49 protein-coding genes are annotated in these 57,671 nt (G+C 62.9%); 30 read left to right on the top strand and 19 right to left on the bottom strand.

Annotation, left to right across the window (positions count from 1 at the left end; genetic code table 11):
- Positions 1-269 precede the first annotated feature (269 nt).
- The 4 genes from HX805_RS30985 to HX805_RS31000 all read right to left on the bottom strand — a co-directional run bounded on the left by HX805_RS30985 (position 270) and on the right by HX805_RS31000 (position 5,201).
- The gene (locus tag HX805_RS30985; protein WP_177081187.1) at positions 270-1,778 is read right to left on the bottom strand and encodes an MDR family MFS transporter; all 1,509 of its coding nucleotides are present in this window, start codon (positions 1,776-1,778) and stop codon (positions 270-272) included.
- Positions 1,768-2,898, bottom strand: a complete 1,131-nt coding sequence (locus HX805_RS30990; protein WP_177081185.1) for an HlyD family secretion protein — start codon at positions 2,896-2,898, stop codon at positions 1,768-1,770. The genes HX805_RS30985 and HX805_RS30990 overlap by 11 nt, the downstream gene beginning before the upstream one ends.
- The gene (locus HX805_RS30995; protein WP_177081183.1) at positions 2,895-4,343 is read right to left on the bottom strand and encodes an efflux transporter outer membrane subunit; all 1,449 of its coding nucleotides are present in this window, start codon (positions 4,341-4,343) and stop codon (positions 2,895-2,897) included. The genes HX805_RS30990 and HX805_RS30995 overlap by 4 nt, the downstream gene beginning before the upstream one ends.
- A gap of 114 nt (positions 4,344-4,457) precedes the next feature.
- Positions 4,458-5,201 (bottom strand): helix-turn-helix domain-containing protein, encoded by a 744-nt coding sequence (locus HX805_RS31000; protein ID WP_134327032.1) that lies wholly within the window; start codon positions 5,199-5,201, stop codon positions 4,458-4,460.
- 161 nt (positions 5,202-5,362) lie between these two features.
- On the opposite strand from HX805_RS31000, the gene HX805_RS31005 reads away from it, so the two are divergent.
- The 3 genes from HX805_RS31005 to HX805_RS31015 all read left to right on the top strand — a co-directional run bounded on the left by HX805_RS31005 (position 5,363) and on the right by HX805_RS31015 (position 8,580).
- Entirely contained in the window at positions 5,363-6,163 is an 801-nt protein-coding gene (locus tag HX805_RS31005) for a glucose 1-dehydrogenase (protein WP_003208175.1), read from the top strand.
- Positions 6,156-7,982: a glycoside hydrolase family 15 protein gene (locus HX805_RS31010; RefSeq protein ID WP_008434531.1), complete on the top strand. Its 1,827-nt coding sequence runs from the start codon at positions 6,156-6,158 to the stop codon at positions 7,980-7,982. Before HX805_RS31005 ends, HX805_RS31010 begins: the two co-directional genes overlap by 8 nt.
- Positions 7,983-8,118: 136 nt before the next feature.
- Positions 8,119-8,580, top strand: coding sequence for a cysteine hydrolase family protein (locus HX805_RS31015; RefSeq protein ID WP_008434533.1), 462 nt, complete (start codon positions 8,119-8,121; stop codon positions 8,578-8,580).
- Positions 8,581-8,788: 208 nt separating this feature from the next.
- Here the strand turns inward: HX805_RS31015 and HX805_RS32505 are convergent, their stop codons facing one another.
- Complete coding sequence (locus tag HX805_RS32505) at positions 8,789-8,923, bottom strand: hypothetical protein (RefSeq protein ID WP_256344300.1); 135 nt, start codon at positions 8,921-8,923, stop codon at positions 8,789-8,791.
- Between the two features lie 113 nt (positions 8,924-9,036).
- Here HX805_RS32505 and HX805_RS31020 point away from each other — a divergent pair, with 113 nt between their 5' ends.
- The gene (locus tag HX805_RS31020) at positions 9,037-9,945 is read left to right on the top strand and encodes an alpha/beta fold hydrolase (protein ID WP_177023034.1); all 909 of its coding nucleotides are present in this window, start codon (positions 9,037-9,039) and stop codon (positions 9,943-9,945) included.
- Here the strand turns inward: HX805_RS31020 and HX805_RS31025 are convergent.
- The 3 genes from HX805_RS31025 to HX805_RS31035 form a co-directional block, all read right to left on the bottom strand.
- Positions 9,923-12,118, bottom strand: a complete 2,196-nt coding sequence (locus tag HX805_RS31025) for an ATP-binding protein (RefSeq protein ID WP_177023035.1) — start codon at positions 12,116-12,118, stop codon at positions 9,923-9,925. The two genes, HX805_RS31020 and HX805_RS31025, sit on opposite strands and share 23 nt — an antisense overlap.
- Positions 12,115-12,702, bottom strand: coding sequence for a biliverdin-producing heme oxygenase (locus tag HX805_RS31030; RefSeq protein ID WP_032899296.1), 588 nt, complete (start codon positions 12,700-12,702; stop codon positions 12,115-12,117). The genes HX805_RS31025 and HX805_RS31030 overlap by 4 nt, the downstream gene beginning before the upstream one ends.
- Positions 12,703-12,833: 131 nt before the next feature.
- Positions 12,834-13,802: a GlxA family transcriptional regulator gene (locus tag HX805_RS31035; RefSeq protein WP_177023036.1), complete on the bottom strand. Its 969-nt coding sequence runs from the start codon at positions 13,800-13,802 to the stop codon at positions 12,834-12,836.
- Between the two features lie 90 nt (positions 13,803-13,892).
- On the opposite strand from HX805_RS31035, the gene inhA reads away from it, so the two are divergent.
- Positions 13,893-14,573: an isonitrile hydratase gene (inhA, locus tag HX805_RS31040; RefSeq protein WP_177023037.1), complete on the top strand. Its 681-nt coding sequence runs from the start codon at positions 13,893-13,895 to the stop codon at positions 14,571-14,573.
- Here the strand turns inward: inhA and HX805_RS31045 are convergent.
- A complete protein-coding gene (locus HX805_RS31045) occupies positions 14,570-14,911 on the bottom strand; it encodes an antibiotic biosynthesis monooxygenase (protein ID WP_003208192.1) in 342 nt (113 codons plus the stop codon). The genes inhA and HX805_RS31045 overlap by 4 nt on opposite strands.
- A 27-nt stretch (positions 14,912-14,938) precedes the next feature.
- Positions 14,939-15,568, bottom strand: coding sequence for a LysE family translocator (locus HX805_RS31050; RefSeq protein ID WP_087695340.1), 630 nt, complete (start codon positions 15,566-15,568; stop codon positions 14,939-14,941).
- Positions 15,569-15,662: 94 nt separating this feature from the next.
- Between HX805_RS31050 and HX805_RS31055 the strand changes: the two genes are divergently transcribed.
- The 17 genes from HX805_RS31055 (at position 15,663) to HX805_RS31135 (ending at position 37,587) form a co-directional block, all read left to right on the top strand.
- Complete coding sequence (locus tag HX805_RS31055; protein ID WP_177023038.1) at positions 15,663-16,988, top strand: PLP-dependent aminotransferase family protein; 1,326 nt, start codon at positions 15,663-15,665, stop codon at positions 16,986-16,988.
- A 302-nt stretch (positions 16,989-17,290) separates the two neighbouring features.
- The gene (locus tag HX805_RS31060) at positions 17,291-17,593 is read left to right on the top strand and encodes a DUF6124 family protein (protein ID WP_003208197.1); all 303 of its coding nucleotides are present in this window, start codon (positions 17,291-17,293) and stop codon (positions 17,591-17,593) included.
- Between the two features lie 129 nt (positions 17,594-17,722).
- Positions 17,723-18,238 (top strand): sigma-70 family RNA polymerase sigma factor, encoded by a 516-nt coding sequence (locus tag HX805_RS31065; RefSeq protein WP_177023039.1) that lies wholly within the window; start codon positions 17,723-17,725, stop codon positions 18,236-18,238.
- Positions 18,225-19,184, top strand: a complete 960-nt coding sequence (locus HX805_RS31070) for a FecR domain-containing protein (RefSeq protein ID WP_134327040.1) — start codon at positions 18,225-18,227, stop codon at positions 19,182-19,184. The genes HX805_RS31065 and HX805_RS31070 overlap by 14 nt, the downstream gene beginning before the upstream one ends.
- 105 nt (positions 19,185-19,289) lie before the next feature.
- Positions 19,290-21,776 carry a TonB-dependent receptor gene (locus HX805_RS31075; protein WP_093207807.1) on the top strand — a complete coding sequence of 829 codons (2,487 nt, stop codon included), beginning with the start codon at positions 19,290-19,292 and terminating at the stop codon, positions 21,774-21,776.
- Between the two features lie 444 nt (positions 21,777-22,220).
- On the top strand, positions 22,221-23,660 hold the full coding sequence (locus HX805_RS31080) for an undecaprenyl-phosphate glucose phosphotransferase (RefSeq protein ID WP_003208206.1): 1,440 nt from the start codon (positions 22,221-22,223) through the stop codon (positions 23,658-23,660).
- Positions 23,660-25,120, top strand: a complete 1,461-nt coding sequence (locus HX805_RS31085) for a mannose-1-phosphate guanylyltransferase/mannose-6-phosphate isomerase (protein WP_003208208.1) — start codon at positions 23,660-23,662, stop codon at positions 25,118-25,120. The genes HX805_RS31080 and HX805_RS31085 overlap by 1 nt, the downstream gene beginning before the upstream one ends.
- Positions 25,120-26,031 carry a glycosyltransferase family 2 protein gene (locus tag HX805_RS31090; RefSeq protein ID WP_008434557.1) on the top strand — a complete coding sequence of 304 codons (912 nt, stop codon included), beginning with the start codon at positions 25,120-25,122 and terminating at the stop codon, positions 26,029-26,031. Before HX805_RS31085 ends, HX805_RS31090 begins: the two co-directional genes overlap by 1 nt.
- A 29-nt stretch (positions 26,032-26,060) precedes the next feature.
- Entirely contained in the window at positions 26,061-26,825 is a 765-nt protein-coding gene (locus HX805_RS31095; protein ID WP_008434559.1) for a polysaccharide biosynthesis/export family protein, read from the top strand.
- A gap of 14 nt (positions 26,826-26,839) precedes the next feature.
- On the top strand, positions 26,840-28,831 hold the full coding sequence (locus HX805_RS31100) for an exopolysaccharide transport family protein (protein WP_003208213.1): 1,992 nt from the start codon (positions 26,840-26,842) through the stop codon (positions 28,829-28,831).
- Positions 28,831-30,021 (top strand): glycosyltransferase, encoded by a 1,191-nt coding sequence (locus HX805_RS31105; RefSeq protein ID WP_177117609.1) that lies wholly within the window; start codon positions 28,831-28,833, stop codon positions 30,019-30,021. The genes HX805_RS31100 and HX805_RS31105 overlap by 1 nt, the downstream gene beginning before the upstream one ends.
- The gene (locus HX805_RS31110; protein WP_177117610.1) at positions 30,011-31,339 is read left to right on the top strand and encodes a cellulase family glycosylhydrolase; all 1,329 of its coding nucleotides are present in this window, start codon (positions 30,011-30,013) and stop codon (positions 31,337-31,339) included. The genes HX805_RS31105 and HX805_RS31110 overlap by 11 nt, the downstream gene beginning before the upstream one ends.
- 8 nt (positions 31,340-31,347) lie before the next feature.
- On the top strand, positions 31,348-32,565 hold the full coding sequence (locus HX805_RS31115) for a glycosyltransferase family 4 protein (protein ID WP_177029331.1): 1,218 nt from the start codon (positions 31,348-31,350) through the stop codon (positions 32,563-32,565).
- Positions 32,556-33,659, top strand: a complete 1,104-nt coding sequence (locus HX805_RS31120; protein ID WP_008434566.1) for a glycosyltransferase family 1 protein — start codon at positions 32,556-32,558, stop codon at positions 33,657-33,659. Before HX805_RS31115 ends, HX805_RS31120 begins: the two co-directional genes overlap by 10 nt.
- 2 nt (positions 33,660-33,661) lie before the next feature.
- A complete protein-coding gene (locus HX805_RS31125; protein ID WP_043225192.1) occupies positions 33,662-35,089 on the top strand; it encodes an O-antigen ligase in 1,428 nt (475 codons plus the stop codon).
- Positions 35,090-35,091: 2 nt separating this feature from the next.
- Complete coding sequence (murJ, locus tag HX805_RS31130) at positions 35,092-36,507, top strand: murein biosynthesis integral membrane protein MurJ (protein ID WP_003208222.1); 1,416 nt, start codon at positions 35,092-35,094, stop codon at positions 36,505-36,507.
- 36 nt (positions 36,508-36,543) lie between these two features.
- Positions 36,544-37,587 carry an acyltransferase family protein gene (locus HX805_RS31135; protein WP_023658988.1) on the top strand — a complete coding sequence of 348 codons (1,044 nt, stop codon included), beginning with the start codon at positions 36,544-36,546 and terminating at the stop codon, positions 37,585-37,587.
- Between the two features lie 113 nt (positions 37,588-37,700).
- Here HX805_RS31135 and HX805_RS31140 read toward each other — a convergent pair whose 3' ends face one another.
- Entirely contained in the window at positions 37,701-38,282 is a 582-nt protein-coding gene (locus HX805_RS31140) for a DUF4174 domain-containing protein (protein ID WP_134327043.1), read from the bottom strand.
- 164 nt (positions 38,283-38,446) lie between these two features.
- Complete coding sequence (locus HX805_RS31145) at positions 38,447-39,067, bottom strand: glutathione S-transferase (protein WP_177117611.1); 621 nt, start codon at positions 39,065-39,067, stop codon at positions 38,447-38,449.
- A gap of 70 nt (positions 39,068-39,137) precedes the next feature.
- Here HX805_RS31145 and HX805_RS31150 point away from each other — a divergent pair, with 70 nt between their 5' ends.
- A complete protein-coding gene (locus HX805_RS31150; RefSeq protein WP_003208231.1) occupies positions 39,138-39,353 on the top strand; it encodes an AbrB/MazE/SpoVT family DNA-binding domain-containing protein in 216 nt (71 codons plus the stop codon).
- Here the strand turns inward: HX805_RS31150 and HX805_RS31155 are convergent.
- Together HX805_RS31155 and HX805_RS31160 are read right to left on the bottom strand one after the other, a co-directional pair.
- Complete coding sequence (locus tag HX805_RS31155; RefSeq protein ID WP_008434573.1) at positions 39,350-39,928, bottom strand: GNAT family N-acetyltransferase; 579 nt, start codon at positions 39,926-39,928, stop codon at positions 39,350-39,352. The two genes, HX805_RS31150 and HX805_RS31155, sit on opposite strands and share 4 nt — an antisense overlap.
- A 72-nt stretch (positions 39,929-40,000) precedes the next feature.
- On the bottom strand, positions 40,001-42,358 hold the full coding sequence (locus HX805_RS31160) for a DNA polymerase II (RefSeq protein WP_102369591.1): 2,358 nt from the start codon (positions 42,356-42,358) through the stop codon (positions 40,001-40,003).
- Between the two features lie 230 nt (positions 42,359-42,588).
- Here HX805_RS31160 and HX805_RS31165 point away from each other — a divergent pair, with 230 nt between their 5' ends.
- From HX805_RS31165 to HX805_RS31195, 7 genes are all read left to right on the top strand, one after another.
- Positions 42,589-44,823 (top strand): TonB-dependent siderophore receptor, encoded by a 2,235-nt coding sequence (locus HX805_RS31165; RefSeq protein ID WP_102369592.1) that lies wholly within the window; start codon positions 42,589-42,591, stop codon positions 44,821-44,823.
- 194 nt (positions 44,824-45,017) lie between these two features.
- Positions 45,018-45,899, top strand: coding sequence for a LysR family transcriptional regulator (locus HX805_RS31170; protein ID WP_003208237.1), 882 nt, complete (start codon positions 45,018-45,020; stop codon positions 45,897-45,899).
- Positions 45,900-46,019: 120 nt separating this feature from the next.
- Positions 46,020-47,126: a tartrate dehydrogenase gene (locus HX805_RS31175; protein WP_008434576.1), complete on the top strand. Its 1,107-nt coding sequence runs from the start codon at positions 46,020-46,022 to the stop codon at positions 47,124-47,126.
- Between the two features lie 2 nt (positions 47,127-47,128).
- A complete protein-coding gene (locus tag HX805_RS31180) occupies positions 47,129-48,577 on the top strand; it encodes an aldehyde dehydrogenase family protein (protein WP_177054828.1) in 1,449 nt (482 codons plus the stop codon).
- 32 nt (positions 48,578-48,609) lie between these two features.
- Positions 48,610-49,368 carry an SDR family oxidoreductase gene (locus HX805_RS31185; RefSeq protein ID WP_008434578.1) on the top strand — a complete coding sequence of 253 codons (759 nt, stop codon included), beginning with the start codon at positions 48,610-48,612 and terminating at the stop codon, positions 49,366-49,368.
- A 27-nt stretch (positions 49,369-49,395) separates the two neighbouring features.
- Positions 49,396-50,367: a cyclase family protein gene (locus HX805_RS31190; protein ID WP_087695324.1), complete on the top strand. Its 972-nt coding sequence runs from the start codon at positions 49,396-49,398 to the stop codon at positions 50,365-50,367.
- A gap of 80 nt (positions 50,368-50,447) precedes the next feature.
- The gene (locus HX805_RS31195; RefSeq protein ID WP_177020546.1) at positions 50,448-51,035 is read left to right on the top strand and encodes a hypothetical protein; all 588 of its coding nucleotides are present in this window, start codon (positions 50,448-50,450) and stop codon (positions 51,033-51,035) included.
- Between the two features lie 21 nt (positions 51,036-51,056).
- On the opposite strand, the gene HX805_RS31200 is transcribed toward HX805_RS31195, so the two are convergent.
- The 5 genes from HX805_RS31200 to mrdA all read right to left on the bottom strand — a co-directional run bounded on the left by HX805_RS31200 (position 51,057) and on the right by mrdA (position 57,640).
- On the bottom strand, positions 51,057-51,524 hold the full coding sequence (locus HX805_RS31200) for an SRPBCC family protein (protein ID WP_003208248.1): 468 nt from the start codon (positions 51,522-51,524) through the stop codon (positions 51,057-51,059).
- A gap of 78 nt (positions 51,525-51,602) precedes the next feature.
- Positions 51,603-54,092: a TonB-dependent receptor gene (locus HX805_RS31205; protein ID WP_177081170.1), complete on the bottom strand. Its 2,490-nt coding sequence runs from the start codon at positions 54,090-54,092 to the stop codon at positions 51,603-51,605.
- 100 nt (positions 54,093-54,192) lie between these two features.
- Positions 54,193-55,143 (bottom strand): FecR domain-containing protein, encoded by a 951-nt coding sequence (locus tag HX805_RS31210; protein ID WP_008434584.1) that lies wholly within the window; start codon positions 55,141-55,143, stop codon positions 54,193-54,195.
- A complete protein-coding gene (locus HX805_RS31215; RefSeq protein WP_177117612.1) occupies positions 55,140-55,664 on the bottom strand; it encodes a sigma-70 family RNA polymerase sigma factor in 525 nt (174 codons plus the stop codon). The genes HX805_RS31210 and HX805_RS31215 overlap by 4 nt, the downstream gene beginning before the upstream one ends.
- An 83-nt stretch (positions 55,665-55,747) precedes the next feature.
- Positions 55,748-57,640: a penicillin-binding protein 2 gene (gene mrdA, locus HX805_RS31220; protein ID WP_003208249.1), complete on the bottom strand. Its 1,893-nt coding sequence runs from the start codon at positions 57,638-57,640 to the stop codon at positions 55,748-55,750.
- Between the last annotated feature and the right edge of the window lie 31 nt (positions 57,641-57,671).

Here is a 57,671-nt window from a genome sequence, read left to right on the forward strand (position 1 = left end):
ACGCCGGTTTAGCCGCGACGGGGCAGGGACGCCCCGTCGCGGCGGCCCGCGGAGTAATGCCGGAGTGAGGGCACTCCGAGCCTAGGCGAGGAGCCGAGTGGTGGGGCAAGAGCGTTTTGCTTACTTTTGCGCTTTTCAAAAGTGAGCCGCTGTAAGAGCGGAACCATAAGCGGCCATCACCCAAATAACGGATATGTACCCAGCCCCCCAAAACCATAAAAAACACACCTGAACCATTGCGCTAACTTGAATCCCCCACAGCACTGCCCCTAGATCCGCCGCAACATCAACGCCGCCACCGCACACGCTGCCAACGCCACACACGCCAGAAAGAACGCATCACTGTAGGCCATCAAAAACGCCTGATGGCGCACACTCTGATCCAGCAGGTCCAACACCACCTGATGCTCCGGCAACTGCTCCTGCAGCACCCCGCCAGGCAAGCGCTGTTGCAGCACCGGGTCAAACAGCGTCACCGCCTCCCCGATCCGCGCCGAATGCACCCGCTCACGCACCACCACCAACTGCGCCAGTAACGCTGTTCCAACGGCGCCCCCCAGATTGCGCAGCATCGAGAACACCGCCGACGCCGACCCCGCCTGCACCTTGGCCAGCCCATGCACAGCGAGCACCGACAACGCCACCATGATCAACGGCTGACCAATCCCGCGCACCACAATCGAGGGCACGATCACATTGCTGGCGCTGTCCGCCGACAAGTGCGCACCCATCCAGCAGCCCAAAGCCATGATCGCGAACCCCGAAGCCACCAGCATTTTGGCGCTGACCCACTTCATCAGGCGCGGCAAAAACGGCGCCATGATCAGTTGCACCAGACCATACGCGATCAGGCTCACGCCAATTTCGCTGGCGTTGTAGTGCTGCAATTGCGACAGGTAGTTGGGCACCAGGAACACCAGGCCATAGGTACTGGCGCCGAAGATAAACATCGCCACGCTGGCCACCCCAAAGTTGTAGTGGCCCAACAGTCGCAGGTTGATAAAGGCGTGCGCGCCCCATAATTGCCGGGCAACGAAGCCGATCAGGCCCACCACCGCCAGCAGTGTCATCCACACGATAAAGGGCGAGCCGAACCAGTCCTTGCGCCCGCCCTCCTCCAGCACGATCTGCAACGCACCCAGGCCCAGCACCATGCAGCCGATACCCAGCCAGTCGCCCTGGCGCAGCAGGCGCAGCTGCATCGGCTGGCGGTCAATGGACCAGGCCACCGCCGCCAGCAACGCGATCCCCGGGAACAGTTGCAGGTAGAAGATCCAGCGCCAGGAATACGCATCGGTCAGCCAGCCGCCAATCGACGGCCCGGCGGCCTGGGCGACACTGTTGGCCAGGCTGAACAAGGCCATGCCCAGCGGGATCTTGCTGGGCGGCAGCTCGGTGATGATCAGTTGGAATGACAAGGGAATCAGCACCGCCCCGGCCGCGCCCTGCACCACCCGGATCAGGATCATCACTTGCAGGTTGGGCGACAGCGAACACGCCACCGAGGCCACCAGGAATATCCCCGAGCCCCACAGCATCACCCGGCGCAGGGAAAACACCTGCACCAGCCACGCGGTGAGGGGAATCATGATGATCTCCGCCACCAGGTAAGCGGTGGAAATCCACGAACCCTCCTCAAACGTCGCGCCCAGTGCACCTTCGATTTCCGGCAGTGCGGCGCTGGTGACGTGCACGTTCATCCCGGCCATGAAGCAGCCGAACAGCCCGCCGATCACCGCGACCCAGGCGCGAAACGGCACACGCCCTTCAGCCTCCATGGACGTGCTCCTGGCTGGCGGCAGGGCGGGTATCAACCGTGGCAATCACCGACATGCCCGGCAGCACCCGCGACTCACCGGGTTCCAGGCGAATCTTTACCGGAAACCGCTGGACGATCTTGGTGAAGTTGCCGGTGGCGTTGTCCGGCGGCAACAGCGCGAACACGGCACCGGAGCCGGGGGCGATGCTTTCCACTTTGCCGTGCCAATGTGCGCCGGCAAAACTGTCCACCGCGATTTCCACCGACTGCCCCGGCGCCATGTGCTGCAACTGGGTTTCCTTGTAGTTGGCAATCACATAGGCCTGCTCCACCGGCACCACAGCCAACAGCGGCAGGCCGGGCATCACGTATTGCTGGCGCCGGACCTTGCGCTGGCCCACCACGCCGTCAAAAGGCGCGCGGATCTCGGTGTCCTTCAACGCATTGCGGGCCAGCGCGAGGTTGGCCTGGGCCTCGCCGATGCGTGCCTGATGCTCGACGATTTGCGCCTGCGCCTGTTGCCGGCGTGCCTGCAAGACCTGCAACTGCGCCTGCTGCCGCGCGACCTGGGCGCTGGCCTGGGCCAGGGCCGCCTGGGCCTTGGCCTGGCTGGCGCTGACGGTTTCCAGGTGCTGGGCGCTGGCCACCTGTTGCGCGACCAATTCACGATAACGCTGGTAATCGAGCCGCGCGCGCCGGGCTTCGGCCTCGCCACTGCTCAGTTCCGCCCGGGCCTGGGCGATGCGTTGCTGTTGCTCGCCCATTTGCGCGTCGAGGGTTTGCACCGATGCCTGCTGTGCGCTCGCTGCTGCTTGCGCCTGTTGCAGTTGCGCCTGGGCGCTGTTCAGACGCTCGGTGAAATCCCGGTCGTCGATACGCACCAGTACATCGCCGGCCTTGACCGGCTGGTTGTCTTCCACCAGTACCTGGGCTACATACCCGGCAATGCGCGGGCTGATAGCGACCCAATCAGCGCGCACATAGGCATCGTCGGTTTCTTCAAGAAAACGCCCCCATTGCCACCAGTACCCGGCAAAGGTTGCCAGCCCCACCAGCGTCGCGAGGGAAGCCGTGGTCACCAGGGCGCGACGATGACGTTGCATAACGGTCAGGCGAATGGGTTCAACAGCCTGGTTCATGGTTTGGCTCCATTGACAGCGACAGATAAGGGGGCGGTTGGATCGTCACGCTGCCAGCCGCCACCGAGGGCCTGGAACAGGTCGATCTGGCGGTTGATCAAGCGCAGGTCGGACTCGGCCACGCGGGCTTCAAGGCCCACCAGGCTGCGTTCGCTGTCCAGCAGTTGCAGGGCATCCAGCGCGCCGGAATGGTAGCCGCGGGAGGCCAGGTCGAAGGCGCGGCGGTTGTTGTCCAGGGCGGCGGCCAGGGCCTGCCCACGCTGCTGTTCGCCCTGGTACAGGGCCATGGCCTGCTCCACCTGCTTCAGTGCGTTGAGCACCGTACCGTCAAACCGTGCCAGGGCCTGGCGCGCTTCGGCCTGGCTCTGCCTGACCCGCGCCTGGGCGACCTGCCGGTTGGGAAAGCGCCAGGACACCAGCGGCCCGACGGAATACACCGTGGCGTAGCGGTCCCCGAGTTTGCCCAGGCTGCTGGCGGACGAACCGAGCATCGCGCCGAAGGTGATCCGCGGGTAAAGCTCGGCGCGGGACAGGCCCACCGTCAAGGTGGCTGCGCGCAATTGCCCTTCGGCGCGGCGGATGTCCGGCCGCCGTTGCAGCAGTGCCCAACCCTCGCCCACCGGCAAAGGCGCCTGCAACTGCGGGGCCTGGGTACAGCTGCGTGGCGTGACCTGCTCCGGCGGCAACCCGCTGAGCACGGCCAACTCATACAGCGCGCTGCTGCGCCGGGCCGTGAACATCGGCAACGGTGCCCGGGTTTCTTCCAGCAACCCTTGCAGGCGCGCCAGGTCGAGTTGCGTGGCCGCGCCGGCCTTTTGCAGCTTCTGCGTGACCGCGACGCTCTGCTCCAGCAGCTGCACCGAGTGCGCCTGCACCTGTTCGCGCACACCATAGACGCAGGCCTGGGCATAGGCGCGGGCCGTCTGCGCGGCCACCGTCACCCGCAGCTCATCCTCCAGCGCCCGCGCCAACTGGGCATCCGCCCGTGCCGCAGCGATGCGATAACGCACCTCGCCCCACAAATCGAGGGTGTAGCTCAGGGAAAACTCAGGCGTGTGGCTCCATTCGGCACCGGCATGACGGTTAGTCGCCTGGGCCAGCGTCTGGTCATCGCGGCTGCGACCGTAGGCCAGGCCATAGTCCAGGGAAGTCGACGGCAGGCGCTCGCCGTCTGCCTGTTCCAGCTGCGCCAGCAACGCATCGACATGGGCGGCGGCGGCTTCGAGGTCTTTGTTCTGGTGCAGGGCCCGCGCCACCAGGGCGTCCAGTTGCGGGTCGCGGTACAGCTGCCACCAACGGGCGGGCAACGCCTCGGCCGACTCGGCGGAGAGCCGCGGTGCAGGCTGCGCCGTGACGGTCGACGGTTGACCGGGCACACCAGTGCACCCGGCCAGCACACTCAACAGGGCGATGGGCATCCATGGGTGAAAAGAAGGGCTGTGCATCACAAGGCTCGCTCAAGAAGGAGCCTTGCAGATTAGGCAGATGGCCTGTCCGATTCGCCCGCGTCAGGGCCATGTATCGTCGCTAAACAGACAATAGCGTTACCTGACGCAACACTAAACTCCGGGCCGAAAATGACTTGGCGGATAACCCAGCGACTTGCGAAACATCGCACTGAACGCACTCGGGCTCTGGTAACCATGCTCCAGCGCCACCTCCAGGATCGACACGCCCTGGGCCAGCAACTTCAAGCTCAGGGCCAACCGCGCACGCTTGCGCCATTCACCGAAACTCATGCCCAACTCCCGCTGGAACACCCGGCTCAGGGTGCGGGCGCTCATGTTCAGGCTGTCGGCCCAGGATTCCAGGCTGCTGTCGTCAGAAGGGTTGCGGATGAAATGCGTGCACAGCCTGGCCAGCCGTGCTTCGCCGGGCACCGGCACGTGCATCGCCACCACCGGCGCGGCGAGCAGTTCCATGCGGATCAACTCGATCATGGCCTGCAGACGCGGGCTGTGGTGCCCGGCAATCTGCGTGGCGGCGACGATCAGCTCCCGCAGCAATGCCGACACTTCAATCACCTGGCAGGTGCGCCCCAGCCCCGGCTCGGCCTCGGGCATGAGGAACAGCGTGCGCATATGCACCTCGCCGGCCATGCGGATCTCATGCGGGGTGCCGGCCGGCACCCACAACGCATGCCCGGACGGCACCAGCCAACTGCCCTGGGCGGTGCTGACCACCATCACCCCGGACACGCCGTGGATCAATTGCGCCTGGGCGTGGCAATGAGGATGCACCACGTCATCGTTGCGGTAGTTGTCGGCGTAGGCTTCAAGCCACGGGCGGGATGGGCTGTTCATCGGCTGAGGTCTCGCATCAATCAAGCGTCGATTCTAGCGAAAAGTCCTGTGGCAAAAACGATAGATATAGACAGCCATCGTCGCATTCCAGACAGCCGGTGAACTTGTAGGCCGCCCCGCCAGTCAGCTAGTTGGGCACTCTGAAAAAGGTTGGGTGGGCAATGCGCATTTCGTTGGAGCAACAAGTGGCGCTGGTGACTGGCGCCAGTTCAGGAATCGGCGCGGGGGCCGCCAAGGCCCTGGCCGAGGCCGGAGCCGCCGTGGTACTGAACTACAACGCCCAGGCGGCGCCCGCTGAAGCACTGGCGGCGCAGATCAACGCCAACGGCGGCCGGGCCATTGCGATTGGCGCCGACGTGTCGAAAGAGGCCGATGTGGAGCGCCTGTTTGCCCAGACCCTTGATGCCTTCGGGCACCTGGACATCCTGGTGGCCAACTCGGGCATGCAGAAAGACGCCGCTGCCGTCGACATGACCCTCGACGACTGGAACACCGTGATCGGCGTCAACCTCACCGGCCAGTTCCTCTGCGCCCGCGCCGCGTTGCGCATCTTCAACCGCCAGGGCATCCGCGAAGGTGTTTCCCGGGCCGCCGGAAAGATTATCCACATGAGTTCGGTGCACCAGGTGATTCCCTGGGCCGGGCACGTGAACTACGCCGCGTCCAAGGGCGGCGTGGAAATGCTGATGCGCACCCTGGCCCAGGAAGTCAGCCAGCAGCGCATCCGCATCAACGGCGTTGCGCCGGGAGCGATCCGCACGGCCATCAACCGCGCCGCCACCGAAGGCGCGGCCGAAGTGGAACTGCTCAAGTTGATTCCCTATGGCCGCGTGGGTGACGTCGAAGACGTGGCCAACGCGGTGGTGTGGCTGGCCAGTGATGCCTCCGACTACGTGGTGGGCAGCACCCTGTTCATTGATGGCGGCATGAGCCTTTATCCGGAGTTTCGTGGCAATGGTTGATCTGAAAAACGAACCACAAAGTGCCATTGATGCCCACGGCATCATCGGCGACATGCGCAGTGCAGCGCTGGTGAACGACAAAGGCAGCATCGATTTTTTCTGCTGGCCGGAGTTCGACAGCCCCTCCATCTTTTGCTCATTGCTAGACTCCCCCGCCGCCGGCATCTTCCAGCTCACGCCGGACCTGCCCGACGCCCGCCGCGAGCAGATCTACCTGCCCGACACCAACGTGCTGCAAACCCGCTGGTTGAGTAATGACGCGGTGGTGGAAATTACCGATTTCTTGACCGTCAGTGAAGAAGTTGACGACCTGCCGATCCTGATTCGGCGGGTGCGGGTGGTCAGCGGCAAAGCGAGCATCCATATGCGCTGCGCAGTGCGACATGACTACGCCCGCGCCCAGACCCGGGCCACTCAAGATGACGGCGACGTGTTGTTTGAGGCCGCAGACCAACCCGGCCTGCGCCTGACCAGCAGCCACACCCTGCAGTTGGATGGCGACGCTGCCGTAGCATCCTTTGAACTCGGCCAGGAAGAAGGCGCCGAGTTTGTCCTCGGCGGGCTGGACGATGCCCGAGTCAAAAACGACTGCACCGACCTGTGCCTGGAGCGCACCCTGAAGTTCTGGCGCGGCTGGATTTCCCAATCCAACTACCGTGGGCGCTGGCGCGAGATGGTCAATCGTTCGGCCCTGGCCTTGAAGCTTTTGACCTCGCGCAAACACGGTGCAATCCTCGCCGCCGCCACCTTCGGCCTGCCGGAAACACCCGGCGGCGAGCGCAACTGGGACTACCGCTACACCTGGATCCGCGACGCCTCGTTCACCGTCTACGCGTTCATGCGCCTGGGGTTTATCGAGGAAGCCAACGGCTACATGCGCTGGTTGAAAGGCCGGGTGGGTGACTGCTGCGATCAGCCGATGAAAATCAACATCCTGTACGGCATCGACGGCCGCCAGGAACTGCCGGAAACCGAGCTGAGCCACCTCAGCGGCCACGGCGGCGCGCAACCGGTGCGCATCGGCAACGAGGCGTACGACCAGGTGCAACTGGATATCTACGGCGAGTTGATGGACGCGGTATACCTGGTCAACAAATACGGTGAGGCCATCTCCCATGAGGGCTGGAAACACACGGTGGAAGTAGCCGACCAGGTCTGCGAAACCTGGAACCACAAAGACGTCGGCATCTGGGAAATGCGCGGTGAGCAGCATCACTTCCTGCACTCAAGGCTGATGTGCTGGGTGGCCCTGGACCGGGCGATTCGACTGGCGTCCAAGCGCTCGCTACCGGCGCCGTTTGCCCGTTGGGACCAGACTCGCCAGGCGATTTATGCCGATATCTGGAGCAACTTCTGGAACGAAGAACGCGGCCACTTCGTGCAGCATATCGGCAGCACCGCGCTGGATGGCTCGATGCTGTTGATGCCACTGGTGCGCTTCGTTGCGGCGACAGACCCGCGCTGGTTGTCGACACTGGAGGCGATCCAGAAAAGCCTGGTGCGTGACGGCATGGTCTACCGCTACCGCAACGACGACAGCCAGATTGATGGGCTACAAGGCACCGAGGGCGCGTTTGCAGCGTGCTCGTTCTGGTACGTGGAATGCCTGGCCCGGGCCGGGCAAGTGGAGAAGGCGCATCTGGAGTTTGAACAGTTGCTGCGCTATGCCAACCCGCTGGGGTTGTATGCCGAAGAATTTGATAACCAGGCACGGCATTTGGGCAATACACCGCAGGCGTTGAGCCATTTGGCGCTGATCAGCGCGGCAACGTTCCTGGACCGGAAGTTGAGTGGGGTGAAGACGGTTTGGCAGCCTTGAGCCCGAGCACAATCTGAAGGCGATTGAGTAACCTTGTGGGAGCTGGCTTGCCTGCTCCCACATGACCGCGCCAGACTTGGAGACGAGGTGTACCCGGTGCACAATGCGTGGTCCTTCGATCTATACCAGGATGCCAATGCGCCAAGTCCTACTGATCATCGATGTACAACCCTCCTTCGCCCCGCCCGACTGGCTGGTAATCGGCATCAACGCCTTGCTGGGTCGCATGCCGTCAGTGGCCACCGTAGAGCGCCACGACGAAAACATAACCCCCTTCGCTCGCCAACTCGGCTGGCAACCGGCGCCCGACGACGACAGCCTGATCGCCGCCGACCATATCTTCATCAAACACGGCTACGCGCCCACGCCCGAGACCATCAGCCACCTGAAAAGCCTCGCGCCGGACCGAGTGCTGGTGTGTGGCATCCAGACTGACACCTGTGTGCTGGCGGCCGGGTTTGCGTTGTTTGATGCCGGATTACAGCCCACGCTGATCAGCGATTTGACTGTGGGTTCATCGCTGGATCGCTCGGGGAAACTGGGCGCGGATTTGTGGCGGCATCACTTTAAACACGTCATCACCCACGCAGAGATTTAAGTCAGCCCCTCACTGTGGCGAGGGAGCTTGCTCCCGCTGGGGCGCGAAGCGGCCCTAAAAAGCTCAACGCCATCTAACTCCAAGAACACAGTCAACAAAACCTGGGGCTGCTGCGCAGCCCAACGGGAGCAAGCTCCCTCGCCACAGGTTGTTTGGCAAACACCATCGTTGACACAAGGCTCGTATTGATCGGCGCTCTGCCGACGCATTACTCGGCGTCACTGCCAGCCTGGTCGCCGACGGAAACATCAGTCACGTTAGGCGCCACGTTGTATCGCGGGCCAATGGAAGTCGAGGGCGGCGAGTGGATGTGCCAGGTGCGCGACCCTTGGGGTAATTGCATCGGCTTGCGCCAGGCCGGTCTAGACAAGTCAAGCAATTGCAGCCTTTCGAACCACACTCGGTAACCCGCTTGGTCTACAGTTCCAACACTTTCCCTCCACCCTCGGAGCCTCCATGCCCACCCTCCAAATCCGCACGCCCATGCTCGATATCGCTTACGAAGCCCATGGCCCGGAAGGCGGCGAGGTGGTGATCCTGCTGCATGGCTTCCCCTACGACCCTCGTGGCTATGACGAGATCGCCCCGGTGGTCGCCGCACGTGGCTACCGGGTATTGGTGCCATACCTGCGCGGCTATGGCCCGACGCGCTTTATCAACGAACAGGTGATGCGCTCCGGCCAACAAGCAGCGCTGGCCAAGGATTTGCTGGATTTCATGGATGCCCTGTCCATCGAAAAAGCCACGCTGGTGGGCTATGACTGGGGCGGACGCGCGGCGTGTATCGTTGCGGCGCTTTGGCCTGAACGGGTGCGCGGCCTGGTGACGGGCGATGGCTACAACATTCAGGATATCGCTGCGTCGACCAAGCCTCGGGCGCCGGAAACAGAACATCGGCTGTGGTATCAGTTTTACCTTCATACCCAGCGCGGCGTCGACGGCTTGACCGCCAATCGTCGCGAGTTCTGCCAGTTACTGTGGGCGCTCTGGTCGCCGTCCTGGGCCGAAGGGCCGAGCCTGTATGGCAAGACAGCGCCCTCGTTTGATAACCCGGATTTTGTCGAGGTGGTGGTCCATTCCTACCGGCACCGCTTCATGTACGCACCGGGTGACCCGGCGCTGGAAAGCATCGAGCAGGCCCTGGTGCAGCCACCGCCGATTTCAGTACCGAGCATCTCGTTGTGCGGCGCTGATGACGGCGTAGGTCCGGCTCCGGTTGAAGATGACGACCTGGAAAATTTCAGCGGGTTTTATCGGCGCGAGTTGTTGGCCGGCGTGGGCCACAACATTCCCCAGGAGGCGCCCCAGGCAACCCTTGAGGCGATATTCGAGCTGCTGAGCCTCAGCCCCCAGCCGAAATCCTGAAGCTGAACACGCTGCCCTGCCCCACCACGCTTTCAGCCCACAGGGTGCCGCCGTGGGCTTCGACGATGCCGTGGGAGATGTACAACCCCAGCCCGCTGCCGGTGGGGTTGCCCTCGCGTGAGGTCCAGTAGCGGTCGAAGATATACGGCAGTTGCGCCGGGTCGATGCCGATGCCGTTGTCGCATACCCGAAACAGCACTTCGTCCCCCGCCGCCTCGGCAATCACCTCGATCACTCCGCCCACCGGGGTGAATTTCAGGGCGTTGCCCAGCAGGTTGGAAAACACCTGGAACAAGCGCTCCGGGTCGGCCTGGGCACTCAGCCCGTCCACTGAGCGCCAAGTCAGGTCCACACCCTTGGCAGCCGCCAGCGGTTGCCACATCGAACAGATCTGGTCCAGGGTTGCCGCCACATCGAGCCGTTGCAGCGAAACGCTGTAGCGCCCGGCCTCGATGCGCGAAATATCGATCAGGTCTTCCAGCAGCGTGTTCATGCGGGCGGTGGCGTTTTGCATGGTTTCAATCGCGGTGGAGAGGCGCCGGTTCGCCTTGTTGTCCTCGGCGGGCACCATGCTGCGCATCATGCCGCATTGCATCAGCAGGATGGTCAGCGGGCTGCGCAGGTCATGGGAGACCACCGCCACCAGCTCGTCACGCGCCCGCACCGCAGCATGTTCGCGTTGCACCTGGCGCGCCAGGTCATGCTCCAGGGCATTGCGCCGCAGGCTCTCCGCCGCCTGTAGCTCCGACAGCGACCAATACAGCGCCTTGCCATCGACCTGCTGCTTCCACAACTCAAACGACAGGCGCGGGCTCAAGGTCGTGCTGCCCGGTTCCTGATGTTTGACCGGCTGGCCGCTCCACTCCACCGAGGACTGCACCTCCGGGCGAAACCACATCACCGCGTTGTCCACCGGCTTGGGCAGGCAGAACGCCAACAGGCCGCTGGCATGGGCCTGGTAGGCTGCCGCCGGGGGAAAGTCCACCGACAATTGATGGCTGTGCACCACGCCTTTGCCCTGTCCGCGCACCCACTGGTACAAGGCGTGGATTTCAGCACGTGCAGGGCAAACGCCGAACACATGCAGGCGCTCTTCCACCCGTATCGCCAGGCCACCGGCGGCGGTCAGGTTCAGCAGCGTTTGCGCATAGGGCAACAGGCTTTCCATCACATCGCACTGGTCCGCGGTCATGGCGGCGACCAACTCTTCGACCATGGCGGCCTTGTCACGTTGTTGGCGGCGCTCCTGCTGCTCCTGGAGCAACGTGATCTGCATCGACAACAACTGGCCGATGCTGGTGCACGCCGTGCGCAGTTCATGGGGCACGCGCAACGGCTCACGGTGACCACAGGTGATCAGGCCCCAGAGCTGGTCGTCCTTGAGCAGCGAAATGCTCATGGAGGAACGCACGCCCATGTTCTTCAAATAATGGCAGTGCACCGGGGACACGCTGCGCAACACGGCGAAGCTGAGGTCCAGGGGCTGGCCGTTGTCGGGGCGCAGGGCCGGCAGGATCGGCACCGGCTGGTACTCGGCGTCGGGAATCGCGCGGATCCAGTTCAGCCGGTACAGCTCGCGTGCCTGGGGCGGGATGTCCGACGCGGGAAAACATAATCCCAGGTACGGCTGCATGCCGTCGCTGAGGGCCTCGCCAATCACTTTGCCGTGGCCTTCCTGCTCGAAGCGGTACAAGGTGACCCGGTCATAACCGGTGAGGCTACGAATCTCGGTCACGCTGATCTGGTACAAGCTGTCGAGCGTCTTGGCCGACTGCAAGCGGCGCAGCGTTCGGGACAGCTGCTTCACAGCGCTGTGCTCAAGCGTGAGGCTCCGCTCCAGTTCGAGAAACAGCAGGCCTTGATGACGATGCAGCAGGATGTCGTAGGCGTAGCCATCCAGCGTCAGTTGATGCACGTCCTCCTCAAAGGCGTCCAGGTCTGCCAGGGCACGACTCACCTGTACTGCCGCTTCGCTGCCCAGCACACTGGCCAGCGCCTGGCCCGACAGGCGTTGCGCGTCCAGGCCCAGCGCGCCGCTCAGGTTGCTGCTGGCTTGCAGCACCTCAAGCGCCGGTTCGCTCAGCGTCAACAACAACCCGTGAGGCTGGATCGAGCCGGGGATATGGATGGGTTCGCTGGCGCAATCGTCTATCAGCGTATCGACCGTGGTCATCGCAGCACTCCGCAGCGGTCCAGCCACTGCTCGAAACACAGGAAGGTCGACTCGGCGACCTTCACCGCCTCCACGCGCTCGTACGCGGTTCGCAGCGGGTCAAGGCACGCCATAAAGCGCTGCCACAGGGCGCTGGTCTCGGCCCCGTACACATTCATGAACGCGCCGCCATTGGTGGAGCCCACGCCAATCTTGATCTCGATCAGGTCGCGCAACACCTGGCCGCCGAGGGTGGCGCCTTCCAGCACATAGAGGGCGCCCAAGGCCTGGGCCACGTTGGTGATGGCGGGCAGTTCGGGGCATATCGGCAAGGCATCGATCTGCAGGTTTTCCAGGCCCAGCGCCCGCAAATCCGCCTGCAAGTACGGAGTTTTGCTGCGCCGCCCCCACTCCAGGTCCGGGATGATCTCGCCCCACGGCGCCAGGGCGCGCTCCAGCGGCTGATAGAAGCCGTAGTAGGCGCTCATCAACTCGCGGTACAACGCCAGGTCCATGCGGGAAAAAGGCAGCCGAGTGTCGAGACGTCGATGCAGCGCAGCGGTCGCCGCGCGTAGTTCGACAAGGACAGGAGGTAGTGAATTCATGAGCTGTGCGCACGCCGGGAAGGTTCAAAACCGCGACGTAGAGGCCTGGGATCAAGACACTGCGCAATGGACTGTGAGTAACATAGCACCTTGATACAAAACCGTACCTATTCGTTCAAACAGGCTCGACCTCAACCGGGTGAGGAAAACCGTTCACGGTAGGCCTGGGGTGTGATCGATACCGCTCGCAGGAAGCTGCGGCGCATGGTTTCTTCGCAGCCAAAGCCGCAGTGCACGGCGATGCGCTTGATCGACGCGCTGCTGTCCGCCAATTGCCGGCGGGCGGTCTCCACACGGATCAACTCGACCGCCCGCGCGGGGGTCTGGCCGGTCTCGCTGCGGTAGTGGCGCACGAAACTGCGCTCGCTCATGCCTGCCTGGGCGGCCAGTGTGGCAACGTTCAAATCCAGGTTCAGGTGTTCGGCGATCCAGGCGTGCAGCTCCGCAAAACGGCTACCGCCCTTTTGCAGGGACAACGTCACGCTGAACTGCGATTGCCCACCGGGGCGCTTGAGAAACACCACCAGGTGCCGCGCCACTTCCAGGGCCACGGCGCGACCCAGGTCCTCTTCCACCAGCGCCAGGCACAAGTCGATACCGGCGGTCACGCCGGCGGAGGTCCACAGGTTGCCCTGCTGGATGAAAATCGGATTGGCCTCCACCGTCAGCTGTGGGTACTTGCGCGCGAGTTCTTCGCAGCGCGTCCAGTGGGTCACCACGCGGCGGCCGTCGAGCAAACCGCTGGCGGCCAGCAGAAAGGCGCCGGTACACACCGAAGTCATGCGCCGGGCCTGGGTGGCTTTTTGCCGAACCCAGTCCACCAGCGCCGGGTCTTCGGCGGCGCCGTACACCCCCCAGCCGCCGGCAATCACCAGTGTGTCGCACGGAGCATCGGCAGGCGGCAGTGGCTCGGCCACCAGGGCCAGGCCCGCCGAGGTCATCACCGGCTCGGCCTGCGCGGCAATCACACTGACCGCATAGGGCAACGGCAAGCCCTGCTGGCGCGCCAGGTCATTGGCCGAGGCAAATACTTGCAAGGGCCCGGTGACGTCGAGCACCTGCACATTGGGAAAGGCGAGTACGTTGATGATTCTGGGCATGTTGGCGTAATTCGTGGGCTCAATGGCGTATGCGCCAAAGCCTAGGTGACTAGAGTGAAGCCGTCCATCCCTTTATCAGGAGCAGTCCCCATGACCTTGCAGATCGGCTTTTTGTTGTTCCCCGGCATCCAGCAACTGGACCTCACCGGGCCCTACGACGTGTTGGGATCGCTGCCGGATGTGAAGCTGCATCTGGTGTGGAAGGACCTCGCGCCGGTCACCTCCAGCACCGGCTTGGTGTTTACCCCCAGCACCACTTATGACGAGTGCCCGACGCTGGATGTGATTTGCGTGCCCGGCGGTTCTGGCGTCGGGGCATTGATGGAGGATGAGCAGACCCTGGCGTTTCTCAAGACACAGGCCCAGACCGCGCGCTATGTGACATCGGTGTGCACCGGCTCCCTGGTGCTGGGTGCCGCGGGCTTGCTGCGCGGGCGTCGCGCGACCACTCACTGGGCCTACCACGACCTGCTCGCACCGCTTGGCGCGATCCCGGTGCAGGAGCGCGTGGTGCGTGACGGCAACCTGTTGACCGGTGGCGGGATTACCGCCGGGATCGACTTTGCCCTGACCCTGGCCGCCGAGCTGTACAGCGAGGCGGCAGCGCAACTGGTGCAGTTGCAGATTGAGTACGCCCCGGCGCCGCCGTTCAATGCTGGCCGGCCGGAAACCGCACCGTCGCATGTACTGGAAGAAGCCCGCAAGCGCACCGCCGAGTCGCGCAAGACCCGGGGTGAAATCGTGGCACGGGCGGCGGCCAGGTTGGGTTAAGCGTTCGCCCGCCCGTGGCGGTCGGCGGGCACCAGATGCCCGATCGTGCCGTCCCCATACGCCCGTTCCACTTTGGAAATCACCACGTGATAACCGCCGTACCAGCGGCGGTATAGACGCTTGGCTTCCAGGTGGGTCGGGTGACTGGCAAAGGCGCGAATGGAGGCCTCGTCACGCCAGTAATAACTGGCGTTGATCAACCCGCCATCCGCCGAACGCCACGACTCGGCCCCCACGTATCCCGGCAGCCTTGCTGCCAGTGCGTCGATCAGATTCGTGAGGCGCTGGAACTCGTCATCCCGTTCGCCGGGCTTGTAGATAAAGGCTGCGATGTACATGGATAACGTCCTTTTATGAGTGATGTTTCACGTCGGGCGAGACATCAATGCCAAGCGCACGGCCAGCACCATCAGCACGGTTGCCAGGCCCCATTTCTGTAAGCCTGCGCTCCCCGGTTTGCCGGCAAAAAACCGGCTCACCGCCCCGCCAAAAATCCCCAGCACGGCATGAAACACACCGCTGATCAGCGTCAGGATGATCCCCAGTTGCACCAGTTGCAGCGCGATGGGGCCCGCCTCGGGGCTGACGAATTGCGGCAGGAACACCATGAAAAACAGCAGCGCCTTGGGGTTGAGCAAACTGTTGAGCATGGCCCGCACAAACACCCGGCCCAGCGGCACGCGGCTGACGTGGGCCGTGTCCAGGGCGGGCGTTTTCTGCAGGGTCTTGAACACCAGCCACAGCAGGTACAACACCCCGGCGTAGCGAATCAGGTCGAAGGCCGGCGGCCAGCTGGCGACCAGAGCGGTCACGCCGGTTGCGGTCAGTGCCGTGAGCAGCAGGTCCGCCACGCTGATGCCCAACCCGGATGCCACCCCGCCACGCCAGCCATAGGTCACACCGTGGCTGATGACGAAGGCCATGTTCGGGCCCGGGGATAACAACAGCAGCAGGACTGCGCCAGAGAACACAGCCAGGGTTGCGAGGTCGATCATGCTCAAGCCATCCGCCGGGAAAGCCTGTAGATTAATCAGCCCACCTGATACAAACAAAAAATTGATCTAGATACACTTTACACAGGAACGCACCATGGCTCAGGTCCGCTACAAACTGATCGTCGATGAACTGGCCACGCGGATTCGCGCCGGACAGTTGCCGCCGGGCACCCAGTTGCCGACCCTGCGTAGCCTGATGAACAGCCATCGCATCGCCCTCGCCACTGCCTTGCGGGTGTACAGCGAACTGGAGGCCAGCGGCCTGGTGGTGGGTGAACCGGGACGCGGGACGTTTGTGCGCGACACCACGTTGCTGCGGGGCATGGGCCTGGTGCAACAACCGCTGCAACCGGGCACCGTGGACCTGAGCCTCAACTACCCCTCGTTGCCGGGCCAGGCCGAGATGCTGCGCGACGGGTTGCGTGCCATTGCCGCCTCGGGCGACCTCGATGCGCTGCTGCATTCCGCGCCGCAGGGTGGACGCGCCCATGAACGACAGACCGCCGCGCGGCACCTGCGCAATCGGCAGATTCGCGTGAGTGGCGAGCAAGTGCTGATCGTCAACGGTGCGCAACAAGGCCTCGCCGTCAGCCTCATGGCGCTGCTGCAACCGGGGGATGTGTTGGCGGTGGATGCGCTGACGTATCCCGGGTTGAAAACCCTGGCCCAGTCCCAGCGCATCGACCTGGAGCCGCTGCCGCAACCGGCTGGGCATACGGATCTGGATGCGCTGGAGGATTTGTGCAAACGGCGCCCGGTGCGGGCTTTTTATTGCATGCCCACGTTGCACAATCCGCTGGGCACAGTGATGGGTGAAGCCGACCGCGAGCGCCTTGCAGCGTTGGCTGAACGCTACGATTTTCTACTGATCGAAGACGGCGCCTACGCCTTTCTCGCCGAGCCCGCACCGAAGCCGTTGTTTACTTATGCACCGCTGCGCACGGTGTATGTGTCTGGCCTTTCGAAGAGTGTGGCGTCGGGGTTGCGGGTGGGGTTTATCGTCGCGCCCCAGGCGTGGGTGCCGGCGCTGGAGCAAGCGATCCGTGTCTCGACCTGGAGCACGCCGACGCTCACGGTAAACCTGGCGTGCCGCTGGATAGAATCCGGTGCAGTGGATGCACTGGAAGAGCACAAGCGCCAGGATGCGCGCCAACGCCAGGCGCTGGCCCGGGAGGTCTTGCGAGGGTGTGAGGTGATTGCGCATCCGGCGTCGTATTACCTGTGGCTGGTGTTGCCGGAAGGTCTGCGGGCGGATGCAGTGGTGGCTGCGCTTGAGGGCCAGGGTGTGCGGGTCACCAGTGCCGAGCCGTTTGCCTGTACGGCCCATGTGCCGCATGCGTTGCGGGTGGCGCTGGGGTCGATTGACTTGGCGACGTTGAGAATAGCCTTGGGGAAAATTCGCGAGGCAATTCGGATATGAATAAAGGGCCAGCAGGGTAAATCCCTTTGATTTGCGGGACATTTCCGAGACAATCTTTCGGCCTTGTGCCTGCCGGAACCGGTGGCTAGTCTTCGCCCCGTCACTGCTCATCAGTGATCGGGTTTAGTCGCCCGGATCCGAAAAGGCGCATGTCCCATCATGAGGTTTTATGGTGGCTGTGCGCAGGGCACCTTCGGGTGCGCCGGTTTTTCCTTTTCGGCCGGTCGACTAACCTGCGTACAGCCGCCACCCTACGTTTAGTCGCGAAGGGGTCGGCTCCTTAACCGAAAAGGAGTTACACCATGAATAAACCCGTCCCCGACCCACCCATCGACCTGCTCAAAAACCGCGCTGCCTTCAATCGCGCCCTCGAACATTACCTGCCCTCCCAGGGCTTCCATACCGTCAACGAAGACCTGAGCTTCGAAGACTCCCTGCTCTACACTGCCAGCCTGCTCAGCAGCGCCTCGGCCACCGCCCTCGACTGCGGCGAACTGCTGCAAAGCCCCGAGCGGGCAAAGTTGCTGGCGGTGTGGCATTTGCTGGAAATTGCCAAGACCACCGTCGACCGCTCGATTGAGTGTTTGCACCTGCGCAAGGCTTAGCCGCAACCCCGTCAAGCCTGTGTGGGTTTGTGCATCCGGCCAAATCCACACGGCAACGATTGCCCAATACTCTGGCCAACGCATAGAATGCGAACCGTTATCAATTAAGACGCCCGCGCCAGGATGCCCATGTCGAGCGACCACCCACTGGATCATGCCACCATCGGCCAGCTCTACCATGCCCATCATTCCTGGCTGCGCGGCTGGTTGAGCCGGCGTACGGGCTGCCGTGAGCACGCCGCCGACCTGGCGCAGGAAACCTTCGTGCGCCTGCTCAATGCGCGCAAGCAGCAAGCCTTGCTGCAACCCCGGGCCTACCTGAGCAGCATCGCCCGCAGCCTGATGATCGACCAGTATCGCCGCCGCGAACTGGAGCGTGCCTATCTGGAGAGTCTCGCGCATTTCCCGCAAGTCGAGGTGCCGTCGGAAGAAACCCGCCTGCTGATCCTCGACAGCCTGGAGCGCATCGACCGCCTGCTGGACCAACTCAAGCCACGGGTGCGCGAAGCGTTTTTGCTGGCGCAACTGGACGGCTTGACCTGCCAACAGATCGCCCTGCGCCTGGGGGTGTCCAAGGCCACCGTGGAGCGCGACCTGGCCAAGGCACTGCATGCCTGTTATCGGTTGCGTTATGCCGAAGGCTAATCCGCCATTGGTGGACCAGGCGATCCAGTGGATGATCAAGCTGCGGTTCAATATTGCCGATGACGCCACCACCGCTGCCTTCGAACGCTGGCTTGAAACCAGTGGCGATCACCAGCAGGCCTGGCAACGGGTCTCGTCGATGAGTGACGAGTTTGCGCAGTTGCCGGCACAGGTCGGCCGCCATGCCTTGCAAGGTGCCCGCCAACGCATCAGCCGCCGTGAAGGGTTGAAGTTGCTCGGGCTGTTCGCCGGTGCCGCAGGGCTGACATGGTTCGGCCGCGACTACACGCCATTGCCCGGCCTGCTGGCCGACTACCGCACCGCCACCGGAGAGCGGCGTTGGGTCGCCCTCGACGATGGCAGCCGTATCCAGCTCAACAGTGCCAGCGCCATCGACACAGTCTTCAACACCGAAAGGCGTCTGGTGCAGTTGCGCCAGGGTGAAATCCTGATCGACATGGGCGCCGACGGTAGCGCGCCACGGCCCTTCTGGGTGCAAACCCGCGACGGTTATCTGCGCGCCTTGGGCACCCGGTTCATGGTGCGCGAGGAGCCCCACGGCACCTTGCTCGCCGTGCAAAAAGGCAGCGTCGCGGTATTCGCCGACAGCCATCAGGCCAGCGCACGTGGGGTGATACAGCCCGGCGAACAGATGCTGTTTGATCGAAACGGCTTGCGTCCACCCGCCACCACGGGCCTGGATCCCTGGGCCTGGAGCGACGGTGTGATCAGCGCTCACAACATGCGTCTGGACGATTTCCTCGCGGAGCTGAGCCGTTACCGCACTGGGCTGGTGCGCTGCAGCGAAGCGGTCGCCGGCCTGCGTGTGTCCGGGACTTACCAGTTGGACGATACCGATCAGGTCCTGACCCTGGTGGCACAGGCACTGTCGGTGAACATCACCTATCGCAGCCGTTATTGGGTGACCGTCGCAGCTCGTGCATGACCTTCCGAAAATAAATGAGGTGAATTCTCATCTTCGCTCGACCTGTAAGGAAAGGCCGATCAACAGGCCGATTCTGTCCACTTCCTTCAGGAGCATTCCGCGGTCATGCAAGCGTTCCCCTCCAAGCGTTCTCCCCTCAAGCATGCGGTGCACGCCGCCCTGCTCGGTGCCTGCCTGAACGGCAGCGCCCTGCCCCTGGCGGTCATGGCGCAAACGCCTGCCAGCGACACCCAGGCCCGTGACTGGAACATTGCACCCGGCCCATTGGCCACGGTGCTCGACCAGTTTGCGCGCCAGGCGAGTATCAGCCTGTCCTATGACGCCACCAGCGTCGCCGGCAAGACCAGCCCCGGCCTCAACGGCGCGCTGGACAGCCAACAGGCCTTGAGCCAATTGATCCAGGGCCAGGGCTTGCAAGCCCAACGCCAGAGCAACAACACCTGGCTGCTGTTGCCGCAAGTCGCGGACACCGGCGCGCTGAACCTGGGTGCCACCACCGTGACCGGCGAACACCTCGGCGTCACCACTGACGGCAGCGGTTCCTACACCACTGGCGCGGTGACCATCGGCAAGGGCGCCCACAGCCTGCGGGAAACACCGCAATCGGTCAGCGTCATGACCCGCAAGCTGATCGACGACCAGAACATCACCACCATCGATCAATTACTGGAACACACCCCGGGCATCACCACCTACGACTCACCTATGGGTGGCAAGTATTTCTATTCCCGTGGTTTCAAGATGCTCGGCCAATACCAGTTCGACGGTGTGCCGTTGGACATCGGCAAAGACTACGTACAGGCCGACAGCTTCACCGCCAACATGGCGATCTATGACCGGGTGGAAGTGCTCAAGGGCGCGGCCGGCATGCTCAAGGGCGCCGGCACCGCCAGTGGTGCGGTGAACTTCGTGCGCAAGCGGCCACAAGACAAACCCACTACCAGCCTGTCGCTGTCTGCCGGCACCTGGGACAACTACCGCGCCGACGTCGATACCGGCGGCCCGCTCAATGACAGCGGCACCGTACGCGGCCGCGCCGTGGTCAGCCAACAGAACCGTGGCTCGTACATGGACGTCTCCAAGCGCCAGGACCAAGCTGTCTACCTCGCACTGGATGTTGACCTCTCGCCTGACACCACCCTGGGCATCGGTGCCAGCTACGAAGATGTCGATGCAACGCCCTGCTGGGGCGGTGTGCCGCGCTACAGCGACGGCAAGAGCATCGGCCTGAGCCGTTCCACCTGCCTGGGCCAGGCCTGGAACGACTGGCAGAGCCAACGCACTACGCTGTTTGCCGACCTCACCCACCACTTCAACGACGACTGGCAACTCAAGGTCACGGCGGTGAACAGCCGCAACCTGCAAGACATCAAATACGCCGCCAGCCAAGGCACCGTGAAGTACGGTGACCCGGCGCCAACTGCCGAGATGTACGCCGCGCTGTTTGACTACGACCACCGGGATTTCGGACTGGATGCCTACCTGGACGGTAAGTTCGAAGCGTTCGGTTTGCAGCATGAACTCATCATCGGCGCCAATGGCAGCCGTGGCACCCAGGACGATGTCTACGCGATCCGCAGCCTGCCCGACCGGCAAAGTATCTTCCTGCCCAACCACCACTTCCCGCAGCCCGCCAACGATACCTTCTGGCCCAACATGTACCGGGGCGGCACCGTCAAGGAAACCGCCACCCAGTACGGTACCTACGCCACTTTGCGCCTGAGGCTGGCCGAGCCATTGATGGTGGTGCTCGGCAGTCGCGTCAGTTGGTTCGAAAACCGCCGCCAGTCGAATAACCTCGCCTGGGGCGAATGGGCCCTGCAGGATGCACGCACCAAGGAAACCGGTGAAGTCACGCCGTTCGCCGCGGTGATCTATGACCTCGACGACAACCTTTCGGTGTACGCCAGCTACGCCGATATTTTCCAGCCACAAAGCTCCAACGCCACGGTGACCGGGGCTGCCCTCAAGCCCAAAATCGGCGAAAACTACGAGCTGGGCATCAAGGGCGAATGGTTTGAGGGGCGCCTCAACAGCTCGCTGGCATTGTTCCGCGCTATCGAGAAAAACGCCGCCGAAACCGACTACACCACCCAATGCGGTACCTCGGCAGACGGCTATTGCTACACCGACACTGGCAAGGTTCGCGCACAAGGTGTCGAAGCCGAGTTGAGTGGCGAGTTGCTGGAACGCTTGCAAGTGGCGGGCGGCTACACCTACACCCAGACCAAGAATCTCAACAACATCAACAGCGCCGCCATTGGCGCGGTTGCAAACAGCTACGTGCCGCGACACATGCTGCGCTTGTGGGGCGATTATCAGTTGGACGGCACACTGTCGAAATGGAGCGTCGGCACCGGCGTCAACGCCCAGAGCAGCAACTACCGAATTCAAGGCATCAAACTGGAACAAGCCGGTTATGCGGTATGGAATGCGCGGTTGGCGTACCGGGTTGATGACACATGGACGGTGGCGCTGAACGGTAACAATCTCTTCGACAAAAATTACTATCAGACGGTGGGAACGGCCGACTGGGGTAATTTCTACGGCGAACCGCGCAACTTCACTGTCAGTTTGAAAGGCAATTTTTAAGGTTAGTACCGCCTCAATGTGGTGACGGACTCACGTCCTCACCACTCGTCGCTTGTCCCCGAAAAACCCCGCATCCGACCTCCGTCAAAAAAAGGTTTTCCTCAGCCGCAGGAAATTTCCCAAATTTGTTCCTACACTCCAAAACGCCAGCATTTTGTTCCGGGAAAACCCGGAAATCCGACCAAGACAGTCAACAAACTGTCACGCGGAAGAGCACCTGACGTGTCTAGACCGAAGGTCTTATAAAAAAGTCAAAACCTTGACGAGCGACGAAAAGGGAACCATCATTTAGCCATTACCCCGCAAATTCCCTGCAGATAGATAGGTAATTGCGTATTACCCAGCGAAGTAACCGTTCGTCTGGCGCCACTTATAAAGCAAGCCCTGCCTTTATGGATGAGCAGCCGAACAAGGAAGCCCTGGTGTGCAATGAGGGATGTTTTTATGCGCGAGAAGTCGTCAGTCGACAGCCTGTTTTTGACCCGGGCCGGTTTCATTGAGTTCTTTGTTGTTTTCGTAAAATTGATGCACGGCCTCACCGCCGTTTTTCCAGCACTGATCCTGCTGTTTTATCCAGACCCGATGGCCCCCGAACTGCGCGCGCACTTTCTCGGCTTGCTGCTGTTTTTCGCGATCCTGACGATCATTCTGTTCCAGGCCATGGGGGTTTACTCCGAGGAGCTGTTCAGCAACCGCCTGCGGTTTCGCACCATGCTGGTGGCCTGGTCCGCGGCCTTTTGCATCCTGCTGTTCATGTACCAGATTCTGCTGATGTTCCCGCAGTTGAGCCCGCGCAACCTGGCGTTCTGGTTTATCACCAGCCTTGCGTTGTTCGGGCTGGAGCGGATCGTGATGCTGCGCCTGTTCCGCAACCTGATGGCCAGCGGCAAATACCTGCAACGCACGGTGATCCTCGGCTTCACCGACACCGCCGTGCACGTGGCCGACCACTTGCAGCGCAACGGCGATATCCGTTCCGGACTGATCGGTTTTATCGACGACCGCACCGAGCGCATCCCCAAGGAACTGAGCAACCTGCCGCTGCTGGGCAACACGCGCGACCTGGAAAAACTGATCCGCTCCGAGCAGGTCAACCAGGTGATGATTACCCTGCCCTGGGCCGCCGAACAGCGGATCAACGGGCTGGTGAAGCGCCTGCGGCAGATGTCGGTCAACGTCATGCTGGTGCCCGACATGGCGGCCCTGCGCTATGGCCACAGCCGTATCACCGATGTCGGCGGCATCCTGATGTTCAACACCTCCCACGTGCCGCTGCGGGGCTGGTCGCCGTTTATCAAGCGCTGTGAAGACCTGATCCTGGCAACCCTGGGCCTGGTGGCACTGTCGCCGATCATGCTGATCACGGCGATTGCCATCAAGCTCGACTCCAAGGGCCCGGTGCTGTTTCGCCAGAACCGGTTTGGCTACAACGACAACGTGATCCGGGTGTTCAAGTTCCGCTCGATGTACGCCGAGATGAGCGACTTCAACGCCGACCGCCAGACCACCCGCGGCGACCCGCGCATCACCCGCGTGGGCCGGATCATTCGCAAGACCAGCATCGATGAGCTGCCGCAGCTGTTCAACGTGCTGCTGGGCAACATGTCGATGGTCGGCCCGCGCCCGCATGCCACCGCGACCAAGGCCGCCGGCGTGCCCTACGAAGTTGCCGTGAGCGAGTACAGCTCGCGCCACCGGGTAAAACCGGGCATCACTGGCTGGGCGCAAATCAACGGCTATCGTGGTGAAACCGACACCCTGTTCAAGATCCAGAAACGCGTTGAGTACGACCTGGAGTACATCTCGAAGTGGTCGGTGTGGTTCGACTTGTACATCGTTTTCATGACGGTCCCGGCCGTCCTTTCGACCAAGGAAGTCTATTGATGAACACCCTCAACGGCTTGATTCCCTGCATCATTTCCGGTGGTTCGGGCACCCGGCTGTGGCCGGTGTCGCGGCAGAACATGCCCAAGCCTTTCATGCGCATGCGTGATGACCAGAGCCTGCTGCAGAAGACGTTCCTGCGGGCCAGTCACCTGCCGGGTGTGGAAAGCGTGCTGACGGTGACCAACCGCGACCTGCTGTTTCGCACCCTCGATGACTACCGCGTGGTCAACAAGGCCCATCTGGCCCTTGACCTGTTGCTGGAGCCGTTCGGGCGCAACACCGCCGCCGCCATCGCCGTGGCCGCCCTGCATGTACAGGAAAACTTCGGCAGCGAGGCGCAGTTGCTGATCCTGCCCGCCGACCATCTGATTCTTGATGAAAGCGCCTTCGCCGATGCCGTCACCCAGGCCCGCGAACTGGCGGAGGCCGGCTACCTGGTGACGTTCGGCATCCAGCCCGACCACCCGGAAACCGGCTTCGGCTATATCGAACAAGGCGAGGCGCTGGGCCAGGGGTTCCGGGTCAAGCGCTTCGTCGAGAAGCCCGACCTGGCCACCGCCCAGGGCTACCTGGACGGCGGCAAGCACCTGTGGAATGCCGGGATGTTCTGCTTCAAGGCCGGTACATTGCTGGAGGAACTGGCGCTGCACGCCCCCGCCGTGCTGGACGCCGCCAAGGCCGCCCTCGAGCACGGCCACAGCCTGAACAACAACAGTTGCCGTCAGCGCGAGCTGAACGCTGAAGGTTTCGGCGCGGCGCCCGACATCTCGATCGACGTGGCGCTGATGGAAAAATCCGCGCAAGTGGCGGTGGTGCCCTGCGACATCGGCTGGAGTGATATCGGTTCCTGGGACGCGGTGCGCCAACTCACCCCCAGCGACGCCAACGGCAACCAGGTCAATGGCCAGGCGATCCTGCATGACGTGCACAACTGCTACATCGACTCGCCCAAGCGCGTGCTGGGCGCAGTGGGCGTGCGCGACCTGATCGTCGTCGACACCCCGGATGCGATCCTGATTGCCGACGCCAAGCGCAGCCAGGACGTGCGCTACATCGTCGCCGAGCTCAAGCGCCAGGACCATCCGGCATTCAGCCTGCACCGCACTGTCACCCGGCCGTGGGGCACCTACACCGTGCTGGAAGAAAGCAGCCGCTTCAAGATCAAGCGCATCGTGGTCAAGCCCCAGGCCTCCTTGTCCCTGCAAATGCACCATCACCGCAGCGAGCACTGGGTAGTAGTCAGCGGCGCGGCGATGATTACCAACGGCGACCGTGAATTCCTGATCAACGCCAACGAGTCCACCTACATTCCGGCCGGGCACAAGCACCGCCTGACCAACCCCGGCATCATCGACCTGGTGATGATCGAGGTGCAGAGCGGCGAGTACCTGGGCGAAGACGACATTGTGCGTTTTGACGACATCTACGGCCGGGCTCCGGCCGAAGTGAAGAAGTGATGCGTACCGCCCTGATCATCCCGACCCGCAACGCTTCCAGCCACCTCGACCGGCTGCTGCCGGCGCTGCGCATGCAAACCCTGCAACCGGACGAAACCCTGGTGGTCGACAGCGCTTCCAGCGATGACACCGTGGCGCGTTTTCGCGAGTTCGGCGCACGGGTCGAAGTGATCGATGCCAAGGACTTCAACCATGGCGGCACCCGCCGCTGGGCCAGCGAGCAAGTCGACGGCGACGCGCTGATCGTGATGACCCAGGACGCGATCCCCGCCGAACCCGAGACGTTCGCCAACCTGGTGGGCGAACTGGAACTGGACCCGCTCAACGGCGTCGCTTACGGCCGCCAGTTGCCGCACCCGGATGCCGGCGTGCTGGGCGCCCAGTCACGCCACTTCAATTACCCGCCGCAAAGCCGCAGCAAAAGCCTGGCTGATGCGCCGGAGCTGGGGATCAAGACCTGCTTCAGCTCGGATTCGTTTTCGGTGTACCGGCGCAGCGCCCTGCAAGCCGTCGGTGGCTTCCCCGCGGATGTGATCGGCAGCGAGGACGCCTATGTCGCCGCCCGCATGCTGCTGGAAGGCTACAAGGTGCGCTACGCCGCCACCGCCCTGGTCTATCACTCCCACGATTACCGTCTCATGGATGAGTTTCACCGCTACTTCGACATTGGCGTTTTCTACGGCCGCGAGCCGTGGATCCGCCAGGCTTTTGGCGATGCCGGCGGTGAAGGTAAACGCTATGTACTGGCCGAGCTTCGAGCGTTACGCGAAGCCGGTGCATTGCACCGCGTACCCGAAGTACTGGTGCGCAGCGCGTTCAAATTGCTCGGCTACCGGCTGGGCCATCTGGAGCGCCAGCTCCCCCTCGCCCTCAAGCGGCGCATCAGCATGTTCCCCGGTTATTGGAGGTGAGCATCATGACCTACAGGAAGACCCCTTTGATGAAACGAACCTTGCTCGTCCTGGCCATGATGGCATTGGCCGCCTGCAATACGCCCGCGCGGATCGTCGCGCCCGATGGCAAGACGGTGGACGAGGGCAAGCAGGCCCTCGATCGCATGGCCCAACTGCCACCGGCGGTGGAGCGGATCCGCATCGGCGACCAGTTGCGGATTGTCCGCGATGCCGGGGAAATGCCAACTCTGTCGGCGTTCAACGTCAGCACGATTTACGAGCTGACGCTGTACACCGTGCAGAACGACGGCAAGATCAACTATCCCTTCCTGGGGCCGATCCAGGTGGCGCGGCGCACGCCGGCGGAAGTCGCCGCCGAGCTGAGCCAGAAACTCGCACCGGTGTATCGCGAGCCTCGGGTGACGGTGAACATCAACCAGGCGCCGGGCAACACGGTGATCGTCGGCGGCGCGGTATTAAACCCATCGGCTGTCTCCATCGCCACGGCCCCGACCATGGAGCAGGCGATTCTCGGTGCCGGCGGCGTGAGCTCGGTGGGCAACGCGAGCATGGTCGCCCTGCTGCGTGAAGATGGCCAAGGCGTCTACCACGCCTACTTCCTCGATTTCAGCCAGTACCTGAAGAACGGCGCACTGGGCCGCAAGCCCGTGGCGCTGCAACGCGGTGACGTGGTGTTTGTACCCAAGTCCAACGTCGGCGAACGGATCCAAGGCGTGGACACTTACCTGAACCAGCTGATTCCCTTCACCAAATCCATTGGTGTGGGCTACAGCTACACCACGAACCACTAAAGGAGCGACATCCCATGATCGAGATCCGTTCTTTTCGTGATCTTCTGCGTCTGTTCTTCATCTTCAAGCACGAGTTCAAACTGGCGGCGATTGCCGCGCTGGTGATCATTTTGCTGGGGGCGTTCCTGCTGCCGGCCAAGTATGAATCCACCGCGCGATTGCTGGTAAAACCAGGGCGTGACTCGACGATGCCGATCGAGGTCGACAACCGTCAGCCAATCGTCATGCCGAGCACCCAGCGCGACCCGATTGTCGACGAAGAGCGCCTGCTGACCGGCCGCCCTATCGTGCGTGCAGTGGCCGAGCATTACCTCGACGTGATGGACAAGATGCAGCCGCCGGAAGGCGTGTGGAAGCGCACCAAGTGGTACGTCAAGAAAGGCATCAGTGCCGTATTTGACGGTGTGCGAGTGGTGCTGGAAACCGTTGGCATCGTCGAAGAAACCACCCCGGTGGAACGCCTGGCGAAAAGCCTGGAGAAAAACTTCGAAGTGACCCACGCCATCGGCTCTACGGTGATGGACATCAGCTTCCGCTGGGATGACCCGCAAATCGCCCAGGCGGTGGTCAAGGATTGGGTCGAGACCTACATCGACGAGCGCACCCAGGCGTTGGGCCGCAAGAGCCTGTATGCGTTCTATGAAGGCCAGGTGTCTTCCAGCGCTGCGCAGATCAAGAGCTACAAGGAGCAGATCCTCGCGCACTTGAACGACATCGGCGCCTCGAGCATCACCGATCGCCTGGAAGACTTGTCCGAGCGGATCAACGTGCTGCGTGGCGAGGTGTTCAACTCCACTCGGCTGATCGCTTCCTCCGACGTGGCGTTGCAGAGCACCCGTGACCAACTCAAGGGCCAGCCCAAAGAGGTGACCACGGTTCGCCAGATCGCGTTGAACCCGCAGCAACAAGACTTGCGTCGCCTGCTGAACCAGAAGCTCCTGGAAAAAGCCGACATGATGCGTACCTATACGGATAACGCGCCGCCGGTCAAAGCCCTGGACGCTTCGATCCGTGCCATGCAGGCCCAGGTCGCCGGTGAAAGCGACACGGTGCAAAGCTCCGAGAACCGCGCGCCGAACACCCTGGAAATCCACCTGCAACGGGTACTGCTGGATGAGACCAGCCGCAACCAGTCGCTGCGTACACAGTTGGTGCAACAGCAGAAGCAACTGACTGAACTGGAAGCCCAGCGCAAGGACGCCCTGGCCATCGAGCCGGAGCTGGCGCGCCTGGCCCGTGAGTTGAACGGCACCGAGAAAAACTACGCGCTGTATGTCGACAGCCTGGAAAAATCGCGGATCGACCGTGAACTGGACAAGAGCCAGATCAGTAACATCGCGGTGATCGAAGAAGCTACCCTGAACCCTGGGCGCGTCTTCCCGAAAACCCTGCTGATGCTGCTGCTGGCGATCCCGTTCTCCATCGTGGTCGGCCTGCTGGTGATCTACCTGTGCTACCTGCTGGATCAACGGATCCACGACGGCGGCCTGGTGGAAGGCAAATTCGGCCTGCCGCTGTGGACCACGCTGCCGGAGCTGGACACCAGCACCGCGCAAAGCACCAACGCCTTCAACGCGAGCATCTATCGCCTGTATGGGTTGCTGCCGCTGGAGCGTATTGCCGAACAGGGCCTGACCCTGGGGCTGACCTCGGCACGGCACGGTGAAGGCGTGAGCTTTATCGTCGAGCAGTTGCGCCAGTTGCTGGAAGAGAACGGCGTGCGGGTGCGGATCGGCGGGGTTGAGCCGGCGATTCCGGGCCAGGTGGTACTGCTGGATGCTTCGGCGCTGCTGGACAATCGTGATGCGTTCATCAACCTGCGCCGTGCCGACCTGATTGCGCTGGTAGTGGAAGCGCAAAAAAGCACGGTACCGGTGGTGGAACACGCACTGTCGATCCTCACCACGGCGTTCGGCAAGGTCGATGGCATTATCATCAACCGCCGCAAGTTCGAGGTACCGGTCAAGGTGCTGAAAACCATCGCCAAATACCGGGGTTCGTTCTGATGCGCATCGCCCTGCTCGCTCCCCTGCCGCCGGAAAAGAACGGGATCGCCGACTACGCGAACCACTTCAAGACGGCACTGGAGCAACTGGGCGTCGAGGTGGCTACGCCCTTGACGGGCGTGGTCGGCAGCACGGCGGCGATCAAGCAAGCCATTGCCGGTTTCGACTGGCAGGGTGTTGACCTGGTCCACGCCGAGCTGGGCGGTGGGCGGCTGGGGGAGTTCCTGGCCCTGCGCGAATTGCGCAAGGCCTACCCCGCCCTGCCGTTGACCGCCACGGTGCATGACCCGGAACGCATGGTCTGGCGGCGCGAGCAATTGCCCTTTCCGCTGAACCTGCTGGAATCCTTGCCCAGCCCATTTCCCCAGGCGGCAGTGGTGCTGGCCGATCCCTTGACCCTGCGCGAAGAACGTCACGTCGCCCAGGGCCTGACCCGGCTGGTGACCCTCACCCGCCTGGGCGCCGACTGCCTGACGGCGCGCATGCAATTGCCCGCCGGCAAGGTGGCGGTGATCAACCACGCCAACCTGGATATCCCGCCGGTGGCCTTGCCGCCGCTGGATACGCTGCACCTGTTGTATTTCGGTTTTATCTACCGTGGCAAAGGCATCGAAGACCTGTTGCAGGCCCTGGCCGCCGCCTTCGAAAAAGCCCCCGAATTGCGTGACCGTGTGCGCCTGACCCTGGCCGGTGGCACTGCCGCCGAAATGGCGTTTGGCACAGGCGGCAATTACCTGGAGCAGTTGAACAGCCAGATTGCCGAACTCGGCCTGGCAGGCTCCATCGACTGGCGGCTGAATTTGCCGGCCAGCGAGATCCCGCAGACGATCCAGGCGCACCATGTGATGGTGCTGCCGTATCGCGAATCGAAAAAGCTCGGCCTGCTGGGCCGCCAGCGCGGCACCAGCGGCGCATTGTCCTGGGCTGCCGCCTGCGGGCGCGGCGCGATCACCTCCGATGCCAGGGCGTTTGCCGAGGAAGTCGCCAGCGGCAATGGCGCCATCTATCCACAAGGCGATGTAGCCGCCTTGAGCGAACAACTGCTGCGGCTCGCACGCAACCCGCACATGGCCACGGACTGGGCCGCACGCGCCGCCGCCATTGGCCGCGAACGGTTGTGGCCAGTGACCGCGCAGAAGTTCGCGAGCCTGTTTGAGCAAACCGTTGCAGGAGGCAACCATGGCGCGTAAACGGACTTACCTCGCTACCCTCGCAGTCGTCGCTGCGCTGGGTTTGACCGCCTTTCTCTGGGGCCGCCCGGCCGATGCCGAGAGCCATGTGCTCAGGGGCAGCAAAGAGGTCGTGTGGAAGGACTTCCTGGGGGTGAACGCGCAGTTCCTGTGGTTCAGCCCCGAGCGTTATCAGAAGCAGATCGACCGCCTCAAGGCCCTGGGCTTGGAGTGGGTGCGACTGGACCTGCACTGGGACCAGCTGGAAACCGCCGAGAACCAGTACAACGTCGCGACCCTCGACGAACTGGTGAACAAGCTGCAGCAGAACCAGATCAAGTCGGTGTTCTACCTGGTGGGCTCGGCGAAGTTCGCCACCACCGCGCCCGCCTCCTCGCCGTACCAGGACCAGTTCCCGCCCAAGGACCCGAATATCTTCGCCAACCGCATGGCATTGCTGGAACAGCGTTACCCCAGCGTAGATGCGTGGCAGGTGTGGAACGAACCGAACCTGCTGGGGTTCTGGCGCCCCGCCGCCGACCCGGCCGGCTATGCGAACCTGTTGCAAGTCACCGCCGCCGCGTTGCGGGTGGTGAACCCGAACAAACCGGTGGTGGCCGCCGGCATGGCATTCTTCAGCGAAATGCCCAACGGCCAGAACATGCTCGACGGGCTGCTGCAACTGGGCGTGCCGAGCCTGAATACCGTCATGTCCTATCACCCCTACACCCAATTGCCCGAAGGCAACACGCCGTCGAACCTCGACTTTGTCGAAAAAACCAGCGCCCTCAACCAGAAACTGCGGGCAGCCGGGGTGAATACCCTGTGGAGCACCGAGTGGGGCTGGTCGACCTACAAAGGCCCGAAAGAGGTGCAGGACTTCATCACCACCCAGGGCCAGGCCGACTACATCGTGCGCCGCGTCGCGCTGATGAGCGCGCTGGATTTCGACAAGATCTTCCTGTTCACCCTGAGCGACCTGGACCAGCGCGCCAGCGTGCGCGACCAGAGTTATGGCTTGCTCGACATCGACGCCAACCCCAAGCCGTCGTACACCGCGCTGCAGAATTTCCTGCAGGTGAGCGGGCCCAAATTGACCCCCGGCGACCCACCCACCGCCGATCAGTTGCCCGATGGCCTGTTCAGCATCGGCTGGTCCCGTGCCGACGGGCGCAAGGTGTGGTTCTTCTGGTCGGCCCGTGGCGGCAGCGCGCACTTGCCGGGCATGACCACCGCCACCTTGTATGACCCGTTGCGCGGCACCGAAACACCGTTGAGTGGCACCAATGGACTGGACGTACCGGTCAAGCCGAACCTGCAAATTCTGTTATGGGATTGAAGCCACCCATGCGCATCCTCTGGATCCTGCCCTACTCGCCTTGGCCCGCTACCAGCGGCGGCAAGACGCGCCAGTTTCATTTGCTGCGCAGCCTGGCTGCGCGCGGGCATCGGATCACCTTGCTGCTGCACGACAAACATGCGGTATCGCTGACGGATCGCCACGTGCTGGAAGCCTTTCTGGAACAGGTGATCATCCTCCCCCGACGCCCGCTGCGCAGCCTGAAGACCCTGCTGGCCGGGCTGTTTGCGCCGTACCCGTTGCTGGCCAGTGTGAATGGCCTGTCGGGTGAACTGCAGGACACCTTCGAGCGCTTGCTGACCGAGCATTGGGACGTGGTGCAGATCGAACATACCTACACCTTCCAGCCTTACGAAGCTGCATTGGCCCGTCGCTCCCAGCCGTTTGTGCTGACCGAACACAATGTCGAATCGTCCCTCGGCGCCGCGACTTACGACCGCCTGCCCGGCTGGGCGTTGCCGTTCATACGCTACGATCAATGGCGCTACGGCCGCTGGGAACACCGGGTGATGCGCCAGGCCGCGCAAGTGGTCGCCGTGACCGACGCCGACGCCCAGACCCTGGCGCAGATTGCCGGCAAGCCGGTACCGGTGGTGGTCAACGGGGTGGATTGCGCGCACTTCGCTGCTGCCCGACCCGACCCGACGACCCGCCGCGTGCTGTTTCTGGGCAACTACGAATACGCGCCCAACGTCGATGCCATCGAGTGGGCACTGGATGAGATCCTGCCGAAAGTGTGGGCCCGCTGCCCCGACGCACGCATGAGCGTCTGCGGTTTCGGCATGCCGGAAAGCTGGCGCGAACGCTGGCAGGACGGACGCATCGAATGGCAGGGCTTTGTCCCCAACCTGCTGGCCCTGCAATCGAGTTGCTCGGTGTTTCTGGCGCCGTTGCGCCATGGCGGCGGCTCCAAGCTCAAGGTGCTTGAAGCCCTGGCCGCCGGCCTGCCGCTGGCGAGTACCGACCAGGGGGTGTCCGGCCTGGACCTGGTGGAAGGCCTGGATTACCTCGGCGGCCAGACCGCTGAAAGCCTGGCCGACGCCGTGGTGCGCCTGCTGCAACAGCCTGAAGTCGCTGCTCCCATGGGCGAAGCCGGTCGCGCCTATGTGCGCCGTGCCCATGACTGGAGCGTCGCCGCCAGCCAGCTGGAGCAGGTGTACGCGCAACTGTCGCCCCAGAGCCAAAAGGAGCCGGCATGCGCATAGGCCTCGATTACCGCACCGTCGGCACCTCGCCGCAATCAGGCATCAGTCGCCAGGTGTACGCCCTGGAAGATGCCCTGCGCACCCTGCCCGGCATCGAGCTCGAACGCTTCAGCGTCGCGCCGCTGGGGGATGAGCTGCGCCTGAACGTGCATTGCCCGGACTGGGGCTGCGCCAAGACCGCCATGCACCAGCCGCACCAGCGCCTGCGTTTCGAGGCGGGCTACCTGCCCAAGGCGCTGCGCAATGAGCATATCGATGTGTACATCAGCACCTTCAATATGGGCCTGCCGCTGCCGCCCAAACCCCAGGGCCTGCGCACCGTGGTGCTGCTGCATGACCTGTTTCAGATCACCCTGGACAACTATCACGCCAACCGCCTGAAGGCGCTGATCTACAAGGCCAGTGATCGGCTGTCGATCACCTATGCGGTGCACACGGCAGACCGGGTGTGGACGCCTTCGCAGTACAGTGCCGACGAAACCGCGCGGCTGTTTCCCAAGGCGGCAGGCAAGATTCGCGTGTTGCCCAACCAGGTGGTCGGTTTTGTCGGACTGCCGGCGGACCTCTCGGCCCGGCAACTGCCCGAGCGCTACTGGCTGCTGGTGGGTACCCGGGAATTGCGCAAGAACGTGCCGTTCCTGGTGGACGCCTGGCAGCAAGCGCGCAGCCAGTCGCCGAGCGTGCCGGAACTGGTGCTGGTGGGCAGCCTGGAGCATTTGCCCGAAGCACAACGCAACTACCCGGGGATACGCGCCTTGAGCGGCGTATCCGACGCTGAATTGCACGGGCTCTACCGCAAGGCCTTGCGCCTGTGGCAGCCTTCCTACGCGGAAGGCTTTGGCTTGCCGGTGATCGAAGCCCTGAGCGTCGGCACTCCGGTGGCGGTGGCCAGCGGTACCTCGCTGGACGAAATCACCCCGCCGCTGGCACCGCGGTTTTCACCCACGGACGGCGCGGCGCTGGTGCAATTGATGCTGCACCTGGCCGACCAACCCGTCGAACAACCACCTGAACAGTTACGCAGCTGGGCCGAACGCTTCAACCACCAGGCCTACCGTCGGCGCCTGGCCGAACTGATCGAGGAATTGAATTGAGAATCTCACTGGGTAGCCTCGTCGCCATCGTCTTCGGCCTGCTGTTTGGTGGGTTGATCCTGTTTCTTTCCCCGGTCAAGGCCGTGCTGGCAGTGATCGGCCTGGCCGCTGCCGTGACGATTCTGCGGTTCCCGTTCTGGGGGCTGCTGCTGTTCGCCCTGGTGGCGACGTTCATGCCCTACTCCACCCTCAACCTGGGGATTCGCAGTACGGTCAGTGAGGCGCTGATCGCCCTGACCTGGGCGGCGGTGATCTGGCACGGTTTCCTCTCGCGCCTGCCGGCCGCCCCACCGCTGTCGCGGCGCCCTACCGACCGCATGTTGATGTGGCTGATGATCTTCACAGTGGTGCCGTTTATCGTCGGCCAGGTCAGCATCACCGCCGAGGCCAGCGGCGTGGCGAACTGGTTGCGTTGGCTGCTGAACCTGTCGGTGCTGTTCCTCGCCGCCAAGCTGCTGGTTGAACAGAAGAACCGCGAAGCCCTGGTGATCGCCTTGTTGCTGGGCACACTGGCGATGCTGGTGATGTCCATCGGTGTATTTATCCGCTCGCGCTCGGCCTCGGGCATGTTGCCGATCTTGACCCTGATGAACTACGGCAGCCTCGACACCTTGTCCTTGGGCCTGGGTGCCATGGCCTCGCGGATGGGTTCGCCATGGATGCACCCGAATGCCACCGGCGGGATCATGGCGCTGCTGCTGCCATTGGCGTTCTGCTACGGCATCACCAACACCGGCTGGAAACGCGGTCTCGGCCTGGGCGTTGCCTGCCTGGGTGCGGCGGCCCTGCTGTTGGCCAGCAGCCGGGGGGCGATGGTCAGCCTGGCGCTGGTGCTGATCTGGATGGCGTCGCGGCGGGTGCCGTACACCGGGCGTTTGCTGATGATCGGCGTGGCGTTGGCCGTGGCGCTGGTGCTGTCGTACCCACCGTTGCAGGAACGTCTGGCGACAATCTTTTCGGCGCAGAACGCGAGTACCGAAGTGCGCTTTGACGAATACCGCATGTTCCCCCAGGCCGTGGCCAGTTACCCGCTGGGCATTGGCTTCAAGGTTGACCCTCCAGTGCCGGGTACGCACCTGCTGGGGATTTCCAACCTGTGGCTGAATTTCGTCTACAAGACCGGGGTGATCAGCATGCTGCTGTTTATCGCAGTGACCTGGCGCTGGTGGCGCGAGTCCCGTCCGGAAATCGGCCCGATCCGCCTGACCAAGGACAATGCGATCTGGCTGGGCAGCACGGCGGGGATTCTGTCGGCGCTGGTCAGCGGCTTTTTTGACCACTACTTCAGCTTCGCCCTGGTGATGATTGCGCTGTTCTGGCTGATGGTGGGGATCAACGTGCTGGAGGCGCGGCGGCTGTTTCCGGCGCGTCTGCCAAAGGTCAAGACCGTGGCGCATCGCAAGCCTGTGTTCAATAGCGTCGGGCCCTAGGCATGCTCGGATCGGCGTTCTGGTTGACCCTGGCAACCTTGCTGGGGTTGTGCCTCGGGTTTGCCCGTGAGTGGTTGCTGGTGGCGGCGTGGGGTGCGGGCGAGCGCAGCGATGCGTTCCTGATCGCGCTGTTCTTGCCCGAAGCGTTGCGCATGTCCCTGGCCGGGGGTGTGCTGAGTGCCGCCGCCCTGCCGCTGTACCTGCAACGCAAGGACGGCGAGCGCCTGGACTGGCTGGCGGTGTTGTTCCCGGCGCTGTTGCTGATCGCCCTGGTGACCAGCCTGCTGCTGACGTTGCTGGCGCCATGGCTGGTGCAACTGCTCGGCCCGGGGCTGGCGGCGACGGCCACCAGCCTCGCCAGCAGCAACTTGCAGATTCTCGCCTGGAGTGTACCGGGGCTGATGCTGCATGCGCTGTTCAGTATTCCGCTGCAGGCCAGCGAGCGCTTTGTGGTCGCGGGGCTCGGCTCGTTGCTGTTCAACCTGCCGCCGGTGACCTACCTCGCCCTCGCCGGCACCGCCACGCAACCGCACTCGCTGGCGTTGGCCTGCCTCACCGGCAGCCTGCTGATGCCCCTGGCGCTGTTGCCGTCGATGCTGCGCCTGGGCTGGCGGCCGTGGCGGCTGCGGGCTTCGACATTGGAATTGCGCGAGCTGGGCGCACGCATAGGCCCGCTGCTTTTAAGCAACGGTGCCAGCCAGGGTTTGGCGCTGATTGAACGGCTGGTGGCGTCCTTGCTGGGTGAAGGTGCGGTGACCTGGGTCAACCTGGCCCGCAAGCTGATGAACTTGCCGTTGATTGCCCTGATGAGCCTCAACCAGGTGCTGCTGGGCATGATGAGCCGGCGCCAGGGCGACGAGCGCCTGGCCCTGCTCAAGCGCGGCCTGGAAACCGCCAGCCTGCTGACCCTGCCCGCAGGCGTCGGCCTGGTGGCGGCGGCGCCGAGCCTGGTGGCGTTGCTGCTGCCCAAGCAGTCGGTGGATTCGCCGTTGCCGCTGTTGCTGGCCTGGTTTGCCGTGCCGCTGGTGTTCGGCGCCTGGAACGCCCTGTTGGCGCGTTATGCCTACGCCGCCGGCGACACCCGCCAACCGCTGCGCTGCGAGTTGCTGGGCAGCCTGGTGAACGTGTTGCTGCTGGGTGTGCTGCCGTTTGTGTTTGGCCTGGCGGGTATCCCGCTGGCCGCCCTCGCCGGCGTGCTGTGCACGGCGTTGCTGCTGATGCAACGCCAGGCCTTGCTCGGCGCCCTGCCCTGGAAGGGGCACTGGTTGCTGAGTGGGCTGGTGATGGGCTTGGCGGCGTTGGTGTTGTTTCGGGTTCAAGGTATTTGGCTTCAGCTGGGGTTGAGCACCCTGGCGGGGGCCGTGGTGTTGCTGGGCATGGGCCTGTGGCTCAAGCCGTGGCGCAAGGCAGATTTATAGAGTGGGAGCAGTCAGGTGAAAAAACGCTGGATTCAAATGGATATTGCCAAGGGCATTGGCATCCTGATCATCGTGTTCGGGCACAGCTGGTTTGTCGCCAGTTCCCTGGACTTGCTGTACCCGCTGCTGGCGGTATTTATCCTGCCGTTGTTCTTCTTTCTCTCCGGGGTGTTCTTCAAGCCTGAACAACCCTTTGTCGAGATGGCGGTGCGCAAGGCCGATGCACTGCTCAAGCCGTTCTTCTTCACCATGCTGGTGTACATCCTGATCCGCGACCTGCTGCGCGGCCAGGCACTGCTGCCGGACATCGGCGGCGTGCTGTATGCCTCGGTGGACACCATTCCATGGCAGGCGCTGTGGTTCCTGCCGCACTTCTGGGTGGCGATTCTGTTCGGCTGGGTGATGTTGCGGCTGATGCAGCGCCTGGGCTTGTCGCTGGCCATGAGCTGCGTGGTGATCACCCTGCAATTGATGCTCGGGATCTGGACCCTGCCGTGGTTCTGGCAGGTGCCGGTGACCGTCGGCGGGCAGACCTGGACGATGCCGGGGCTGCCGTTCAGCATTGATGTGACGTTGATCAGCAGTACCTATTTTATCTTTGGTTACTTGCTGCGGGACGTGCTGCGTCGCCACCAGAGTTCGTTGCTGACGCTACTGGGCGCCATGGCGTTGTTTGCGGTGGTGTTCATCTACAGCTGGGACACCATGGACCTGGCACAGCGGCGTTACGACCACTGGCTGTGGACCAGTTTGCTGGCGGTGATCGGCGTATATGTATGCTGGGCCCTGGCCGGGGTGATGATGGTCTCGGGGCTGCTGACGCGGGCGATGACGTACATCGGGCAGTCGACGTTGATTCTGTTGATCTTCCACGGGGAAATTCAACACAAGACGGTGGACTTGATGGAACGGTTCGGGCTGCATCCGCTGCTGTCGGCGAGCATCGGGCTGGTGGTGGCGGTGGTGGTGCCGTTGATGATCGGCGAGGTGATCAAGCGGGTGGCCTTCCTGCGTTTTTTCTACTTCCCGTTCCCGGTGCGCAAGGCACCGGCGGTGGCCGGTGAAAAGCCTGGAGCTTGAGGCGTGATGTGGGAGCTGTCGAGCTTTAGCGAGGCTGCGATGGCATCACCGCGGTGTGCCTGAATTACCGAGGTGATGCTATCGCAGGCAAGCCAGCGCCTACAGAAAAACGCTCAATCATCCAGTGCCGGTTGTGGCGCTGGATGCTTGGAGTTCTTGCCCGCCTTGGCTCCAGGCTTGCCTGCTGCAGGGGCAGCGGGCTCAGGTTCGGCCGGCGCGGCAAGGTCCTTTTCAGCCTGGGGCATCTGATCAATCGCGCTGAAGAAATCCGCCAGGCTGAGGGTGTCGGGTGGCACGGTCTTCTCGAGTTTTTTCTCGCCGTCCTTGCCCACCAGAATCACCTTGGTGCCACTGCCGGCACCCAGCTTGAGTGCGCGGATCAGCGCGTTGGTTTCAGGCGGTGCGAGCTTCTTGTTGTCCTTCGCGTCCTTGGCGAACTTCTCGCCTTCAGCGCCGATGCTGCCAAAGGACACGGTGTACAGCACCATGTTGCGCTCTTCAAAGGACTGCTTGTTGGCAGGCTCGTCCAGCTGTTTCTTGAGGGTGGCCAACGTCGGGTTGCCGGAGTCGAGCTCCACCACCACCAACGGACGGGACTTGCCCAGGTCCTGCTTGAGCGGATTGAGATCATCCGCGGCCAACAGCGGCCCCGTAAAAGCCATCAGGGTAGCCAGGGTCAGCGACCGGATGAGCATGCACACCTCCTTTGAATTCCATGCAGGGTTCTTGAGTTTCATGTCTGCGACAGTCAAATTCAAGGATGATTCCTACAACAACTTCAGAAAGCGTAGGTCAGGACGCCCGCGACGCAAGGCGTTTAGCCACCTTACGCCTCATTGTTTCTTTTGATTGCGGATGCTCACGACGGCCAATGCCGGGCAAATACCGGCGCTACGTTTGGGTGGGCATCCACCTGCGCCAGCATCCGGGCAAACTCTGGCCGCGACTGGTGCAGCGCGTCCCGCCCGCCTGCCCAACGCGACACCGCCGCAGCCATGATCGCCAGTGCATTCGGAACCTGCGCCGGGGTGAACAGTTGCTCGGCAAATTGATCGGCAAACACTTCCCAGGCCCCATGCAGGCGGCGACGGGTGCCGCTGATCAGCTGTTCATGCTGCTGCGCATCGGGGCTGTCGGTCCAGCGTTCCGGATAGTCGATGATGCCAATCGCCGAGTAACAGTTGGCGGCGATGTACACCAGGCCGCGAATGACTTGGGCGGGCTCCTCGGGCAGCAGCCCTGAGGCGGGAAACTGCAGGCCCAGGTGAATCAGGATCGCCGCGCTTTCCGTCAACACGCTGCCATTGGGCAGTTGCAGAGTGGGGATTTGCTTGAGCGGGTTGATCCGCGCCAACGCCTCGTTGCCCACGCGGTCTTCCCAGGAGCAGGCGTCGACCTGGCACCACTCGACACCGCAACGCTGCAGGGCAATTTCGATGATGCACGAGCCGGTGCCTTGGGTTCCGTAAAGGGTGTACACAGTGCCAAGCCTCCTGGCAGTGGATTGAGGTGTTAGGCTAGGCCGTTCATTCGTTCAACGGGAAGCCATCATGCACAGCAAACGCGTCACGATCGAAGACTGGGACGGCGACGGCGCCATTCGACTGCCAGACGAAGCCTTGCAGGAACTGGGGCTGGATGTGGGCGACACGCTGTACATCGTCGAGACCTATGTGGGCACGCAAAAAGGCTTTGTGCTGTCGACCACGCCGAAAATTGCCGACCGGATGGATGAGTTGGTGGAAGAGCTGAGCCATAAGCCCTAGCGAGCCAGCCTGGCTTGCAACCCCGCCTTCACCTGTGGCCATTCCGGATCAATGATGCTGAAGCGCACCGAGTTGCGCTTGCGGCCATCGGGCATGATGCGCTCGTGGCGCACGATCCCTTCCTGTACCGCGCCGAGGCGCAGGATCGCGGCCCGGGATTTTTCGTTGAGTTCATCGGTGGTGAACTGCACCCGCACGCACTCCATCACTTCAAACGCGTGGGTCAGCAGCAACAGCTTGGCCTCGGTGTTGACCCCGGACTTCTGCACCGACTGGCTGATAAACGTGTGGCCGATCTCCAGCTTGCGATTGACCCGGTCGACCTTCCAGAACCGGGTGCTGCCCACCACTTCACCGGTGTCGCGGCGCACGATGACAAACGGCATCACGGTGCCCGCCTCACGCCCGGCCAGGGCAATGTCCACGTACTTTTCGACGGTGTCGGGCCCCGGCACGTTGGTGACCTTGAGGTTCCACAACTGCCCGTCGGCAGCAGCCTGTACCAGGGCGGTGGCGTGTTCGCGTTGCAGGGGCCGGAGTTCGACCGTGGTGCCGGTCAGGGTGATTTCAGTCATGGGAGGGCTGCGCTGTATGGTGGTCGTCAGTGGCCAAGATTGCAGGCTCTCGCCACCTCAAGGCAAGCCGTTTCAGAACAAGCCCATCTGGCCGCCCACCAGGGTGCCGAAGTCATCGTTTACAAACGGCAGGATCGCGTCCGCCACCGGTTGCAGTTGCCGGGTGACGTAGTGGTCGTAGTCGATCGGTGCCTGGCGCACTTCCAGCGGTTCGGGGCCGTTGACGCTGATCACGTAGCTGATCCAGCCACCGTTCTGGTACTGGCGCGGGCGGCCCTGGCGGTCGTTGTATTCGTCGGCCAGCCGCGCGGCGCGCACGTGGGGCGGTACGTTGCGCTCGTAGTCGCCCAGTTGCCGGCGCAGGCGCTTGCGGTAGATCAGCAGGTCGTCGAGCTCGCCGCTCAAGGTGCGACGTACGTAGTCGCGCACATAATCCTGGTGGGGCTGGCGGTGGAAGATGCGCTGGTAGAGTTCCTGCTGGAATTGCCGGGCCAGGGGCGACCAGTCGCTGCGTACGGTTTCCAGGCCCTTGTAGACCATTTCTTCGCTGCCGTCGGCACGGGTGACCAGCCCGGCGTAGCGCTTTTTGCTGCCCTCTTCCGCACCACGAATGGTCGGCATCAGGAAGCGGCTGAAGTGGGTTTCGTATTGCAGTTCCAGGGCGCTTTGCAGGCCGAACTCATTCTGCAGCCGCTCGCGCCACCAGGTGTTGACGTGCTGCACCAGGTCCAGGCCGATGCGCGTCGCGTCTTCCTGGGAATGGGGGCTGCCGAGCCAGACAAAAGTCGAGTCGGTATCGCCGTAGATCACCTCATAACCCCGGGCTTCGACCAGCTCGCGGGTCTGGCGCATGATCTGGTGGCCGCGCAGGGTGATGGACGATGCCAGTCGCGTGTCGAAGAAGCGGCAACCACTGGATCCGAGTACGCCGTAGAAGGCGTTCATGATGATCTTCAGCGCCTGTGACAGCGGCGCGTTGTGTTCGCGCTTGGCCACTTCGCGGCCCTCGGAAACCCGCGCGACAATCGACGGCAGGCAATGCCGGGTGCGGGAAAACCGCGCACCGCGAAAGCCTTCCACCGACTCGCTGTCTTCGGGGTGACGCAGGCCTTCGATCAGGCCCACCGGGTCGATCAGAAAGCTGCGAATGATCGACGGGTAGAGGCTTTTGTAGTCAAGCACCAGCACCGACTCGTAGAGGCCCGGGCGCGAATCCATGACAAACCCGCCGGGGCTGGCCTGGGGTGGTTTGTCTCCCAGGTTCGGCGCGACGAAACCCTGGCGGTGCATCAGCGGCATGTACAGGTGCGTGAACGCTGCCACCGAACCGCCGTTGCGGTCTGCCGGCAAGCCGGTGACGCTGGCTCGTTCGAGGAGGAATTTCAGCAGCTCGGTCTTCTCGAAAATCCGCGTGACCAGCTCGCAGTCCTTGAGGTTGTAGCGTGCCAGCGCGGGCTTGTCCTCGGCGAACATGCGGTTGATTTCGTCCATGCGCTGGTACGGCGTGGAGATCGATTTACCTTCACCGAGCAAGGTCTGGGCGACGTTTTCCAGGCTGAAGGATTCGAAACTCCAGGTGGCCGAGCGCAAGGCTTCGATGCCATCGATGATCAACCGCCCGGCCGCTGCCGCGAAGTAGTGATTGCGGCTGCCGTGCTCGCGCCAGCCCATGGCATCGCCGCCACGGCCCAGCAGCAGCGGCACGTTCAGGCGTTGCGCGTGTTCGTGCAGCACGCGCAGGTCGAACTGCACCAGGTTCCAGCCGATGATCGCGTCGGGGTCATGGGTGGCGAGCCACACATTCAGGCGTTCGAGGAGTTCGGCGCGGGTGTCGCAGTAGTCGAGCTTGAAGTCCACCGCATCGGTGTTGTTGGGCGGGCCGAGCATGTACACCTGGCGCTCGCCGCAACCTTCCAGGGCGATGGAATACAGGTCGCCCTGGGCGGTGGTCTCGATGTCCAGCGACACCAGCTTGAGGGGCGGGCGGTAATCCGGCGCGGGTTTCATCTGCGCCTCCACCAGCATGCCGCCCTCGCCCGCTTTGCCGCCGAACAACACCGGCGCGGTGATGAAGCGCTCCATCATGTAGCGATCGGGCGGGCGCACATCGCCTTCGTAGACGTCGATGCCGGCTCGACGCAGGCGCTTTTCCAGGTCCATCAATTGGCGATGCTGTTGGGTGTAGAGGCCCAGCACCGGGCGATGGTGGAAGTCGCAGAGCGCCAGGTCACGCAACTCGATACCGCGCTCGCCCTTGAGCTGCAGCTCGGCCGGCTTGCGATGGGCTTGCGGGATGAACATCACGGAGGTCTGCACCGGCAAGCGCACGAACCTGGGGCCTTGATCGGTAGCCAGCCAAAAGCTGACCTCCGTGCCCGCCGGGGTGTCGCGCCAATGCCGGGTCAGGACAAACCCCTGCTGTAAATCCACCTTGCCACACCTCAAGAATCACTTTCAGGGCGTGATTCTACTCGGCCTGTGCCACGGCGCGGCGATTTAACCGAAATGGCCTACGTATACGGAGAGAGTAATCTCACAAACTTGTTGCAGAACATTAATGACAATTACTATCATTCGCACCGGAGTCGTATCCGCGCAGCGAGGACGCGCAACGTTGTTGCCCTTTTCCTCACATTGACGGTTCGCCGTCAGGATCGACCATGCCCACTTCCACCCGTTTGGCTGTGCCGTTTCGCCCTACCCTGCTCGCCCTTTGCTGCTCCCTGAGCCTCGCCGCTCACGCCGCCACTCCAGAAACCCCGCAGGATGCGAACAACAGTCAGGACGGCAAGGCTCTGGAATTGGGTGCTACCACCATCAGCGCCGACGCGGCCACGCCCAACGCCCTGCCCCCGGTGTACGCCGGCGGCCAGGTCGCCCGTGGCGGGCAACTGGGGGTGCTGGGCAACCAGGACATCATGGACGTGCCCTTCAGCATGTCTTCCTACACCGAAAAATTGATCCGTGACCAGCAGGCCGAGAACGTCGGCGATGTGCTGCTCAACGATTCGTCCGTGCGCCAGGCGTCGGGGTACGCGAACCAGGCCCAGGCCTTTGTGATCCGTGGCCTGCCGCTGAACGGCGATGACATTTCGTTCAACGGTCTGTACGGCATCCTGCCGCGCCAGATCATGTCCACCGACGCCCTGGAGCGGGTTGAAGTGTTCAAGGGCCCCAACGCCTTTATCAACGGCGTGACGCCCGGCGGCTCCGGGATTGGCGGCGGTGTGAACCTGCAACCCAAGCGCGCCGATGATGTGCCGTTGCGGCGTTTCAGCACCGACATCAGCAGCGATGGCCGGGTCGGCGAGCACCTGGATATCGGGCAACGTTTTGGCGAGGACAATCGTTTTGGCGCACGGGTGAATATTTCCCAGCGCGAAGGCGACACCGGGATCGATGACGAGAGCCAGCGTTCGAAGCTGTTTGCGGTTGGCCTGGACTATCGCGGTGATGCGCTGCGTTTGTCGGGAGACTTTGTCTACTCGAAACAGCAGATCAATGGCGGGCGCAACACCGTGTTGCTCGGCCAGAACCTGACCCATATCCCCAACGCGCCTTCGGCCGACACCAACTACGCGCCGAGCTGGGGCACCAGCAGCCTGGAAGACACTTTCGGCATGTTGCGCGCCGAGTACGACCTGAATGACAACTGGACCGCCTACATCGCGGGCGGCGCCAAGCACACCAACGAGATTGGCCGTTACTCCTCGGTCACGTTGAATGACACCCTGGGCAATGCCACCGTCAGCGGCTCGCGCATCGCCCACCAGGAAGACAACACCAGCCTGATGGCGGGCTTGAATGGCAAGTTCCAGACCGGCGCTGTCAGCCACAAACTGAACTTCGGGTTGACCGGGATCTGGGCCCAGACGCGCAACGCCTATGACTTCGACCTCAACGGCCACGCCAGCAATATCTATAACCCGGTGGACGTTGCCGAACCGGTCAAGGGCAGTTTCGTCGGCGGCGACCTGAACGATCCGGGCATCACCGCCAAGACCTTCGCCCGCAGTGCAGCGGTCTCGGACACCCTGGGCTTTATGGATGATCGCTTGCTGGTGACCGCCGGGTTGCGCCGCCAGGAACTGGTGGTCCAAGGGTATGCCTACGGGTCGGGCCCACGTAACGCCAATTACGACAAGTCGATCACCACACCGGTGTACGGCCTGGTGTTCAAGCCGTGGGACCACGTGTCGTTCTATGCCAACCATATCGAAGGCTTGGCCCAGGGCCCGACCGCACCTCAGAACGCCGGCACCGCACCCATTACCAACGCCGGCCAGGCCTATGCCCCGGCGCGCTCGAAACAGACCGAAGCCGGGGTCAAGCTCGACATGGGTACCTATGGCGCAACCCTGGGTGTGTATCGCATCGAGCAACCAACCGACGGTTACTCACAACTCAGCGCCGACGGCTTGAGCGCCACCTATGTTCGCCAGGGCGAGCAAGTCAACAAAGGCGTTGAGCTCAACGTGTTCGGTGAACCGATCGCCGGCCTGCGCCTGCTGGGCGGCGCAACCATCATCCACACCGAAGTCCACGGCACCCAGAACGGCGCCAACGACGGCAACCGCGCCATCGGCGTACCGACCTTCCAACTGAATGCCGGCGTGGACTGGGATGTACCAGGCCTGCAAGGCGTGACAGTCAACGGACGGATGCTGCGCACCGGCGGCCAATATGCCGACGCGGCCAACAACCTCAGCCTGCCCGCCTGGAACCGCTTCGACGTGGGCGCCCGCTACACCTTCAAGGTGGACCAGCGAGACGTCACCCTCGGCGCCACTGTGGAGAACGTCGCCAATACCAAGTACTGGGAATCGGCACTCGGCGGCTACCTGACCCAAGGTGACCCGCGCGTGGCCAAGCTGTCGGCCAGTATCGACTTCTAACCCTAGTCAATGTAGGAGCTGGCTTGCCTGCGATGCAGGCACCTCGGTGTGTCAGATGCACCTCGGTGATGCTATCGCAGGCAAGCCAGCTCCTACAGAAAGCAGATCTGCCTGCACCCGGGTTGTTTGCCGGACATTGGACAGCCGAACGCCAACTGCGTAGTTTCCCAACCACTGCGCACAAGGACCCCGGCATGTCCCCCGACCTCACTTCCATCGAGCTGTTCCTCAAGGCGGTCAAGCTGGGCAACCTGTCCCGGGCGGCCGAGCAATCCCATCTCTCCCTCTCTGCCGCCAGCCGACGCCTGTCGCTGCTGGAGCAGCACTTCAAGGTCGCCCTGCTGACCCGCACCTCCACCGGCGTTTCACCGACGGCAGCCGGGGAAGTATTGGCCCAGCATGCACAATCGATCCTGCGGGCCGTGGACGGCATGCACGCCGATCTCGCCGATTACGCCAAGGGCGCCACCGGCCGGGTTTGCCTGTACGCCAACAGTTCGGCGATGAGCCAGGAACTGCCGCGCCAACTGACCCAGTGGAACACCTTGCACCCGGGCATCCGCCTGGATATTCGCGAGGAGCGCAGCCGGGAGATCCTCCAGGCCGTGCGCGAGGGCGTGGCGGATGTCGGTATCGTCACCACCCGCCCCAGCGAAGAGCTGCGGTTCGAGCCCTACTGCCAGGACCGCCTGTGCCTGCTCGTGCCCAATGACCACCCACTGAAAATGCGCCATGCGCGCTTCGAGGATTTGCTCGGCTACGACTTCGTCGGCCTGGAAGACAACGCCGCCATCACCCCGTTGATTACCGAGGCCGCCGCGGCGATCGGCATGCCGTTGCGGCTGCGGGTGCAGGTGCGCAGTTTCGAAGCAGTGTGCCGCTTGATCGCCGCCGGCCAGGGTGTGGGCGTGTTGCCACAGGGCGCGGTGCAGATCTTCCGCAAGGAGATGGCCTTGCGCTTTATCGAAATCGACGACAGCTGGGCCGACCGGCAGATGTACCTGTGCATGCGCAAGGAACAGCCGTCGCTGACGAGCCTGGCACTGTTCGACTACTTGAGTGCCAACCCTGCGTAAACCTTTGGCCTTCGAATTTTGCGAAGGCCGATTCCACAATTAGCAATTCCCCTGTTGTCACAGCTGTGCCAAGAATGCCCCCGCCAGACCTTCCTATAAAAACAAGACAGGAGACACGGCGTGTCCCAATCCCACACCCGCCCCACCCACCGCATCGCCGTGATTCCCGGCGACGGCATCGGCCGCGAAGTGGTGCCCGAAGGCCTGCGGGTACTGGACGCTGTCAGCCGGCGCTTCGGTATTCACTTTCACTTCGACCACTTTGCCTGGTGCAGCGAACACTACCTGGCCCACGGCACGATGATGCCCGACGACTGGGCCGAACAGATCGGCAGCCATGACGCGATCTTCTTCGGCGCGGTGGGTGCGCCCGACATCATTGCCGACCACACTGCGGTGTGGGAGTCGCTGCTGAAGATCCGCCGCCAGTTCGATCAATACGTGAATATCCGCCCGGTGCGCCTGATGCCCGGCGTGCCCTGCCCGCTGGCCGGCCGCGTGCCGGGGGACATCGACTTTATCGTGGTGCGGGAAAATACCGAGGGCGAATACTCCAGCGTTGGCGGCCGCATGTGGGAAGGCACGGCGCGGGAAATCGCAGTGCAGGAGTCGATCTTCTCCCGCGAAGGCGTGGACCGCGTGGTGGACTACGCCTTCAAACTGGCGCAACAGCGGCCGCGGAAAAACCTGGTGGCGGCGACCAAATCCAATGGTATCTCGATCACCATGCCGTTCTGGGACGAGCGGGTTAACGAAATTGCCCGGCGCTACCCGGACGTGAAGACCGCCAAGTTCCACATCGACATTCTGTGCGCGCACTTCGTGCAGCATCCCGACTGGTTCGATGTGGTGGTGGCCTCCAACCTGTTCGGCGACATCCTTTCCGACCTCGGCCCGGCGTGCACCGGCACCATCGGCATCGCGCCGTCGGCCAACCTCAATCCGGAGCGGCGCTACCCGTCGCTGTTCGAGCCGGTGCACGGTTCCGCGCCGGATATTGCCGGGCTCGGTGTCGCCAATCCCATCGGGCAGATCTGGTCGGCCGCGCTGATGATCGAGCACCTGAGCGACGGTGATCCGCTTTACCAGGAAGCGGCGGCAGCCATCGTGTCCGCCATCGAAACGGTGCTTGCCGAAGGCCCGCGCACCCGGGAAATGGGCGGCAGCGCCAGCACTGTCGAAGTGGGTCGCGCCATCGCCGAATGCGTCGCAGGGAACAGGAGCTGAACATGACCAACGCACATTACATCGCCAACCAATGGCTGGCGTCGACCTCGCTGGAAGACATTCCGGTGATCGACCCCAGCACCGGCGATACCTATTCGAGCATCGCCCGTGGCACGGCCGCCGATATCGAGGCGGCGATCAGCGCGGCGCGCCTGGCACTCGGCGAAACCTTCGACGGCCCGTGGGGCCGGTTGTCGGCCGTGGAGCGCAGCCGTTTGCTGGCCAAGCTCGGCGTGGCGGTGCTGGAACATCATGAAGAGCTGGCGCAGATCGAGGCGCGGGACACCGGCAAGGCGCTGAAAGTCGCCCGCGCCGATGCCACCGCCCTTGCCCGCTATTTCGAATACTACGCGGGTGCCGCCGACAAACTGCACGGCGAAACCCTGCCGTACCAGGCCGGCTACACGGTGTTGACGGTGCGCGAACCCCACGGGGTGACCGGGCATATCATCCCGTGGAATTACCCGATGCAGATTTTCGGGCGCAGCGTCGGCGCCTCGTTGGCGGCGGGCAATGCGTGCGTGGTCAAGCCGGCGGAAGATGCCAGCCTGTCGTTGCTGCGCCTGGCGGAAATCGCTGCCGAGGTTGGTTTTCCAGCCGGCGCGATCAACGTAGTCACCGGTTACGGCTACGAAGCCGGCGCGGCGTTGTGTGCACACCCGGGCATCGATCACATTTCGTTCACCGGCTCCACCGCCACCGGTACTGCCGTGTCGAAAGCCGCTGCCGAACGCCACTGCCCGGTCACCCTGGAGTTGGGCGGCAAGTCGCCGCAACTGGTGTTCGCCGATGCCGACCTGGATGAAGCGTTGCCGGTGCTGGTCAACGCCATCATTCAGAACTGCGGGCAAACCTGCTCCGCCGGCAGCCGTTTGCTGGTGGAACGCAGCATTTACGAAACCCTGCTCGCACGCCTCAGCCAACGTTTCAGCGAACTGCGCGCCGGGCCTTCGGCGCTGGACCTGGACATGGGCCCGCTGATCAATCAGAAGCAGCTGCGCCTGGTGCGCGAGTTTATTCGTCAAGCCGAACAGGAAGGGATCACCGTCGCCGCGCGCGGAACGGTGGTGGCCGAGGCCGGCAGCGGCGGGTATTTCCAGGAGGCGGTGCTGTTTCGCGATGTGCCGCCTGACAGTCGCCTGGCGCAACAGGAAGTGTTCGGCCCGGTGCTGGCCGTGATGCCCTTCGATGATGAAGCCGAAGCGATTCGCCTGGCCAACGGCACCGAGTTCGGCCTGGTGGCCGGCGTGTGGACCCGCGATGGCGCGCGGCAAATGCGCCTGGCGCGCACCCTGCGTTGTGGCCAGGTGTTCATCAATAACTATGGCGCCGGTGGCGGCGTTGAATTGCCATTCGGCGGCGTGAAGGCCAGCGGGTATGGACGGGAAAAAGGCTTCGAGGCGCTGCTGGGCTTTACCACCTTGAAGACCATTGCGATCAAACACGGTTGATTCCTCACAACAACAAGAACGGAGAACACACCATGCGTTTAGCCAATAAAGTCGCGATCGTCACCGGCGCCGGTTCGGGGTTTGGCGAGGGCATCGCCAAGACTTTCGCGCGCCAGGGCGCCAAGGTCATCGTCGCCGACATGAACGCCGTCGGCGGTCAGCGGGTGGTCAATGAAATCGCCGAAAGCGGCGGCCATGCGCATTTCATCGAGGTCAACGTGGCCAACGATGAAAGCATGGGCGCCCTGCTGCGTGGCACTTTGGAGCAGTTCGGCGGCCTCGATATCGTCATCAACAACGCCGGTACCACCCACCGCAACCGGCCGATGCTGGAAGTCGACGAAGCCGAATTCGACCGGGTGTTTGCGGTCAACGTCAAAAGCATCTTCTTGAGCGCCAAGCATTTTGTGCCGCATTTTCGCGGCCAGGGCGGCGGCGTGTTCGTCAATATTGCCTCGACGGCGGCGATCCGCCCGCGTCCGGGACTGGTCTGGTATAACGGCAGCAAGGGCGCAGTGGTGGTCATGAGCAAGACCATGGCGGCGGAGCTGGGGCCAGACAATATCCGCGTCAACTGCGTGAACCCGGTAGTGGGTGCCACGGCGTTGCTCAGCGAATTCATGGGCGTGCCGGACACCCCGGAAAACCGCCAGAAATTCATGGCGACCATTCCCCTGGGGCGCTTTTCCACCCCGCAAGATGTGGCCAACGCCTGCCTGTACCTGGCGTCGGACGAAGCGGCGTTCATCACCGGCACTTGCCTTGAAGTCGATGGCGGGCGCTGCGTGTAACTCACTCTCACAGGGACCGGAATTGCTATGTGTGATCTTCATAATAAGAACGAGCCGAACACCCGCGAATTGCTTGAAGGCCTGCCAAAGAACTGGGGTAAATGGGGCCCGGACGACGAAGTCGGCGCCCTCAATTACCTGACTGAAGCCGAAGTACTGCGGGGCGTGGCCTCGGTGCGTCAGGGCAAGACCTTTACCCTGCAAGTGCAGATCGGCCACCCCGACGGCGACCCGATGTGGCCGGCGCGCAACCCGTCGATGCGCTTCAATACCCTCGACCACAGCCATTACCACTTCGGCAAACAGCCGCACATGACCGGTGGTGCGGCGTATTCCGACGACGTGATCTTCATGCAGCTGCAAGGCTCGACCCAGTACGACGCCCTCGGCCACGCCTGGTACGACAATCAACTGTGGAACGGCTACGACGCCCAGACCACCGTTGGCGGCATGGCCAAGGCCAGCGTGCTGGCGATTGCCGAACGCGGCGTGGTGGGCCGTGCGGTGCTGATCGACATGGCCCGCCATCGCGGCAAGAAGTGCCTGGGCCGGGGCGAAACCTTCAACCACCTGGACCTGCTCGACGCCGCCAAAGCCCAGGGCGTGACCATTGAAAAACGTGACATCCTGATCATCCGCACCGGGTCCATGGGGGCGTTTTATGAGCTGGGCAAGACCGAGTTCTTCAAGGACCTGATGGAGCCGGGGCTGACCTACAGCCGGGAGCTTGTGGAGTGGTTCCACGAGATGGAAATCCCCAATCTGGTGACCGACACCATCGCCAACGAAGTGATCACCGACCCGGTGTCCGGGGTGCAGATTCCGCTGCATTGCGCGCTGATGCGCAACCTGGGGATCGCCTTCACCGAAATCGTGTTGCTGGAGGAACTGGCCGCCGATTGTGCGGACGACGGCCAGTGGAAATTCCTCTACACCGCCGCCCCGCTGAAGATTGTCGGGGGCAGTGGCGCACCGGTGAATCCGGTGGTGATCAAGTAGCCGTTCCGTCTCAGTGGCGAATTTGCGAATCGCGAACGCGCCACTAGACTCAAGGCTCCTCTCACATGGAAGTCCACTCAATGAATGTATTGCGCCCTCTTCGCCAGGCAATTGCCCTGGCAACCCTGCTGTCTGCTGGTGCCCTGACGGCACATGCTGCCGATATCCCGTTGTCCAAGTCGCTGGAAGCCGATGAGGTGACCACCAAGGTGCTGGAGGTGGATGCCGCCAACCATCAGGTGGTGCTCGAAGGTGCCGAAGGCCGCAAGGTGCATGTGCAGCTCAGCGACCAGGCCAAGGACCTGGGCAATCTCAAGGCAGGTGATCAGGTCAAGGTGCTGGTGACCCATTCGGTCGCCGCCGTGCTGGACACCGACATCGACAAGAGCGCACCGGACGCCACCGAGAAGACTGGCGTCTTGCGCGCCACCGCGGATAACCCGAACCCGGGCGGTGCGGCCTTCCGCCAGGTACAGGTGCAGTTGAAGATCACCCACATTGACCTGGCGAAAAACCAGGTAACCCTGGAAAACCCGGCGGGCCAGAGCAAAGTGCTGACCGTGGAGAAACCGCAAATTCGCGCCGGCCTCAAAGACCTCAAGGTCGGCCAAAGCGTGTTGGTGACCTACACCGATACCCTGGAAATCAGCACCGCCCACGAAGGCTGATGAATGCGGCGCCCCATCAGCTCACGGCTGATGGGATTTCGCCAGATAGTCTTCGATGTTGTTCATCTGATCATCCCAGCCTCGGGAGTTCTTCTTGTAGGCCTTCTGGCGGCGAACGTCCGGGATCCCGTCAAAACCTGACTCCACCACGCGCAACAAGATGCCTTCGGCGTGATCCTCGAGGGTGAACTCCACCAGCGTGGGGGTTTCGGCGTCGTAATCCACATCCTTGTCTACGGCGTAGGGATGCCAGCTGAAAGAGAACCGCGTCTGTGGTTCAAGCCGCTCGATCCTTGCCTTCCACACCACGTGCTCGTAACCGGGATAGGTGATGGGGGCCTCAATGGCCCGCCCCTGGGCGAACTGTTTGCCCTTGAGGGCGATGCCAAACCAGCTGCCGAATTGCTCGGCGTCGGTCAGTGCTTCCCAGACTCGTTGGCGTGGAGCGTTGAGCAGGACTTTACGTTTGATTTCATTTGATTCGTGCATGAGACACCTCCTGTATTGACAGTAGGCGACATCGACCAATGCGCAACCCTGGGGTTGCGCATTCCCGGTTTCAGCGAGTCAGAATTGCCACTTGGCGTTGACCATCGCGTTGCGCGGTTCGCCGAAGGAGCCGGAGTTGAACGTGCCCAGGCCGTCGTAGTACTTCTGGTCGAACAGGTTGTTGACGTTCAGGCCCACCGACAGGTGTTCATCAACCTGGTAGCTGGCGAGCAGGCCGACCACACCGTACGGGTCCTGCCTGGCCTTGTAGTACGGGCCTTCGTAGTTGATTTGGGAGGACGCATAGATCTCGCTTTGCCAGGTGACGTTGGCGCCGATGGTCAGGCGGTCGAGGTTGCCGGGCAGGCGGTATGAGGTGCCGAGTTTGAACAGGTTGATCGGCTGGTTGGCCTGCACGCGTGCGCCGTCCTTGTCGTGGGATTCGCGGTAGGTGTAGCCGCCGAATACGTTCCAGCCTTCGGCCACTTCACCGGAGATTTCGGTTTCGACGCCACGAGTGCTGGTGCCGGCGATGGCCTTGTAGACGGCTGCGCCTGAAGAGTCGGTGCCGGATTGCTCGGGAGTGTTCTTCTGCTCGATGTCGAACAGGGCAATGCTGGCGTTCAGCGCGCCATTGAAGAATTCGCCCTTGAGACCGATTTCGTAGTTGTCGCCCTGCTGCGGCGCCAGGGAGCCCTTTGAAGACGTCTTGTAGAAAGTCTGCGGCAGGAAGATGTTGGTGTAGCTGGCGTAGACCGAGTAGGTATCGTTGAGGTCATAGATGACGCCGGCGTAGGGCGTGACCACGCCGGTCTTCCTGGTTTTATCGATGGTTTTCGTGCCTGCTGCGTAGTCCCGGTCGGCGTTCTCCTGGTTCCACCAACTGACCCGCGTCCCCAGGATGATCGTCAGCGGATCAATCGGTTTCAAGCGCAGGGCGGCGTAGACGCCGGTCTGTTGCAAAGTGGTGACGGTGCCACCGACTTCGGTGTACGAACGGCGACTGTACTGCCGGCCATCCCAGGTGAAGATGTTGTCCACCTGACCGTAGTCGTTATCGGCCGAACCGCTGCTGTAGTCGGGGAAGTTCAGGTGCGTGCGCGAACTGCTGGCGCCCATCACCAGTTCATGCTCACGCCCGCCCAGCTGGAACGGGCCGGTGGCATACACATCGACGGTGTCCTGGGTCTGATAGCTGTCCAGGCGATAGATGAAGGCACCCGCGCCCTGCCCTGTCACGGGGTCCGGGTAGCCGCCACTGGCCGACGCGCCCTGTCCTTTGCGGTAGGAATACTGATGGCTGTAGGCAGTCTTGAGGCTCCAGTCGTCATCCAGCTTGTGATCGAGCATCGTCGTGAAGGTGTAGCTGGTGTTGTCCATGTAGCTGGAGCGCGAGGCCGGGTTGAAGGAGCGGGAGAAGTGGGTCTGGGTGCCATTGTTGTAGAACAGCGGGATATGGCCGTAGGTGCTGCCATTGGCGTCGTTGTTCTGGTAGTCGAGGCTGGTGCGCAGCGTGGTGTTTTCGTTCAGGTCGATGTCCAGGGCGCCATACATCACGCGCTTGTCCTGCTTATACCAGTCGATGAACGAATTCTGTTTTTGATAAGCCGCGACGAAACGTCCGCGCACGTTGCCGGTTTCGGTCAACGGGCCGGACACATCGACTTCGGAACGGTAACGGTTCCACGCCCCGGCTTCGCCGGAAACGTAGGCCTGGAAGTCCTTGGTCGGGCGCTTGCGCACCAGGTTGATGGTGGCCGATGGAGTGCCGGCGCCGCTCATCAGCCCGGTGGCGCCGCGCACCACTTCGACGCGGTCGTAGATCGCCATGTCGGAGATCGCGCCGGTGTATTGCTGGGACTCGTTGGCCACCTGCGACGGAATACCGTCGTACTGGAAATTCTGGATTTCAAAGCCCCGGGAATAGAACGAGTAACGCTCGCTGTCGCGGTGGTTGCTGCTGATGCCGGGGGTGAAGGCCAGCACTTCGTTGAGGGTCGACAGGTGTTGGTCGTCCATCAACTGGCGGGTGACGACGCTGACCGATTGCGGCGTTTCCCGCAGCGACAACGGTAGCTTGGTCGCGGTACTGGTGGCGCCGGTGGTGTAGGAGCCGGTGTTTTCGGTGGTCAGGCTCAGCCCTTCGGCATTGATGCTGGTGGCGCCCAGGGTCAAGGCGCCGCTGGATTGCGGGATCAGGCCGTAGCTGCCATCACCATTGGCCGCCACGCTCAGGGCGCTGCCCGCCAACAAACGCGCGAAACCCTGCTCGACACTGTAGGTGCCGGTGAGGCCCTGGCTCTGCTTGCCCGCGGTCAGGCCCGAGTCAAAAGACAAGACGACGCCGGCGTCACTGGCAAAGCGGCTCAGTACCGACCCCAACGGGCCGGGCGCGATGCTGAAGGTCTTTTGCGGGCTGGCCGCCACAGCGCTGGAGCCTGGGGACAGCAACGGGCCCAGAAGGCTGTATTGCACCATCAACGACACGCCGAACAACGCCACCTGCAGGGGCTTTTTGCGAAATGATCGAAGCGGTGAATTGGCGACTGAAGTTTGCCCTGCGCGCATTACTGACTCCTGGTGACCGAAAGAAATGAAGAGGTATTGCAGGAGGAGTCGAGCGAGGCGCGGCAAATCGACAACGGCGGCGGATAAATATTTTGCGTTTTTATCCGCGGGCGACAATTTGGGTCCAGTAATCGGTGCGGGAGATGCGCCGTACCGGTAGCGCACGGGTCAGTGCGGTGAGGGTCAGGTCCAGATCATCCAGGGAATAGGCGCCGGAGACCCGCAGGTGGCCGACCTCGGCAGCACACCCCAGGTAACCTGGCCGATAGCGCTGCAACTCTTCGAGCAGGCGATCCAGCCGCCAGTTGTCCACCACCAGGCGCCCCGCCGCCCATTCGCCCTCGCCGGGCTCAATGGCGCGCAGCGTCAGCAGGCGGCTGGTATCGAAGGTCACGGCGTTGCCGGTGGTGATCACCGTCTCTGCCAGCTCATCACCCGGGCGCACGGCCACGGCGTGTTGCAGGACGCTCATGGCGGTGTAGCCGTCGAACTGGCGCACGGTGAAACGTGTGCCCAGCGCGCGCATCTCGCCGTGGGCGCTGCGTACCATGAAAGGGCGTGCATCCTTGGCGGTCTCGATCAGGATCTCACCGGCGCGCAGGATCAGCAGCCGCTGGTCCGGGCCGTAGCGCACATCTACGGCGCTGGCCGTATTGAGCGACAGCCGGGTGCCATCCTCGAGGGTGACAGTGTGACGTTCGCCGGTGGTGGTGCGCTGATCGGCCATCCATATCGGTGCCTGGCGATAGCCGGTCCAGCCCATGGCGCTCACCCCGGCACCGATCACCAGGCCCTTGAGCAAGCCGCGTCGCCCCAGGTGCCGGGAATGATCGGCGGCCTTGTCCAGCACATTGACGGCCAGGGATCCCGGCAGGCACTGGAGTTGGCCCTGGAGCATCTCCACACGCTGCCAGGCCCACTGGTTCAACGGGGATTCTTCGCGCCACGTGTTCCAGTCCTGCTGAAGCTGGCGATCACCGGGCACCTCCGCCAGGCGTGCAACCCATTGGGCTGCGGCACTCAGCGCCTGGCGTTGCGGGTCAAGGGTCATTGGTCCAGCGCTTCAAGCAGGCAATGCTCGGTGGCCTTGGCGATGTATTTGGTCACCGAGCTGACCGAGACCTGTAGCTGCTCAGCGATTTCCTTGTAAGGCATGCCCTGCAACTGCGAGAGCAGGAACGCGCGTTTCACCTTGCGCCCGAGACCGTCGAGCATCGCATCGAGGCGCTGCAGGGTTTCGATGATCAGCAGGCGCTCTTCGGGTGACAGGGCGTAGGCCAAGGGCTGTTCGGCCAAAGCCTGGAGATAAGCCTGCTCAAGGGCCTTGCGACGGTAGCTGTCAATCATCACGCGCCTGGCGATGGTCACCAGGAAGTGCCGCGGCTCCTTCAGGTCGGCGGCCAGAGGTTTGGCCCGGTCGGCCAATAGCAGGCGAATGAAGGTGTCCTGTGCCAGGTCAGCCGCCTGATGCGAACACCCCAGCCGCGCACGCAACCAACCCACCAGCCAGCGGTGATGGGCACCGTAAAGCGTGCCAACAGGCTGGTGAGCGTGGCGGATCGATTCGGGCATGATGGCGATTAGCGCTAATGAGAACGAATCGCAATTTAGACGAATGTAGGAGTAAGGGCAATCACCTGTGTGTATTTGTGGCTTTAGACGTGGGGATCACCCGGCGCCTTGGCAGGGGTCGCGTATTGCGGCTTCAAGTGGCCTTCCTGATCGAGCAGCCAGGCGTCCATGATCTGGCGCACCACCGGCCCCGCCACTCGGCCACCGGCCTCGCCGTTTTCGATCATCACCGAAATCACGATCCGCGGGTGCTCCGCCGGGGCAAAGCCGACGAACAAGGCGTTGTCGCGGTTGCGCTCCAGGGTCTTGAGACGGTTGTAACGCTCGCCCTGCTTGATCGCCACTACCTGCGCAGTACCAGACTTGCCAGCAATCCGGTACTGCGCACCGGCTGCAGCCGCCCGGGCGATACCGCGTGGATCGTGCATTACCAATTGCATGCCGTGGTTGACCTGCTCCCAGTCGCGTGGGTCTTTGAGCACCACGTTGGGCATCGGGTTTTCATCCACCGGCGGCACGCCATTGATGGTCTTGGCCAGGTGCGGTCGGTTCCACACGCCCTTGTTGGCGATCAGCGCAGTGGCCTGGGCCAGCTGCAACGGGGTGACCTGCATGTAACCCTGGCCGATGCCGAGGATCACGGTTTCACCCGGGAACCACGGCTGGCGCCGGGTAGCGCGCTTCCAGGCTTGGGACGGCATCAGGCCGGCTGACTCTTCGAACATGTCGAGGGAGACTTTCTGGCCAAGGCCGAACTCGGCCAGGTAGTCGTGCAGGCGGTCGATACCCAGCTTGTGGGCCAGGTCGTAGAAGTAGGTGTCGTTGGAGCGCATGATCGCTGCGTCCATGTCCACCCAACCATCGCCGCTGTGGTTCCAGTTGCGGTATTTGTGGTCGAAATCCGGGAGTTGGTAATAGCCCGGGTCGAACACCCGGGTCTGGGCGGTAACCACGCCGCTGTCGAGGCCAGCGATGGCGACTTCCGGCTTGATCGTCGAACCCGGCGCGTAGAGCCCGCGCAGCACGCGGTTGAACAGCGGACGGTCGAGGGAGTCGTGCAGCGCGGCGTATTCCTTGAAGCTGATGCCGGTGACAAACAGGTTCGGGTCGAAGCTTGGCTTGCTGACCATCGCCAGCACTTCGCCGGTTGCCGGGTCGAGAGCAACCACCGAACCACGGCGGTCGCCGAGGGCTTCTTCGGCGGCTTCCTGGAGTTTGACGTCCAGGCTCAGCACGATGTTTTTGCCGGGGATCGGGTCGGTGTGCTTGAGCACCCGCAGGACGCGGCCCTGGGCGTTGGTTTCAACTTCTTCATAGCCGACGTGGCCATGCAACTCGGACTCGTAGAAACGCTCGATCCCGGTTTTACCAATGGACTGCGTGCCCCGGTACTCCACTGAGTCGAGGGCTTTGGATTCTTTTTCGTTGATCCGGCCTACGTAGCCAATGGAGTGGGCAAAGTGCGCACCCAGCGGATAATGGCGGACGAATTGCGGCTCGACATCCACGCCCGGCAGGCGGAATTCGTTGACGGCCAGCACGGCGATCTGCTCTTCGGTCAGCTCGTAGAACAGGGTGACGGGCACGAAGGGATGACGGGCTTGCTTGAGCGCCTTATCAAATACGCCGCGATCCTCGGCGGGCAGATGCAGGAGGCTGACGATAGCGTCCAGCTCTCCTTTGAGATCGGTGGTGCGCTCGCGGGTGATGGTCAGGTTGTAGCTGGGACGGTTGTCGGCAAGTACTACGCCGTTGCGGTCATAGATCAGGCCGCGGGTCGGTGTGATCGGCAGGACGTGGACGCGATTGTTTTCGGAAATGGTGGAGTGGTAGTCGTACTGCACCACCTGCAGGAAGTACATCCGACCTACCAGGGCGCAGGTAATGCCGATTACCAGCAGCGCGCAGGCCAGCAGCCGCTTGTTGACCAGGCGGTTTTCTTTTTCGTGATCCTTGATCGGTATTGGTTCAGGCATTTCTACAGCATCTCGTTGAATAAGGTCGACG

Origin of the sequence: Pseudomonas sp. G5001, assembly GCF_013385475.1 — a bacterium.
GTDB lineage: Bacteria > Pseudomonadota > Gammaproteobacteria > Pseudomonadales > Pseudomonadaceae > Aquipseudomonas.

Bases quoted from the DNA above. Each gene is read 5' to 3' on its own strand.
- HX805_RS30985 (WP_177081187.1), bottom strand. From the start codon at position 1,778: ATGGAGGCTGAAGGGCGTGTGCCGTTTCGCGCCTGGGTCGCGGTGATC.
- HX805_RS30990 (WP_177081185.1), bottom strand. From the start codon at position 2,898: ATGAACCAGGCTGTTGAACCCATTCGCCTGACCGTTATGCAACGTCAT.
- HX805_RS30995 (WP_177081183.1), bottom strand. From the start codon at position 4,343: ATGCACAGCCCTTCTTTTCACCCATGGATGCCCATCGCCCTGTTGAGT.
- HX805_RS31000 (WP_134327032.1), bottom strand. From the start codon at position 5,201: ATGAACAGCCCATCCCGCCCGTGGCTTGAAGCCTACGCCGACAACTAC.
- HX805_RS31005 (WP_003208175.1), top strand. From the start codon at position 5,363: ATGCGCATTTCGTTGGAGCAACAAGTGGCGCTGGTGACTGGCGCCAGT.
- HX805_RS31010 (WP_008434531.1), top strand. From the start codon at position 6,156: ATGGTTGATCTGAAAAACGAACCACAAAGTGCCATTGATGCCCACGGC.
- HX805_RS31015 (WP_008434533.1), top strand. From the start codon at position 8,119: ATGCGCCAAGTCCTACTGATCATCGATGTACAACCCTCCTTCGCCCCG.
- HX805_RS32505 (WP_256344300.1), bottom strand. From the start codon at position 8,923: ATGCAATTACCCCAAGGGTCGCGCACCTGGCACATCCACTCGCCGCCC.
- HX805_RS31020 (WP_177023034.1), top strand. From the start codon at position 9,037: ATGCCCACCCTCCAAATCCGCACGCCCATGCTCGATATCGCTTACGAA.
- HX805_RS31025 (WP_177023035.1), bottom strand. From the start codon at position 12,118: ATGACCACGGTCGATACGCTGATAGACGATTGCGCCAGCGAACCCATC.
- HX805_RS31030 (WP_032899296.1), bottom strand. From the start codon at position 12,702: ATGAATTCACTACCTCCTGTCCTTGTCGAACTACGCGCGGCGACCGCT.
- HX805_RS31035 (WP_177023036.1), bottom strand. From the start codon at position 13,802: ATGCCCAGAATCATCAACGTACTCGCCTTTCCCAATGTGCAGGTGCTC.
- inhA (WP_177023037.1), top strand. From the start codon at position 13,893: ATGACCTTGCAGATCGGCTTTTTGTTGTTCCCCGGCATCCAGCAACTG.
- HX805_RS31045 (WP_003208192.1), bottom strand. From the start codon at position 14,911: ATGTACATCGCAGCCTTTATCTACAAGCCCGGCGAACGGGATGACGAG.
- HX805_RS31050 (WP_087695340.1), bottom strand. From the start codon at position 15,568: ATGATCGACCTCGCAACCCTGGCTGTGTTCTCTGGCGCAGTCCTGCTG.
- HX805_RS31055 (WP_177023038.1), top strand. From the start codon at position 15,663: ATGGCTCAGGTCCGCTACAAACTGATCGTCGATGAACTGGCCACGCGG.
- HX805_RS31060 (WP_003208197.1), top strand. From the start codon at position 17,291: ATGAATAAACCCGTCCCCGACCCACCCATCGACCTGCTCAAAAACCGC.
- HX805_RS31065 (WP_177023039.1), top strand. From the start codon at position 17,723: ATGTCGAGCGACCACCCACTGGATCATGCCACCATCGGCCAGCTCTAC.
- HX805_RS31070 (WP_134327040.1), top strand. From the start codon at position 18,225: ATGCCGAAGGCTAATCCGCCATTGGTGGACCAGGCGATCCAGTGGATG.
- HX805_RS31075 (WP_093207807.1), top strand. From the start codon at position 19,290: ATGCAAGCGTTCCCCTCCAAGCGTTCTCCCCTCAAGCATGCGGTGCAC.
- HX805_RS31080 (WP_003208206.1), top strand. From the start codon at position 22,221: ATGCGCGAGAAGTCGTCAGTCGACAGCCTGTTTTTGACCCGGGCCGGT.
- HX805_RS31085 (WP_003208208.1), top strand. From the start codon at position 23,660: ATGAACACCCTCAACGGCTTGATTCCCTGCATCATTTCCGGTGGTTCG.
- HX805_RS31090 (WP_008434557.1), top strand. From the start codon at position 25,120: ATGCGTACCGCCCTGATCATCCCGACCCGCAACGCTTCCAGCCACCTC.
- HX805_RS31095 (WP_008434559.1), top strand. From the start codon at position 26,061: ATGAAACGAACCTTGCTCGTCCTGGCCATGATGGCATTGGCCGCCTGC.
- HX805_RS31100 (WP_003208213.1), top strand. From the start codon at position 26,840: ATGATCGAGATCCGTTCTTTTCGTGATCTTCTGCGTCTGTTCTTCATC.
- HX805_RS31105 (WP_177117609.1), top strand. From the start codon at position 28,831: ATGCGCATCGCCCTGCTCGCTCCCCTGCCGCCGGAAAAGAACGGGATC.
- HX805_RS31110 (WP_177117610.1), top strand. From the start codon at position 30,011: ATGGCGCGTAAACGGACTTACCTCGCTACCCTCGCAGTCGTCGCTGCG.
- HX805_RS31115 (WP_177029331.1), top strand. From the start codon at position 31,348: ATGCGCATCCTCTGGATCCTGCCCTACTCGCCTTGGCCCGCTACCAGC.
- HX805_RS31120 (WP_008434566.1), top strand. From the start codon at position 32,556: ATGCGCATAGGCCTCGATTACCGCACCGTCGGCACCTCGCCGCAATCA.
- murJ (WP_003208222.1), top strand. From the start codon at position 35,092: ATGCTCGGATCGGCGTTCTGGTTGACCCTGGCAACCTTGCTGGGGTTG.
- HX805_RS31135 (WP_023658988.1), top strand. From the start codon at position 36,544: ATGGATATTGCCAAGGGCATTGGCATCCTGATCATCGTGTTCGGGCAC.
- HX805_RS31140 (WP_134327043.1), bottom strand. From the start codon at position 38,282: ATGCTCATCCGGTCGCTGACCCTGGCTACCCTGATGGCTTTTACGGGG.
- HX805_RS31150 (WP_003208231.1), top strand. From the start codon at position 39,138: ATGCACAGCAAACGCGTCACGATCGAAGACTGGGACGGCGACGGCGCC.
- HX805_RS31155 (WP_008434573.1), bottom strand. From the start codon at position 39,928: ATGACTGAAATCACCCTGACCGGCACCACGGTCGAACTCCGGCCCCTG.
- HX805_RS31165 (WP_102369592.1), top strand. From the start codon at position 42,589: ATGCCCACTTCCACCCGTTTGGCTGTGCCGTTTCGCCCTACCCTGCTC.
- HX805_RS31170 (WP_003208237.1), top strand. From the start codon at position 45,018: ATGTCCCCCGACCTCACTTCCATCGAGCTGTTCCTCAAGGCGGTCAAG.
- HX805_RS31180 (WP_177054828.1), top strand. From the start codon at position 47,129: ATGACCAACGCACATTACATCGCCAACCAATGGCTGGCGTCGACCTCG.
- HX805_RS31185 (WP_008434578.1), top strand. From the start codon at position 48,610: ATGCGTTTAGCCAATAAAGTCGCGATCGTCACCGGCGCCGGTTCGGGG.
- HX805_RS31190 (WP_087695324.1), top strand. From the start codon at position 49,396: ATGTGTGATCTTCATAATAAGAACGAGCCGAACACCCGCGAATTGCTT.
- HX805_RS31195 (WP_177020546.1), top strand. From the start codon at position 50,448: ATGAATGTATTGCGCCCTCTTCGCCAGGCAATTGCCCTGGCAACCCTG.
- HX805_RS31200 (WP_003208248.1), bottom strand. From the start codon at position 51,524: ATGCACGAATCAAATGAAATCAAACGTAAAGTCCTGCTCAACGCTCCA.
- HX805_RS31205 (WP_177081170.1), bottom strand. From the start codon at position 54,092: ATGCGCGCAGGGCAAACTTCAGTCGCCAATTCACCGCTTCGATCATTT.
- HX805_RS31210 (WP_008434584.1), bottom strand. From the start codon at position 55,143: ATGACCCTTGACCCGCAACGCCAGGCGCTGAGTGCCGCAGCCCAATGG.
- HX805_RS31215 (WP_177117612.1), bottom strand. From the start codon at position 55,664: ATGCCCGAATCGATCCGCCACGCTCACCAGCCTGTTGGCACGCTTTAC.
- mrdA (WP_003208249.1), bottom strand. From the start codon at position 57,640: ATGCCTGAACCAATACCGATCAAGGATCACGAAAAAGAAAACCGCCTG.